The 57,671-nt window shown below is 39.6% G+C and carries 48 protein-coding genes, 4 pseudogenes and 1 riboswitch; of the genes and pseudogenes, 42 read left to right on the top strand and 10 right to left on the bottom strand.

Features of this window, described 5'->3' with window-relative positions:
- Nucleotides 1-116 precede the first annotated feature (116 nt).
- Entirely contained in the window at nt 117-1,964 is a 1,848-nt protein-coding gene (gene ligD / locus V3595_RS18505; RefSeq protein WP_485908704.1) for a DNA ligase D, read from the bottom strand.
- A gap of 149 nt (nt 1,965-2,113) precedes the next feature.
- On the opposite strand from ligD, the gene ku reads away from it, so the two are divergent.
- From ku to V3595_RS18450, 11 genes are all read left to right on the top strand, one after another.
- Nucleotides 2,114-2,956: a non-homologous end joining protein Ku gene (gene ku / locus V3595_RS18500; protein WP_485908703.1), complete on the top strand. Its 843-nt coding sequence runs from the start codon at nt 2,114-2,116 to the stop codon at nt 2,954-2,956.
- Between the two features lie 504 nt (nt 2,957-3,460).
- Entirely contained in the window at nt 3,461-4,111 is a 651-nt protein-coding gene (locus V3595_RS18495; RefSeq protein ID WP_485908702.1) for an MOSC domain-containing protein, read from the top strand.
- A gap of 111 nt (nt 4,112-4,222) precedes the next feature.
- Nucleotides 4,223-4,321: riboswitch (SAM riboswitch) on the top strand.
- A 105-nt stretch (nt 4,322-4,426) separates the two neighbouring features.
- Nucleotides 4,427-6,274 (top strand): bifunctional homocysteine S-methyltransferase/methylenetetrahydrofolate reductase, encoded by a 1,848-nt coding sequence (locus tag V3595_RS18490; RefSeq protein WP_402905611.1) that lies wholly within the window; start codon nt 4,427-4,429, stop codon nt 6,272-6,274.
- Nucleotides 6,267-9,716 carry a methionine synthase gene (gene metH, locus V3595_RS18485; protein ID WP_485908701.1) on the top strand — a complete coding sequence of 1,150 codons (3,450 nt, stop codon included), beginning with the start codon at nt 6,267-6,269 and terminating at the stop codon, nt 9,714-9,716. The genes V3595_RS18490 and metH overlap by 8 nt, the downstream gene beginning before the upstream one ends.
- 102 nt (nt 9,717-9,818) lie before the next feature.
- Nucleotides 9,819-10,586 carry a polysaccharide deacetylase family protein gene (locus tag V3595_RS18480; protein ID WP_485908700.1) on the top strand — a complete coding sequence of 256 codons (768 nt, stop codon included), beginning with the start codon at nt 9,819-9,821 and terminating at the stop codon, nt 10,584-10,586.
- A 78-nt stretch (nt 10,587-10,664) separates the two neighbouring features.
- Entirely contained in the window at nt 10,665-11,432 is a 768-nt protein-coding gene (locus tag V3595_RS18475; RefSeq protein ID WP_485908699.1) for a dioxygenase family protein, read from the top strand.
- A 376-nt stretch (nt 11,433-11,808) separates the two neighbouring features.
- Nucleotides 11,809-14,661 carry a 2-oxoglutarate dehydrogenase E1 component gene (locus tag V3595_RS18470; protein WP_485908698.1) on the top strand — a complete coding sequence of 951 codons (2,853 nt, stop codon included), beginning with the start codon at nt 11,809-11,811 and terminating at the stop codon, nt 14,659-14,661.
- Between the two features lies 1 nt (nt 14,662).
- Nucleotides 14,663-15,940, top strand: a complete 1,278-nt coding sequence (gene odhB / locus V3595_RS18465) for a 2-oxoglutarate dehydrogenase complex dihydrolipoyllysine-residue succinyltransferase (protein WP_485908697.1) — start codon at nt 14,663-14,665, stop codon at nt 15,938-15,940.
- A gap of 230 nt (nt 15,941-16,170) precedes the next feature.
- Nucleotides 16,171-16,923 carry a DeoR/GlpR family DNA-binding transcription regulator gene (locus V3595_RS18460; RefSeq protein ID WP_137017728.1) on the top strand — a complete coding sequence of 251 codons (753 nt, stop codon included), beginning with the start codon at nt 16,171-16,173 and terminating at the stop codon, nt 16,921-16,923.
- Entirely contained in the window at nt 16,923-17,843 is a 921-nt protein-coding gene (gene pfkB / locus V3595_RS18455) for a 1-phosphofructokinase (protein ID WP_485908696.1), read from the top strand. Before V3595_RS18460 ends, pfkB begins: the two co-directional genes overlap by 1 nt.
- A gap of 4 nt (nt 17,844-17,847) precedes the next feature.
- The gene (locus V3595_RS18450; RefSeq protein ID WP_485908695.1) at nt 17,848-19,740 is read left to right on the top strand and encodes a PTS fructose transporter subunit IIABC; all 1,893 of its coding nucleotides are present in this window, start codon (nt 17,848-17,850) and stop codon (nt 19,738-19,740) included.
- Nucleotides 19,741-19,875: 135 nt separating this feature from the next.
- On the opposite strand, the pseudogene V3595_RS18445 reads toward V3595_RS18450, so the two are convergent.
- Nucleotides 19,876-20,094 (bottom strand): annotated as a pseudogene (locus tag V3595_RS18445) (IS5/IS1182 family transposase); the annotation flags it as partial.
- Between the two features lie 43 nt (nt 20,095-20,137).
- A pseudogene (locus V3595_RS18440) lies at nt 20,138-20,397 on the bottom strand (IS1595 family transposase); the annotation flags it as partial.
- 127 nt (nt 20,398-20,524) lie between these two features.
- Here V3595_RS18440 and V3595_RS18435 point away from each other — a divergent pair.
- From V3595_RS18435 to V3595_RS18420, 4 genes are all read left to right on the top strand, one after another.
- Nucleotides 20,525-20,761, top strand: a complete 237-nt coding sequence (locus tag V3595_RS18435) for a hypothetical protein (RefSeq protein WP_485908694.1) — start codon at nt 20,525-20,527, stop codon at nt 20,759-20,761.
- Between the two features lie 575 nt (nt 20,762-21,336).
- Nucleotides 21,337-21,741: a secondary thiamine-phosphate synthase enzyme YjbQ gene (locus V3595_RS18430; RefSeq protein ID WP_485908693.1), complete on the top strand. Its 405-nt coding sequence runs from the start codon at nt 21,337-21,339 to the stop codon at nt 21,739-21,741.
- Nucleotides 21,742-21,780: 39 nt separating this feature from the next.
- Nucleotides 21,781-22,344: a GNAT family N-acetyltransferase gene (locus V3595_RS18425; protein ID WP_485908788.1), complete on the top strand. Its 564-nt coding sequence runs from the start codon at nt 21,781-21,783 to the stop codon at nt 22,342-22,344.
- A gap of 118 nt (nt 22,345-22,462) precedes the next feature.
- Entirely contained in the window at nt 22,463-23,062 is a 600-nt protein-coding gene (locus tag V3595_RS18420; protein WP_485908692.1) for a cell wall hydrolase, read from the top strand.
- A 61-nt stretch (nt 23,063-23,123) separates the two neighbouring features.
- Here the strand turns inward: V3595_RS18420 and V3595_RS18415 are convergent, their stop codons facing one another.
- On the bottom strand, nt 23,124-23,711 hold the full coding sequence (locus V3595_RS18415; protein WP_485908691.1) for a DUF2087 domain-containing protein: 588 nt from the start codon (nt 23,709-23,711) through the stop codon (nt 23,124-23,126).
- A 160-nt stretch (nt 23,712-23,871) separates the two neighbouring features.
- On the opposite strand from V3595_RS18415, the gene trhA reads away from it, so the two are divergent.
- On the top strand, nt 23,872-24,516 hold the full coding sequence (gene trhA / locus V3595_RS18410; protein WP_101225198.1) for a PAQR family membrane homeostasis protein TrhA: 645 nt from the start codon (nt 23,872-23,874) through the stop codon (nt 24,514-24,516).
- 99 nt (nt 24,517-24,615) lie between these two features.
- Nucleotides 24,616-25,101 (top strand): YusW family protein, encoded by a 486-nt coding sequence (locus tag V3595_RS18405; RefSeq protein WP_485908690.1) that lies wholly within the window; start codon nt 24,616-24,618, stop codon nt 25,099-25,101.
- Between the two features lie 281 nt (nt 25,102-25,382).
- Here the strand turns inward: V3595_RS18405 and V3595_RS18400 are convergent, their stop codons facing one another.
- Nucleotides 25,383-25,955 carry a biotin transporter BioY gene (locus V3595_RS18400; protein WP_230175713.1) on the bottom strand — a complete coding sequence of 191 codons (573 nt, stop codon included), beginning with the start codon at nt 25,953-25,955 and terminating at the stop codon, nt 25,383-25,385.
- A 274-nt stretch (nt 25,956-26,229) separates the two neighbouring features.
- Between V3595_RS18400 and V3595_RS18395 the strand changes: the two are divergent.
- The 11 genes and pseudogenes from V3595_RS18395 to V3595_RS18345 all read left to right on the top strand — a co-directional run.
- Nucleotides 26,230-26,658 (top strand): annotated as a pseudogene (locus V3595_RS18395) (NfeD family membrane protein); the annotation flags it as partial.
- A gap of 444 nt (nt 26,659-27,102) precedes the next feature.
- Entirely contained in the window at nt 27,103-27,306 is a 204-nt protein-coding gene (locus V3595_RS18390) for a hypothetical protein (RefSeq protein ID WP_485908689.1), read from the top strand.
- Nucleotides 27,307-27,335: 29 nt separating this feature from the next.
- Nucleotides 27,336-28,238, top strand: coding sequence for a recombinase zinc beta ribbon domain-containing protein (locus V3595_RS18385; RefSeq protein ID WP_485908688.1), 903 nt, complete (start codon nt 27,336-27,338; stop codon nt 28,236-28,238).
- A gap of 408 nt (nt 28,239-28,646) precedes the next feature.
- A complete protein-coding gene (locus V3595_RS18380) occupies nt 28,647-29,741 on the top strand; it encodes an L-dopachrome tautomerase-related protein (protein ID WP_485908687.1) in 1,095 nt (364 codons plus the stop codon).
- 297 nt (nt 29,742-30,038) lie between these two features.
- Entirely contained in the window at nt 30,039-31,532 is a 1,494-nt protein-coding gene (locus V3595_RS18375; RefSeq protein WP_485908686.1) for a spore germination protein, read from the top strand.
- On the top strand, nt 31,533-32,657 hold the full coding sequence (locus V3595_RS18370; protein ID WP_485908685.1) for a GerAB/ArcD/ProY family transporter: 1,125 nt from the start codon (nt 31,533-31,535) through the stop codon (nt 32,655-32,657).
- Nucleotides 32,654-33,727: a Ger(x)C family spore germination protein gene (locus V3595_RS18365; RefSeq protein WP_485908684.1), complete on the top strand. Its 1,074-nt coding sequence runs from the start codon at nt 32,654-32,656 to the stop codon at nt 33,725-33,727. Before V3595_RS18370 ends, V3595_RS18365 begins: the two co-directional genes overlap by 4 nt.
- A 271-nt stretch (nt 33,728-33,998) precedes the next feature.
- Nucleotides 33,999-34,277: pseudogene (locus V3595_RS18360) on the top strand (GerAB/ArcD/ProY family transporter); the annotation flags it as partial.
- Between the two features lie 903 nt (nt 34,278-35,180).
- Nucleotides 35,181-35,543 (top strand): DUF3784 domain-containing protein, encoded by a 363-nt coding sequence (locus V3595_RS18355; RefSeq protein ID WP_485908683.1) that lies wholly within the window; start codon nt 35,181-35,183, stop codon nt 35,541-35,543.
- A 154-nt stretch (nt 35,544-35,697) separates the two neighbouring features.
- Nucleotides 35,698-36,156 carry a GNAT family N-acetyltransferase gene (locus V3595_RS18350; RefSeq protein WP_485908682.1) on the top strand — a complete coding sequence of 153 codons (459 nt, stop codon included), beginning with the start codon at nt 35,698-35,700 and terminating at the stop codon, nt 36,154-36,156.
- Between the two features lie 199 nt (nt 36,157-36,355).
- A complete protein-coding gene (locus V3595_RS18345; protein ID WP_485908681.1) occupies nt 36,356-36,637 on the top strand; it encodes a hypothetical protein in 282 nt (93 codons plus the stop codon).
- A 275-nt stretch (nt 36,638-36,912) separates the two neighbouring features.
- On the opposite strand, the gene V3595_RS18340 is transcribed toward V3595_RS18345, so the two are convergent.
- Nucleotides 36,913-37,635 carry an NADPH-dependent F420 reductase gene (locus V3595_RS18340; RefSeq protein WP_485908680.1) on the bottom strand — a complete coding sequence of 241 codons (723 nt, stop codon included), beginning with the start codon at nt 37,633-37,635 and terminating at the stop codon, nt 36,913-36,915.
- Nucleotides 37,636-37,860: 225 nt separating this feature from the next.
- Between V3595_RS18340 and V3595_RS18335 the strand changes: the two genes are divergently transcribed.
- The 6 genes from V3595_RS18335 to V3595_RS18310 all read left to right on the top strand — a co-directional run bounded on the left by V3595_RS18335 (nt 37,861) and on the right by V3595_RS18310 (nt 44,106).
- Nucleotides 37,861-38,220 carry a winged helix-turn-helix transcriptional regulator gene (locus V3595_RS18335; protein ID WP_137019448.1) on the top strand — a complete coding sequence of 120 codons (360 nt, stop codon included), beginning with the start codon at nt 37,861-37,863 and terminating at the stop codon, nt 38,218-38,220.
- 528 nt (nt 38,221-38,748) lie between these two features.
- Nucleotides 38,749-39,174, top strand: a complete 426-nt coding sequence (locus V3595_RS18330; RefSeq protein ID WP_137019447.1) for a MarR family winged helix-turn-helix transcriptional regulator — start codon at nt 38,749-38,751, stop codon at nt 39,172-39,174.
- Nucleotides 39,175-39,480: 306 nt separating this feature from the next.
- Entirely contained in the window at nt 39,481-40,815 is a 1,335-nt protein-coding gene (locus tag V3595_RS18325; RefSeq protein ID WP_485908679.1) for an NtaA/DmoA family FMN-dependent monooxygenase, read from the top strand.
- Between the two features lie 29 nt (nt 40,816-40,844).
- On the top strand, nt 40,845-41,585 hold the full coding sequence (gene nfsA / locus V3595_RS18320) for an oxygen-insensitive NADPH nitroreductase (protein WP_485908678.1): 741 nt from the start codon (nt 40,845-40,847) through the stop codon (nt 41,583-41,585).
- A 15-nt stretch (nt 41,586-41,600) separates the two neighbouring features.
- Nucleotides 41,601-43,061, top strand: a complete 1,461-nt coding sequence (locus tag V3595_RS18315; protein WP_485908787.1) for a DHA2 family efflux MFS transporter permease subunit — start codon at nt 41,601-41,603, stop codon at nt 43,059-43,061.
- A 730-nt stretch (nt 43,062-43,791) separates the two neighbouring features.
- Nucleotides 43,792-44,106, top strand: a complete 315-nt coding sequence (locus V3595_RS18310; protein WP_485908677.1) for a VOC family protein — start codon at nt 43,792-43,794, stop codon at nt 44,104-44,106.
- An 853-nt stretch (nt 44,107-44,959) separates the two neighbouring features.
- Here the strand turns inward: V3595_RS18310 and V3595_RS18305 are convergent.
- Both V3595_RS18305 and V3595_RS18300 read right to left on the bottom strand, forming a co-directional pair.
- Nucleotides 44,960-45,259 carry a spore coat protein gene (locus V3595_RS18305; protein ID WP_485908676.1) on the bottom strand — a complete coding sequence of 100 codons (300 nt, stop codon included), beginning with the start codon at nt 45,257-45,259 and terminating at the stop codon, nt 44,960-44,962.
- Nucleotides 45,259-45,462, bottom strand: a complete 204-nt coding sequence (locus V3595_RS18300) for a hypothetical protein (RefSeq protein WP_098371985.1) — start codon at nt 45,460-45,462, stop codon at nt 45,259-45,261. Before V3595_RS18300 ends, V3595_RS18305 begins: the two co-directional genes overlap by 1 nt.
- A gap of 187 nt (nt 45,463-45,649) precedes the next feature.
- Between V3595_RS18300 and V3595_RS18295 the strand changes: the two genes are divergently transcribed.
- From V3595_RS18295 to V3595_RS18285, 3 genes are read left to right on the top strand one after another with little or no spacing between them, the layout of a single operon-like run.
- Entirely contained in the window at nt 45,650-45,865 is a 216-nt protein-coding gene (locus V3595_RS18295) for a hypothetical protein (RefSeq protein WP_056519692.1), read from the top strand.
- Between the two features lie 12 nt (nt 45,866-45,877).
- Nucleotides 45,878-46,240, top strand: a complete 363-nt coding sequence (locus V3595_RS18290) for a spore coat protein (protein WP_485908675.1) — start codon at nt 45,878-45,880, stop codon at nt 46,238-46,240.
- Between the two features lie 15 nt (nt 46,241-46,255).
- Nucleotides 46,256-47,392: a zinc-dependent alcohol dehydrogenase gene (locus V3595_RS18285; protein WP_056519699.1), complete on the top strand. Its 1,137-nt coding sequence runs from the start codon at nt 46,256-46,258 to the stop codon at nt 47,390-47,392.
- A gap of 480 nt (nt 47,393-47,872) precedes the next feature.
- On the opposite strand, the gene V3595_RS18280 is transcribed toward V3595_RS18285, so the two are convergent.
- Both V3595_RS18280 and V3595_RS18275 read right to left on the bottom strand, forming a co-directional pair.
- Nucleotides 47,873-48,043, bottom strand: a complete 171-nt coding sequence (locus V3595_RS18280) for a topoisomerase C-terminal repeat-containing protein (RefSeq protein ID WP_485908674.1) — start codon at nt 48,041-48,043, stop codon at nt 47,873-47,875.
- Between the two features lie 121 nt (nt 48,044-48,164).
- Nucleotides 48,165-48,830: a GntR family transcriptional regulator gene (locus V3595_RS18275; RefSeq protein WP_485908673.1), complete on the bottom strand. Its 666-nt coding sequence runs from the start codon at nt 48,828-48,830 to the stop codon at nt 48,165-48,167.
- Nucleotides 48,831-49,433: 603 nt separating this feature from the next.
- On the opposite strand from V3595_RS18275, the gene V3595_RS18270 reads away from it, so the two are divergent.
- From V3595_RS18270 to V3595_RS18250, 5 genes are all read left to right on the top strand, one after another.
- Entirely contained in the window at nt 49,434-50,876 is a 1,443-nt protein-coding gene (locus tag V3595_RS18270; RefSeq protein WP_485908672.1) for an aldehyde dehydrogenase family protein, read from the top strand.
- Nucleotides 50,877-50,894: 18 nt separating this feature from the next.
- Nucleotides 50,895-52,100: a hydroxyacid-oxoacid transhydrogenase gene (locus tag V3595_RS18265; protein ID WP_485908671.1), complete on the top strand. Its 1,206-nt coding sequence runs from the start codon at nt 50,895-50,897 to the stop codon at nt 52,098-52,100.
- A 97-nt stretch (nt 52,101-52,197) separates the two neighbouring features.
- Nucleotides 52,198-53,454, top strand: coding sequence for an iron-containing alcohol dehydrogenase (locus V3595_RS18260; protein WP_485908670.1), 1,257 nt, complete (start codon nt 52,198-52,200; stop codon nt 53,452-53,454).
- A gap of 133 nt (nt 53,455-53,587) precedes the next feature.
- Complete coding sequence (locus V3595_RS18255; protein ID WP_485908669.1) at nt 53,588-54,883, top strand: MFS transporter; 1,296 nt, start codon at nt 53,588-53,590, stop codon at nt 54,881-54,883.
- A gap of 58 nt (nt 54,884-54,941) precedes the next feature.
- Nucleotides 54,942-56,405 (top strand): NAD-dependent succinate-semialdehyde dehydrogenase, encoded by a 1,464-nt coding sequence (locus tag V3595_RS18250; RefSeq protein ID WP_485908668.1) that lies wholly within the window; start codon nt 54,942-54,944, stop codon nt 56,403-56,405.
- Nucleotides 56,406-57,671: the final 1,266 nt, after the last annotated feature.

Below are 57,671 nucleotides of genomic sequence, written 5' to 3'. Positions count from 1 at the left end.
CAGTTTTCTTATTTAAAAAACGGATCGTCCTCGGAAAGCAGCGCCCTACGTTCCAATCAACATTTTACACTCCCTCAAGGTTGCCAAATAAAATAAAGCGACTTCTAACGTTTACTTCAGTTGTTGGTCTTTTTTTGTTTTAGGAACGACAAAACTTCCAAAAAGGCTGGTCCATTATCGACAAGTCTGTAATCCATAAAAGCACATCCATCCCTTTTTATTCTGTTTGGGATGGTTTCAATCGTATAGTTCTTTAACTGGAGGTTTTCGTCCACTTCCTCCCAAAACAATGGTGTAGCCACACCCGCGAAAGAATTTCCCCGTGGGGAATAAGGCTGGATGATGGTTTTTCCTTCACTATGCTGCACAAAGTCTAGGTAAAGTCGATTGTGCCGATTTATTTTCATTCTTTCCGTTGTAAAATCATTTGGGTTGGAACTTGTTAAGTAGTCACCGAGAAAGTCGGTGAATATGCGTGTCTCCTGATAAGTAAATCTGTCTTCAGGCAGTGGGATGTGAATTTGCAGTCCTTTGTTACCTGAAGTTTTTACAAAAGCTTTAATTCTTAATGATTCCATCACTTTTTTAATTTCCTGTGCGGCCTTTATCGCAAAGGAGAAAAATTCGATGGAAGGGGGATCCAAGTCCAGGACGATTTCGTCGGGTCTTGTTTTACCCGCTTTCTGAAATGGGGCATGGAATTCCAATGCAAGCTGATTACCAAACCAAAGAAGCGTTTCAATATCGTTACACAGCATGTATTCGATATCCTCATCCATGAACGTTTTAATAAAGGCCGGCGCATAATCAGGTTTGTTTTTCTGGAAAAATCTTTCTTTATCCAAAGTGCCATGAGGATAGCGGATCGTCGTAAGCAGTTTATCCCTCAAGAAGGGTAAGAAGAAAGCTGAAACCTCCCGTAAATAATGAAGGTATTCAACTTTTACCACCTGTTTACCTTCTGTTATCCAAAGCGGTTTATCCCTGGAAGTTATTTGTACCGTATCTGGAAATGTGTATTGGCCTAGCACAAATTTCTCCCAGGTACATTCATCGGGAGTCGTTTGTAAAAGCCATTGCGAAAACTGAGGTTCACGCAATTCATTTTCTTCATATACGTGTAGAAATTGAACTTCTATGCAAATGGATGGATGGATATAAAAAAATTGTGCGTCTTCGTCTGATGCATTTTGCTTGATCAATTGATGCAATATACTTTTATCTTGAGCACTCAGTCCATTTTTAACGCTTCCGATTTTCGTTACGGCACCTTCTTTGAAAACTGCGAGGGAAACGTAACCATTTTCCTTGTGCAATGCTGTAATGAAGCAAGAAACGGTCTTCCAGTTTTTCACCTTAATCCAAGATGTAGTACGTTTTCCTTCTTGCCAAGTACCTCGAATTTCCTTGGCGACAACCCCTTCGCCATCTAATAGGGTGACCTTGTTCAAGGCACTATCCAAAACGTCAAAACTTTCTATTAATTGTATCAAAGCCTTATCGTTGGGATCAGGCGGAATAGGAAAGCCAAGTTTTGCCCCCATATTCAACATTAATTCCCTACGTTCTTCCATAGGTTTAGCTGCTAAGTCTTTTCCGTTGATGCGAAGCAGGTCAAACGCTATAAACCGGCATGGGGAAAAGCGGGCTTTTTCAGATATTAAGGATTGTTTACCAAGACGTCCTCGCCACTGTATTTGAAAAAAGTCAGCTTTCGCTTCATTGGTAAGCCAGACCAATTCTCCATCTAACTGAAGCGGGAGATATTCTTCCAGATCCAGTTCTTTGATGTAAGCAATGATTTCTGGGAATTGTGGTGATAATTCCTTCTCGTTCCGACTCGAAATGCTTATGGTATCGGAGTCAATCGTTAAAATAGCCCTAAAGCCGTCATATTTGACTTCATAACGCCAATCCTTGGAGTTGGGGGCTTCGGGGTAATAGGTTGGCAGCATCGGTTTCATTTTTGTATCACCTCCGCAAATAATGATTAACATTATTTTGCCAAAAAAACGAAGTGTTAGAGTTGGCAATTGTTTTTTCGTTTTTTTTTGAACAAAGGGGAATAATAAAATTGTTCTTCTCTTTAAAAATAAGTTATGAGGTGACGAATATGCATACGATGTGGAAGGGGAGCATATCATTCGGTTTGGTGAACATTCCGATCAAACTTCATGCTGCAACGGAGGATAAGGATATTTCTTTAAGGACGTTGCATAAGGAATGTCATTCACCGATTAAATACGAAAAAGTTTGTCCGGTATGCCAGAAAGAAGTGGGGAAGGATGATATAGTCCGCGCTTTTGAGTATACAAAGGGAAAATTTGTTGTATTGGAAGACAATGAACTGGAGCAAATGAAAAAACAAAATGAAGAAAAAGCCGTGGAAATCGTGGATTTCGTTAAAATTGAAGAAATAGATCCTATTTATTTCAATCGGAGTTACTACATGTCCCCTAATGATGGAGGGATAAAAGCTTATTCCCTTTTGAGGCAGGCCCTCATGGAATCGAATAAGGTAGGATTAGCGAAAATCATCATTCGCTCTAAAGAACAAATGGCGGTAATCCGAGTCGTTGATAATACCTTGGTGATGGAAACGATTCATTATCCGGATGAAGTCCGTTCCACAGCGGATGTTCCGAATATCCCAGCCAATGATACCATTGTAAAAAAAGAAATCGATACTGCCGTATTATTGATAGATCAATTAACGACTACTTTCGATCCGACAAAATACACCGATGACTATCGAACCGCGTTACTTGAATTGATTGAATCAAAGAAAACGGGACAGACGACGATTACAGCCAAAACAAAAGAACCAGTTTCCAACAATGTAACCGATTTAATGGAGGCATTACAGGCATCCATTGACCGAACGAAACATGATGAACCGGAAAAGAAAAAGATAACCCGAAAGAAAGCGGCACCGAAAAAAAAGAAACAAGCTTAAACAGGAAGCTGAGCGGAAGACATATGGTGTCGCTCGGCTTTCTGCTTGTTTTAGAAAGGAATCAGGCCTCTTATAAGGGAATGAAAGTGACTTTACAGGGAGGGATTTGCATAGGGAAGGAAAGTGCAAATAGGTAAGTGAATCACGATTTGAGGATATGAATGGAATTAAAAGAAAATGATGGATGGTAATGAAGGCAAAAAAATTCGCTCCCTAAAGAGCGACAATGAGGAATTCAATCGTGAAAATCAACATATAGGCGAACGGTTGTAGTTTTCGACTATATATTGTGTTCATATTCTACCATATTTAATTCTGAAATAGCAACAAAATTACTGAAACAAACCTATGAATTTTTCTGGAAATCAATGATATTTCGCCCATTTAACGGCTCGTGTGGCTTTTTCACTTCATATACTTATAAAAGCTACTGAATATAATGGATTTTTAGTATAATTTATACATATAGGATGATATAAATTAAATATGAATGGAAGATGCAAAATGGAAAATGGAAAAATAAAATCACTTCAGGCGGGGAAGCCGAAACATGAAAATTTTTCGCATGTCGATATCTTTTCAGCCATGGATAAACAAGCACAGGATAATGTGACAGTGACTAAATCAGGCATAATTGGTGATGGGGTAGGTAATGTAAAGTTCCATGGAGGTCCTGATCGGGCTTTGTGCTTTTACCCCTTTGAGCATTATTCATTATGGAATGAAAAATTCTCTAAAAAGCTGGATATCCCAGCATTCGGTGAAAATTTAACCGTAGCGGGGATGAGGGAAGAAGCCACGTATATCGGCGATATTTATCAAATAGGCGAAGTGATTGTTCAAATTAACCAGGGGAGGATACCTTGTTCAACCATTTCCCACTTCAATCAAGAACCTAAGTTTTTGGAACTCGTGCTGAAAACGAGTTTCACTGGTTATTTTGCAAGAGTGCTTCAAGAAGGAACGATAAATAAACAAAACGAAATCGTGCTAATAGATCGTTTGCAAGAAAAAATTTCAGTTCATTATGCAGCAGAGGTAATCCTCCATAAACGAGATGGGCTGGAAGGCGCTAAGGCTTTACTTACTCTAGACTCGTTAGCGGAAGACTGGAAAGAAAGAATCTTGAAGAGGGTTCAAGCTGCAAAAGATTGAATCATTTTTGCAAAAGTGAAAAAAATGTCGATCAGGTATTGAAATTGACAGATTATTAATGTAAATTAAATATAATCTAATTTTGAAATCTTGTGAAAATTATATAAATGGATCTTATCGAGAGAGGTGGAGGGACTGGCCCGAAGAAACCTCAGCAACCAGCTTAGGCAAAGGTGCTAAATCCAGCAAGCAGAGCTTGATAGATGAGGAGAATGTTTCAAAAAACCTTCTTCTTTGAGAAGGTTTTTTTTTCCTTTTCTCTCATACTCATAAAATACGACAAAAACAGGACTGTTTTTGAGAGAGGGTGTAATGATGAATTTTCGTAAAGAAGTGAAAGAAAGAATGCTGGTTGGGGAAGGGGCAATGGGGACCTTATTGTACTCAAATGGCATCGATCAATGTTATGAGGAATTAAACTGCACGAATCCGGATCAAATAGAATCCATCCACCGTGCCTATCTGGAGGCTGGTGCAGATATTCTTCAATCGAATACATACGGAGCCAATTTCAACAAATTGAAACGGTATGGACTTGAAGATGAAGTTAGCAGAATCAACCGCCAGGGAGTCATTCTTGCTAAAAAAGCGGCAAAAGGAAAGGCGTATGTCTTCGGTACCATAGGGGCACAGCGGAGTATCAGGAAATCGGATTTAAGCATGGAAGAGATTAAACGGGGTTTTCGTGAACAGCTATACAGTCTGTTGATGGAAAACCCTGATGGAATTCTCTTGGAAACATTTTATGACCTGGAGGAACTGGAAACCGTCCTGCAAATCGTTAAAAATGAAACTGGACTGCCGATCATCGCAAATGTTTCGATGCATGAACTGGGTAATCTCCAAAATGGAATCCATTTAAATGAAGCCTTTCAAAAACTCGAGCAATTGGGTGCCGATGTTGTTGGGGTGAATTGCCGTCTTGGTCCACATCATATGATCCGGGCCTTGGAAGAAGTGAGTTTGCCAAAGCAAGCATCGATTGCCATATACCCTAATGCCAGCCTTCCGGATTATGTGGATGGAAGGCTCGTCTATAAAGCTGTGCCTGAATATTTCGGTTCAAGTGCCCTGGAACTTCGTGAGCAAGGTGCCGCTATTATAGGCGGGTGCTGCGGAACGACGCCACTGCATATTCAAGCTGTAAAGAATGCGATCGGAAGTTTTGCTCCTGTAAAAGAGAAAGTTACGAAATCCCGTGAAATAGAAATAATTGAAGTGAACGAAAGAGAATTGGAACTTCCGCTGTACGAAAAGGCCAAGACGGAAAGGACGATCCTAGTTGAACTTGATCCACCGAAAAAGCTGGGAATAGAGAGTTTCATGACCGGTGCTGAGGTTTTGAAAAAAGCAGGGGTCGATTCCATTACATTAGCGGATAATTCACTTGCCTCACCAAGGATATCGAATGATGCACTGGCTAATTTACTGAAGAACCAATTGAATATTAATCCGATGGTGCATATAACATGCCGTGATCGAAATTTGATTGGCCTGCAGTCACATTTAATGGGACTGCAGACGGTGGGGCTGAATGAATTATTGATCATCACCGGAGATCCTTCAAAAATAGGGGACTTCCCGGGTGCCACCTCGGTTTATGATTTATCTTCCTTTGACCTTATAAGCATGGTCAAACAATTTAATGAAGGCCTTTCCTATTCCGGTCAAAGTTTGGGTCAAAGGGCGAATTTTAAAATTGCGGCAGCGTTTAATCCCAATGTGAAATATCTGGATAAAGCCGTACTGAGAATGGAAAAGAAGATTTCCTGCGGAGCTCAATCCTTTTTGACACAGCCAATTTATTCGGTGGAGCAAATCGAAGAAGTACATGAAGCTACAAAACATTTAGAAACACCGATTTTCATCGGTATCATGCCCTTGACAAGCACCAGGAACGCAGAATTCATCCATAATGAAATCCCAGGCATCAAATTGCCTGATAACGTAAGAAGGGCCATGGCTTTAGCGGGGGATGACCCTGTAAAGTCAAGGATGGAAGGGGTTAATATCGCGCGGGAACTGGTGGACGCGGCAAGGGAAAAATTCAAGGGCATATATTTAATCACTCCGTTCCTTCGCTATGAAATGACGGCGGAACTTACGAAATATATTAGAAAAGTCGATAGTAAACAGACATCAGAGGTGGCAGTACATGAATAAAAAAGCGATTCAAGATCAGTTAAATTCAAAGATTCTCCTACTTGATGGGGCGATGGGAACCATGCTTCAAGCGGAGAATTTGACAGCAGAAGATTTTGGCGGGGAACAATTCGAGGGCTGCAATGAATATTTATCACTGACGCAACCGGAAATCATCCAATCCATTCATGAAAAATATTTAGCAGCGGGCGCAGATATCATTGAAACAAATACCTTTGGAGCGACCAGCATCGTTCTTGAGGAATACCAAATAAGCACGATCGCCTACAAGCTAAATAAAATTTCAGCTGAGCTTGCCGTTAAAGCTTGTGAAAAGTATTCCAATGAGGAATGGCCAAGGTATGTAGCTGGCTCGATGGGCCCCACTACAAAAACGCTTTCCGTAACGGGCGGAACGACTTTTGATATTTTAACCGATTCTTATGAAGAACAGGCACTGGGTCTCTTGGATGGCGGTGTAGACTTGCTGTTGGTGGAAACCTGTCAGGATATGCTTAATGTCAAGGCTGCCTTTTCTGGAATCAAAGCAGCATTTGCAAAAACAGGAAAAGATGTGCCTGTCATCATATCCGGAACAATCGAACCAATGGGCACGACACTTGCCGGCCAGTCCATAGAAGCTTTTTATTTATCGGTTGAACATATGAAACCAGTAGCTGTCGGCCTTAATTGTGCAACAGGGCCGGAATTCATGATAGACCATATCAGGACACTTGCCGATATATCGAATAGCGCCATCAGTTGTTATCCGAATGCCGGGCTCCCTGATGAAGAAGGCCACTATCATGAGTCACCTACTTCCCTGGCAGAGAAAATGAAGCAATTTGCCGAAAAGGGATGGGTCAATATCATAGGCGGATGTTGTGGTACGACACCAGAGCATATTAAAGAACTTTCCAGGGTCCTCGAAGGCATGAAGCCCCGTACAGTAACGGAAACTGCCCATGGTCATGCCGTATCAGGCATAGAGCCGCTCATTTATGATGATTCAATGCGTCCTTTATTCGTAGGTGAAAGGACGAATGTTATCGGTTCCCGAAAATTCAAGGAGCTGATACGCGGCAAGCATTACGAGCCAGCAGCCGAAATTGCACGTAACCAGGTGAAAAAAGGCGCCCATGTCATTGATATTTGTCTTGCTGATCCTGATGGGGATGAGCTTGGCGATATGAAGGAATTTGTAGAAGAGGTCGTCAAAAAAGTGAAAGTCCCATTGGTCATCGATACTACGGATGAAGTTGTACTTGAACAAGCATTAAAACATTCACAAGGAAAATCGATCATTAATTCCATAAACCTTGAAGATGGTGAAGAGCGCTTTGAAAAAATAATACCCTTAGTCCATCAATATGGTGCTGCCGTTGTCGTAGGAACCATAGATGAAATCGGGATGGCCGTCGATGCTGAACGGAAATTGGAAGTGGCAACACGGTCTGTGGATCTGCTCGTCAATAAGTACGGTCTAAACAAAAGTGACATCATCTTTGATCCGCTTGTATTTCCTGTAGGCACAGGAGATGAACAATATATCGGATCTGCTTTAGAGACGGTGAATGGAATAAAGGCTATTAAAGAAAAGTTTCCAGAATGCCTAACGATACTTGGCATTTCTAACGTTTCTTTCGGTCTGCCAGCGAGGGGAAGGGAAATATTAAATGCAGTTTTCCTTTACCATTGTACAAAAGCGGGACTCGATTATGCCATCGTGAATACAGAAAAACTTGAACGTTTCGCACTGATTCCGGAAGAGGAAGTGAAACTGGCTGAGGCACTCCTGTTTGAGACTTCAACTGAAACTTTAGCGATTTTTACCGAATTTTATCGTGGAAAAAAAGCGGAGAAGAAGGATAATGGTGTGATCCTGCCATTGGACGAACGTCTAGGTAACTATATTATCGAAGGAACGAAAGAAGGATTGGTTGATGATTTAAATGAAGCGATTGAGCGCGGTGATACCCCATTGGAAATCATCAATGGACCATTGATGGATGGCATGAGTGAGGTGGGGCGGTTGTTTAATGACAACCAACTTATTGTCGCAGAGGTACTTCAGAGTGCTGAAGCGATGAAGGCGGCTGTATCTCACCTTGAACCACTTATGGAAAACTCTGAAGATAGTGCTAAGAAAGGGAAAATCCTTTTGGCGACTGTCAAGGGAGATGTGCATGATATCGGGAAAAACCTAGTGGATATCATCCTATCCAATAATGGCTATGAAGTCATTGATTTAGGGATCAAGGTGGCACCGCAACAAATCATAGAAGAGGTTCGAAAACATGAGCCAACCATCATTGGCCTATCTGGGTTACTTGTCAAATCTGCACAGCAAATGGTTTTAACCGCTCAGGATTTAAGGCAAGCGGGAATAGATACCCCAATATTAGTGGGAGGGGCAGCATTATCACGTAAATTCACCGATTTTAAAATATCACCTGAATATGAAGGACCGGTTTTATATTCCAAAGATGCGATGGATGGTTTGGCAGTAACGAATATTTTACATGACTCTGACAAAAAAGTGGTGTACTTGGAAGAGTTAGTCGAGAAACGAGAAAGGTCGAAAGCGAATGCCGCCATTGCCGCAACGCTGGAAAAACCTGTCCGTAAGCAGTCCACAGCTGCCCCTTTAAGCGATGTTCCTGTTCAAATACCGCGTGACATCAAGCGTCACGTCCTGAAGAACTATCCATTGGATGTCATCCAGCCATATATTAATAGGCAAATGCTGATTGGTCATCATTTGGGGTTAAAGGGTAAAGTTTCCGAATTGCTTAAGCAAGGGAATGAAAAAGCGGTGCAGCTCAATGATCTCGTTGATGAATTGATTGAATTCCTTAAGACGGAACCGGATTATGGCTTGAATGCAGTTTATCAATTTTTCCCTGCTCAAAGCGAAGGCGATAAGCTTTTGGTATACAACCCGGACAATCATCATGAGGTTTTGGAAACTTTCGAATTTCCAAGGCAAGATACGAATCCGCATCTTTGTTTAGCGGACTTCGCGAAACCGGTCTCCTCCGGGCAAATGGATTATGTTGGTTTCTTCCTGGTCACTGCCGGAAAAGGAATCAGAAAATGGGCAGAAAAACTTAAGCTTGAAGGTGATTTCTTGAAAAATCACGCCCTTCAATCACTTGCTCTCGAAACAGCTGAAGGGTTCGCGGAAAGAATTCATCAATTAATGCGCGATGATTTAGGCATAAGCGATCCTATTGAAATGTCCATGAAAGAGCGATTTGCCGCTAAGTACACCGGACAAAGGTTTTCTTTTGGTTATCCTGCTTGTCCTAATCTGGAAGACCAGGAGAAGCTATTCCGCCTGTTACAACCTCAAGATATTGGAGTGGAATTGACTGAAGGATGCATGATGGAACCAGAGGCTTCCGTTTCCGCCATTGTTTTTGCACATCCTGAAGCTCGTTACTTTAATGTCGATCGATAATTCATATTATAAGGCAGCGGTATTTTTTACCGCTGCCTTGTTGCGCATGAAACCCCTTTATTGGTACATCTTAATGGTCAAAAGGAAGGGGATGCAACACCTATGAAGAGTAAGCTTAAATTATTTCTTTCCATGGCGGGTTCTTTCATTATTATTTTGTTTCTTGTGGCTGTGCAAAACATTCAAGTGCATGCAATGGTACCTGAAGAGATGACACCGCTCCTAAAAAGTAAGGAAAATCAGAAAATCGCTTATTTGACTTTCGATGACGGACCATCTTTGAATACCATGAAGATATTGGATATTTTGGACCGCTATCATGTTAAAGCCACATTTTTCGTTAAAGGCAACGAAGAGCCATACGCAAAGGAAAGCTATCAGGAAATGATTTCCCGCGGTCATTCGATTGCCCTACATTCATATACACATGATTATTCCATCATTTATCGATCGACTGAGGGTTTCTTTCAAGACTTGAATAGACTTGAAACCATGCTTCAAAAGGAGTATGGGTTAAAAAGCCGAATTGTGCGCCTTCCTGGCGGCTCGAATAATCGTCTGCGGCATCAGGCTGCCACTAAACCCATCATCAATGGAATCCTTCAACAACTAAAGGACAAAGGGTATATATACATTGATTGGTCCATTGACTCGACAGATGGCATCAGTCCGTCAATAAGTGAACGACAAATCATTACTGCTGTACAAAAAGGGACGAAAGATCAAAAGCATGTTAATATCTTATTGCATGATATCAATAGTATGAAAAATACAGTGAAAGCATTGCCTGATATAATTGAATTCCTAAAAAAAGAAGGGTATACCTTTGATACTATTGATGAGACAACCCCAAAAATGCAATTTAATTGATGAACACATTGTTTATCTATAGTAAATTAAGGTATAGGATATAGAGATTACATTGTGAAAGGATTTATCGTTTCTATGATGCCATCATTGTTTTTATCACATGGAACACCGCTATTGGCTTTGGAAAAGAATAGCTACACTTCTTTTTTGAAGGGTTTTATGCAAGCTATGAAGAAACCTGCTGCCATCGTTATTTTGTCAGCACATTGGGAAAATGAAGATCAAATGATTTCTGCAGTAGGGAAGCATGAAGTCATTTATGATTTTGCAGGATATCCTGAAGAAATATTTCAGATAACTTATCCTGCCAGGGGATGCCTTGAGCTTTCAGATCGAATTTTAACCTTATTGTCCAGGATAGGTGTATTGGGGGAACTAGATGAAAGGCGCCCCCTGGATCATGGAGCATGGGGGCTTTTGCATATCATGTATCCAGAAGCTGACATCCCGACCGTATCCATGTCCATCAGTCCTGCGCTGCCATTGGACAAGCAGTATGAAATTGGGAAAGCACTGAAAGAATTAAAGGAAAGTAATGTCCTAATCATAGGAAGCGGTGGAATTGTCCATAATTTCACCCAAATTCAGAAAGATATGCATGTTGCAGAAGGATGGGCAATCGAGTTTGAGAACTGGGTCGAAGAGAAAATCGTGAAATGGGATTTACAATCTTTGTTCAATTATGAAAAAATCGGCCCTTACAGTACAGAGGCTGTGCCTTCCAAAGAGCATTTCATTCCATTGGTCATCGCAATGGGGTCAGGGGATGACAATAAAAAAGCAGCTCTCCTGCACAGAAGCTTTCAATATGGCAATCTGAGTTTAACAGCTTGGAAGTTTGATTGAGGTGAAAGGGTTTTCAAACTAGTTAAATTTACCTGAAAAATAATCATTATACAAAAATACAAAATTCTTTTTTTAGCGAAAAAAAGACTTAAATGAGCAAAAAAGACAATTAAAAGCGATTTTTGACGAATTAAACAGAAATATAGTTTAAAAAAGGTTGCATAAAGTGGTTTAACCTTTGGATATTTCGACAAAAACATGTTAATATAACATCTGAAAACGTTTTATCCTTTAAAATTTTATTATTCAATAACCAAAGTTATTTATTATATATCTTATATATATCATATATTTGGGGAAAATTTAGAAGAAAGAAATTTGGGGATGGATAAAACGAAATGAAAAAAATTATGAGAAAAATTTGGGGGTTTACAAAATGACCATCAATGATTCTAAGGTATACGACCAATGGAAAACTTTTTCAGGTCCAAACCTTGGGTATGTCATGGAGCAATACGATTTATTTCTAGCCAACCCGGAAGAAGTGGATCCGGAACTGAAAAACTTTTTTGAAGTATCTGGTCCTCCTTCATTCGATGTATCGGCAGAAACAACGACTGGAAGTGCACCAACTGTACAAACTGGAGAAGTTCTTCCAATGAAGAAAATTATGTCTGCAGTTAATTTAGCTGAAAATATCCGTGCATACGGACATCTTGCTGCAAATATTTATCCTTTAAAAGAAGAAGCTCTGGACACTGAACAAATTCACTTTGAAAAATATGGCTTGACTGCAGATGATTTAAGGAAAATACCGGGTGACTTAATTTGTCCGGAATCACCTGAAGACGTGAAAGACGGATACGAAGCCGTACAATACCTAAAACAACTCTATACAAAAACGATAGCCTTTGAATTTCATCATGTTAATGACTTGGATGAAAAGCAATGGCTTACTGATATGGTCGAATCCGGAAACATGTTCCCGGAAGTGGGAAAAGAGAAAAGAGAACTATTACTTAAAAGATTGAATGAAGTAGAAGGCTTCGAGAAATTCCTTCACCGCACATATGTAGGGCAAAAACGTTTCTCTATTGAAGGACTGGATGCTTTGGTTCCGATCTTAGATGAAATGATTTCACAAACTGTTCAAAACGGAACGGGGAATGTGAATATTGCCATGGCTCACCGTGGACGTTTGAATGTGCTTGCACATGTATTAGGAAAGCCATATGAGGTCATTTTCTCTGAATTCCAACATTCACCTAATAAAGATTTGGTTCCTTCCGAAGGTTCAACAGGCATTAACAATGGATGGACCGGTGATGTTAAATACCATTTAGGTCTGGATAAACAGATTACTAAAGCTAATATACAAAAAGCAAGGATTACACTTGCCAATAACCCAAGTCACTTGGAAGTGGTCGGTCCTATCGTGGAAGGGTATTCTCGTGCGGCTCAAGAAGACCGTTCAGAAAAAGGATTCCCTGTTCAGGACATTTCCAAATCCCTTGCAATCCTGATACATGGTGATGCAGCATTCCCGGGTGAAGGAATTGTACCTGAAACGTTTAACTTAAGCCGTTTACGCGGTTATCAAGTTGGGGGCGCCATCCATATCATCGCCAACAACATGATCGGTTTTACAACGGAAAGTGAAGATTCACGTTCAACCTTATATGCTAGTGATTTGGCAAAAGGCTTTGAAGTGCCGATCGTGCATGTGAATGCAGATGATCCAGAAGCATGTATGGCTGCTGTGAACCTTGCTAACCTATACCGTGAAAAATACAATAAGGATTTCTTGATCGACCTGATCGGTTACAGACGTTTCGGCCATAACGAAATGGATGAGCCATTGGTGACTCAACCTGAAATGTATGCATTAATTCATAAGCACCCAACCGTTAAAGAGCTTTATGGGAAAAAACTTATTGAAACTGGTGAGTTCACTGAAGCTGAAGTTAAAGCGATTGCTGAGCAAGTGGATACAAGGCTTGCAGATGCATATGCGAAAATTTCCGGAAATAAACCGGAAGCTTCTAAAGAGTGTAATCCTCCTGGAATTATTGAAAAAGGACTTCCAGCCATTGAAACGGCAGTTCCGAAACAAGAACTTGTTACAATTAACGAAGAACTTGTTAAGTGGCCGGAAGGATTCACTCCTAATAAAAAATTAGGAAAGATTTTATCACGTCGCTTGGATTCCTTTGGTGCTGACGGAAAAGTTGATTGGGCTCATGCCGAGACATTGGCATTTGCATCCATATTGAGTGACGGCACACCAATCCGTTTGACAGGACAAGATTCAGAGCGTGGAACATTCGCACAACGTAATATCATGTTACATGATAGTGTTAATGGCAAAACATATTCACCACTTCACACACTTGAAACTGCCAAAGCATCATTCGCTGTTCATAACAGCCCGCTTACTGAAACGGCAGTTCTGGCTTATGAATATGGTTATAATGTATTTGCACCTGAGACACTTGTATTATGGGAAGGGCAATTCGGTGACTTCGCTAATACAGCACAAGTGATCTTTGACCAATTTATCGCGGCAGGCCGTGCAAAATGGGGTCAAAAATCAGGTCTTGTCATGCTGCTTCCACACGGTTATGAAGGGCAAGGACCAGAGCACTCAAGTGCACGACTGGAACGCTTCCTTCAATTAGCGGCTGAAAACAACTGGACAGTTGCCAACTTAAGTTCGGCAGCTCAATACTTCCATATCCTTAGAAGACAAGCTAAGATTTTGGATCAAGAGCAAGTCCGTCCGCTAGTCATCATGACACCGAAGAGTATGCTTCGTAATCAAGTGATGGCTTCTACAGCAGAAGAATTCAGTGAAGGCGCTTTTGAATCATTCGTAGAAACCAAAGCTTTGGGCAAAAAACCTAAATCGGTTGAACGCATTGTTTTTGCATCAGGTAAATTGGCGGTTGAACTTCGTGAAAAAGCGGCAACTGAAAAAAATACGGATTGGTTGCAAATCATCAGTATCGAAGAAATTTATCCATTCCCATTCACTGGAGTTCAGGAAGCCCTGAAAAAATATACAAATCTTAAAGAAATCTTCTGGGCTCAAGAAGAACCTAAAAACATGGGTGCTTGGACATTTGTTGAACCTCGCCTAAATGCAGCGGCTCCTGGCAATCTTTCAGTAACATATATAGGAAGGAAGCGCAGATCAAGCCCGGCTGAGGGAGATCCACTTGTCCATAAAAATGAACAACAACGGATTATGACTCAAGCAATTACACGCAATAATGAGGGGGAGAAATAAAATGGCTGAAGTAAAAGTACCTGAATTAGCAGAATCAATTTCTGAAGGATCTATTGCGCAATGGTTAAAACAACCTGGTGATCACGTTGAAAAAGGAGAATATGTCCTTGAACTTGAAACGGATAAAGTGAACGTGGAAATCATTTCAGATTATACTGGTACACTTTCTGAACATTTAGCGGAAGAAGGCGATACTGTCCAAGTTGGACAGGCTATCGCCATCGTTGATGAAAATGGATCAGCTGCAGCCGGTCCAAAAGCGGAAGCTCCTAAGGTTGAAGAAGCTAAAGCAGAACCAGCTAAGGCTGAACAAGCGGCTCCTGCTAAAGAGGCTCCTAAAGCAGAAGCGAAAGAAGCATCATCCACTCAACAAGTTATTGCTTCACCAGCTGCAAGGAAATTGGCTCGTGAAAAAGGAATTGACTTGACTCAAGTGCCTGTAGCCGACCCACTAGGTCGTGTACGTGTTCAAGACGTGGAAGCAGCAAGTAATGCTCCTGCAGCTCCTGCAGCACCTGCGGCTGCTCCAAAACAAGCTCCTGCAGCTAAACAAGCAGCCGCTCCTGTTGAAGTGAATGATGACCGCATTGAAGTGGTTAAGATGACACGCCGTCGTCAAACCATTGCCAAACGTCTAGTTCAAGTACAATCCGAAGCAGCCATGCTTACTACTTTTAACGAAGTCGATCTTTCTGCAGTCATGGAATTGCGTAACCGCCATAAGGATTCTTTCGTGAAAACAAATGACGTTAAACTTGGTTTCATGTCATTCTTCACTAAAGCGGTCATTGGCGCATTGAAAAAATATCCGTTATTGAATGCTGAAATCCAAGGCGACCATATCCTGAAAAAGAACTTTTATGATATCGGTGTAGCTGTATCCACTGATGAAGGTCTTGTTGTTCCGGTAGTAAGGGATGCTGACCGCAAAAGCTTTGCTGAAATCGAGAAGAACATTTCGGATTTAGCTGTTAAAGCGCGTAACAACAAACTGGGACTTTCAGATTTATCAGGTGGTACATTTACCATCACAAATGGAGGGACTTTCGGTTCCCTATTATCAACACCAATCTTGAATGCCCCTCAAGTTGGGATCTTGGGCATGCATACAATCAAGACTCGTCCAATCGCTGTTGGAGATCAAATCGAAAACAGACCAATGATGTACCTTGCATTATCTTATGATCACCGTATCGTAGATGGAAAAGAAGCTGTTGGTTTCTTAGTGGCTATCAAAGATATGCTGGAAGATCCAGAACAACTTTTACTTCAAGGCTAATAAAATAATAAGAACACCCCCTGTCATCATGACATGGGGGTTTTTTGTGTGAAGAACTGAAAGGATATTTTCATAGAAAAAGAGATAATGGGGTTCATGAAAGGTTATCTCAATAGTAGTTGAATGTTTTTGAAGGTATTTTTGAATGAATTTGATTATTTTTAAATGTTTGTGATTGATTATTCCTTCGTTTTCATATATGATGATGATATTAAAGTGAGGTGGGCGAATTGTTGACAACTGAAAGGCACCAGTTCATCTTATCGATCCTTAAAGAACATGGAACGGTAAAGCTGCAGGAGCTTGTAGATCAGCTACAAGCCTCGGAGTCGACCATTCGGAGAGATTTAGTGCAACTCGAAGAAATGAAGCTCTTGAAGCGCGTGCATGGCGGGGCCTCTTTACTTCAAAGAAAAGGCCTTGAGCCAACAACTATGGAAAAGCAAAACAAAGCAAGAGCTGAAAAACAACTTATAGCAAAGCTGGCGGCTTCATTCATAGAGAAAAATGATTGTATATATCTTGATGCAGGCACGACAACTGCGGAAATGATTCCTTATTTAAAGGATAAAAATATAACGGTGCTGACAAATGGTCTTATGCATATTCCAAAACTCATCGAATTGGAAATCAAAACAGTGTTAGTTGGTGGAACGATTAAATTTTCGACAAATGCGGTTATAGGAAGTAATGCTGTACAGTTTTTGAATGAATACCGTTTTGATAAATGTTTCTTGGGAATGAATGGCATCCATCAAGATCTGGGTTTCACAACACCCGACCCGGAAGAAGCTCTACTGAAGAAGATGGCATTACGCCTCTCTAACGAAACCTATGTGCTTGCTGACAGTTCAAAACTGAATGAAGCCACTTTCGCTAAGGTGGCAGATGTAAGCGATGCCATAATCCTTACTGACAGCAATGATGAAGAGGCTGTTGCTCAACTCGATAAAAATCCAAAGGTAAAGGTCGTGACCATTTAATGATTTATACAGTGACACTCAACCCATCCATCGATTACCTTGTCGAGGTGGAAAGTTTTCAAATGGGCAAGGTGAATCGAACCAGTTATGATGCAAAATTCCCTGGAGGGAAAGGGATCAATGTTTCCCGAGTGCTTAAAAGGCTGGGCAATAGTACGACAGCGTTAGGATTCATCGGTGGACAAACAGGTGAATTTGTAAAAAGGTTTTTAAGACAGGAAGAGATTTTCACGGACTTTACAGAGATAGCTGGAGATACAAGAATAAACATCAAATTGAAGACAGGGCTGGAGACCGAAATTAATAGCCAAGGGCCAGTCATTTCAAAAGGGAATTATCAACAATTATTTAGTCAGATTGAACAGTTGAATAATAATGATATCCTCATTTTGTCAGGAAGCATCCCTCCAAGCGTTCCATCGGATGTATACGAAGCCATGGCAAGGTCATGTTCCGATAACGGCATTAAAGTGGTGGTGGATACGAGTGGCAAGGGATTACTGAATGTCCTTCCACACCGGCCATTTTTAATAAAGCCCAATCACCATGAACTGGGTGAGCTTTTTTCCACCGAAATAAGAACGGTTGATGATGCTAGAGAATATGGCGCTAAATTGGTTGAAGCAGGAGCACAAAATGTTATTGTTTCAATGGCGGGACAGGGGGCCGTGCTTTGCACCGGTGGAGAGTCATATTCCGCAAATGTTCCAAAAGGGAACGTCATCAACTCAGTGGGTGCCGGTGATTCCATGGTCGCAGGTTTCATCGGGACATATGAAAGGACAGGGGATATTTTATCCGCTTTCCGCTTCAGTCTTGCCGCAGGAAGTGCTACAGCCTTTTCATCCGATCTCGGTACACTGGATAAAATTGAAGAGTTATTATCGCAAATTGCCATCAATCAACTAACAGGAGGCTGACTCTATGAAAATTACAGACTTGTTAAAATTGGATACAATCATAATAGATTTGCAAAGTGTTACAAAGCAAGCAGTCATTGATGAACTATCAGGAAAGTTAGCCGAGGCAGACAGGCTAAACGATGTGGAGGGTTTCAAAGCTGCCATCTTAAAACGTGAAGAGCAAAGCACAACAGGGATTGGTGAGGGGATAGCCATACCACACGCAAAAACAAATGCTGTAAGAATACCAGCCATCTGTTTCGGCAAATCGGTCAGTGGTGTGGATTATGAATCGCTTGATGGGCAGCCAGCTCATTTGTTCTTTATGATTGCAGCAAGTGAAGGAGCGAATGCAGATCACTTGGAAACCCTCTCCCGGCTTTCTTCGTTACTGATGGATGATAAATTCAGAGGCCGCTTGATTTCTGCTTCTTCCGGTGAGGAAGTGTTGGAGATAATCAATCAAAAAGAAATGGAGGCTTATGAAGAAGAAAGTGAAGAGGAGAAAACAAGTAATGGTGCCAGTGATAACAATAAAGGAGGTAAAATCCTTGCCGTTACAGCTTGTCCAACAGGAATTGCCCATACTTATATGGCTGCCGATGCGTTAAAGGCCAAAGCGAAGGAAATGGGAATCGATTTCAAAGTGGAAACAAATGGTTCCACAGGAATCAAAAATGGTTTAACCGCCGCAGAGATTGATGAGGCGGATGCAATTATCGTCGCAGCGGATAAGCAGGTGGAAATGGATCGATTTAATGGAAAACATGTCATTATTGTTCCTGTTGCCCATGGAATCCGGAAGACTGAGGAGCTGTTAACCAGAGCCGTGAATCAGGATGCACCTGTTTACAAAGGAACTGGAAATGATAAAAGTGATGAAGGTGATTCAGCTAAAGGAGGATTGGGGATCTACAAGCACTTAATGAATGGCGTAAGTAATATGCTTCCATTTGTCGTCGGGGGCGGAATCCTGATTGCGCTTTCTTTCTTTTTCGGGATCGAGGCAGCCGATCCGGCAAATCCGGAGTATAATCCCATTGCCAAAGCATTAAGTGATATTGGCGGGGGAAATGGTGCCTTCTTCTTACTTATCCCCGTCCTGGCTGGATTCATTGCTTCAAGTATTGCCGACCGTCCAGGTTTTGCTCCTGGTATGGTAGGGGGATTATTGGCAGCACAGGCTAATGCCGGTTTTCTTGGCGGACTGATCGCCGGTTTCCTTGCAGGTTATGTCGTCTTACTTTTAAGAAAATTGTTTTCCAAGTTACCGCAAACACTCGATGGCATTAAACCCGTTTTACTATATCCTGTATTCGGAATGTTAATTACAGGGTTTATCATGATATTTCTTATAAATGAACCAGTAACAGCAATTAACACGGGCCTGACCAATTGGCTGCAGGGCTTATCCGGAACGAACGCCATATTCCTAGGCCTGATTCTTGGGGGTATGATGGCTGTGGATATGGGTGGCCCTTTAAATAAAGCAGCATTCACTTTTGGGATTGCAGCCATTGAGGCATCAAGTTTCGGACCGCATGCTGCAGTAATGGCTGGTGGAATGGTTCCTCCTCTAGGAATCGCATTTGCAACTACATTCTTTAAAAGTAAATTCAGTGAAATGGAAAGGAAGTCCGGTTTCACTAATTACTTCATGGGTGCTTCATTCATCACAGAGGGTGCCATTCCTTTTGCGGCGGCGGATCCATTGCGCGTTATCGTCAGCAGTGTTGTTGGGGCAGCGACGGCAGGAGCCCTGTCAATGGCTTTTAGTGTAACCTTGCCAGCGCCACATGGGGGAATATTTGTCATCCCTCTAGTCAACCATCCTTTCCGCTATTTGCTGGCGATTTTAATAGGAGCCCTCATTACCGCTTTAATATTGGGATTCTGGAAAAAGAAACGGATATAAAAAAACTGAAAGAAAGCGGGTCCACGTACATTGGATCCGCACTCAGTTTGTAGACAAAAAGGTTTCGGAATGGCATCATTCCGGAACCTTTTTGAATTTTATTGGATGGAAGCAGTTATAAATAGAGGATCTATGATGACTATCATGCGTATTTTCTGCTGCCGCATGAAACGAATAGGCAAACTGTTTTGTTCTCTTGCACATAGTAGCTACTCTCAGGATCAGTTGAACTTTCTTTAATCTCCTTGTTTTCTTTCTTGATAAACTTATCTGGTGGAAAGGGCTTCTTTACACTGTTTTTACGATCTTGATTTATTTCTTCTTGAATGTGTCCTTGATGGCACGTGTTTCCTTAGGATAGATGGCTCACTATATCTAAAAATTAAAACCAACTCTAATAAATATCGATGTTTTTTGTTGCTACACCATTGAATCATTGCACCCATCCTTTTAAATGGCTGTGATAATTATTTCCATTCTGGATGTGGTAAAGTCTAGAGTCCTTTAACACGTTCTGTACAGTCTGATTTAAAGCGGCAACGATCGAATCCTTTGCTTTTTCCATACGAAGAAAAAGCCATTCAAGATCTTTGCAGAGCGTATTGTCCGATGTCAATTTAGTGCCGATCGAGCTTTGGCTAATTGGGGTTTTACAATATTGAAGTGATAATTTATCTATAAGAAAAATCATTGTAGATAGCTGTTATTACCGATTAACGAAACTTTTCAGTCATTAAGAACGTACAATTAATAATGGTGACCTAAAAACTGGGAGGAAGTAAGTATGGACTTGACCCCAAAACACCGAAACTTGTTGCTATCATTAACCACTGATTGGCAGACACCGATTCAAATTGCTGGCCGTCTTCCGAAAGAATGGGGAAATCTATCCTGTGTAAATCAGACTCTTAAAGAGTTAGTGCGTGAAGGGTTGGTGCAAGCTAATCCAGTAATGTTCGGTCTATTCCGATTAACCAAGGATGGCATGATCATAAAGGAGTTAGAATTAGGTGAGAACTAATGATATATCGGCAACTTACACAAGAGGATAAAATTCATTTTAGTTGATTCATCGAGTTTGTCTTCAGTCTGAAAGCGCATCGATTTACAGCGGTTCCGCTTTTCTTATATCCAATCCAAAACTTCAATCCGTTGCCGAAAGGGTGATACAAAAATGCGGTTCGCTTCAGGAAACCTTGCGTCACTTTAAAAGATATATGATTAATTATTAAATGTGGCTAGAAGCCTATAGCCTATCTGATTTTCAACTACAAGAGCTGGATGGGATTTTTCGGGCAGTCCTCAATTGATCGATCCGGATTAAAACCATTCTCCCCCTTAGCATTTTAAATCTGCAGGTTTCTCTTTTAAATAGAATTTCCGTGGAAATACTTCCTCAATCGGTCCACTTTATATGCAGGAGTGGCTAATTGAAAATGTTGACTTAAAATCCCCCCCTCATCCCTTATAGATTTAATATTAAAACAAAATAATTATAATAAGGTTTGCTAATCTTAATATCGACTGGTTTATTAAAGCATGAATGTAATGTTTATGGGTAAAGGAGTATTAAAATGACAAAAGGAGTGAACGTACATGCTGAAGAAAAACACCTTAAAAACGACGAAAAGGGATGATATGATTGATGTTACGACAGAAGTACAGACCTTCATTAATGAAAATGGGATTCAAGAGGGGATAGCACTTATATATTGTCCACATACGACAGCAGGAATCACGATTAATGAAAATGCTGATCCCGATGTCAAAAAGGATATGCTAAGAAGACTGGATGAGCAATACCCATGGAACCATACATTGGATTTACATATGGAAGGAAACACGGCTGCCCATTTGAAATCAAGTACGGTTGGTTCTTCACAACAGGTGATCATCCATAAAGGGAGCTTAGTCCTTGGTACCTGGCAAGGTGTATATTTTTGTGAATTCGATGGACCCAGAGAAAGGCAATATTTTATTAAATTATGTGTCGACCGGTAAAATGGAAGGTACAGCATGGATGAAGTGGGAGGAAGCGGATTGGACGATGTTTGGATTGAAGGAAGCAAAGTCATATTGAGGAATGTTAAACAAGCCGATTTAAAACGTTTATGGAGCCTGAAATATGGCGAAGCCGATCCAGAATGGAAAAAGTGGGATGCACCTTATCTTCCTCTTGAACTCATTGATTTCCATACGTATATCGATAAAGAACTGAAGCATAAAACCTATGATGAGAAAATGGGGGCTTACTCCGAGCTATTGATGGAAAAAAACGCTCAAATAATAGGATCTGTTGTATATTACTGGGAACATGAACCTTCACGCTGGCTTGAAATCGGAATTACGATTTTTGAGCCCAAGTATTGGAACGGCGGTTACGGAACAGAAGCGTTAATGTTGTTCATAGGCTATTTATTCGAAAAAATGGAGATTGAGCGCGTTGGGCTGACGACATGGTCAGGTAATGAACGTATGATCGCAGTTGGAAAAAAGGTAGGCATGCAAGTAGAGGGAAGAATGAGAAAATGCCGCTATCATGATGGTTATTATTATGATTCAATCAGAATGGGAATGCTGCGGGAAGAGTGGGAATCATTATAATTTCGTAGGTAAATTGAACCGTGAAAATTTTTCCTTCATTTCCTTGGAAAAAATTTAGCACTGTTTTCTCCCATATGGTCTGTTATCCTAGGAAGATGCTTAACGAGGAGGTTACAAGATGAAATTATCAGTATTAATAACCGTGATAATGACTCTAAGTGTCATCGTACTTGGGATAGCTTTCCCTAAGGGAACGACCAGTAAAGCTTCTGATGGGGCAACCAAACATGTCATTAAACAAGGTGAATCGATATGGGATATTGCAAAGCAGCACGGTGTTCCAATCGGTAAGTTAAAAGAAGTCAATCATAACGTAAATAATGTTGCCGAACCTGGTAAAACATTGATTATTCCACATGTAATGAATAATAAAGATAAAGAATTATTAGCAAGGCTTGTGCATGCAGAAGCCAAAGGGGAACCATACAGAGGGAAGGTCGAGGTGGCAGGAGTTGTTTTGAATCGCCTTGATAGCAATGAATTCCCTGATACGGTACGGGAAGTCATCTATCAAAAAAACCAATTCTCTCCCGTTGCTGATGGCAGTATAAACAAAGCAGCAGGAGATGATGCCAAGAGAGCTGTCAATGAAGCATTGGCGATTCATGGCTACACAAATGATGCATTGTATTTTTGGAATCCTAGCATTTCGGACAGCGAATGGATGAAACAATTAGAGGTAATCAAAATCATCGGCGGTCACCATTTTGCCATATAAACTGCATCTCAAGAACCGGCTTTCCAAATGGGAGGCCGGTTTTTATTTTAGAATCCTTCCGTTAAACGATGTCAGCCCACATCTCGCGGGGATTCAGTTCATAAATGCTGTTTTCACGGTACATGATGCTTCCGATAATGAGTTCACGCCTTATCGTTGCATAATCATCATGGAATGACTGTATGAATTCATTCAGTTCTTTTTCTGGATATTTACGTCCCTTTTCCAGAAGGCTGCCAATATGATGAAGGATGATCATTTTCTTTTTCCTTTGTGCTGGTATTGTTTTTAGTCGGCCATCTGGCGTAAAGAAGTTTTCAAGGATCTTTTTGTGTTCTAAATTCAGCTTTTGATTATCCATTTTATTAGAGTCCCCCTTAGTTGAAACCATTTTAGGTAATGCTGACGAATAATGCTTCAGTACATCTTCATTCAAAAAATAATATACCGTATTTTTTTCCCTGCGATCCTTCACTAAATTAATGTTTTTCAATTTCGTTAAATGGTGTGAAATGGTCGGGGCCGTCAATTTTAATATTCCTGCAAGTGCCTGTCCGTGTTTTGGGCCATTTGCCAGGATGGATATAATCCTAATCCTGGTTACATCACCAATCGTTTTGTGGAAAGCGACCAATTTTTCTAATTGCACTTTTATCCCCCTTTTTTAATTAGATTATCATCTAATTAGATGATAATCTAATTAGTGGGTATTAATCAAGTTAATATTCACTTTTCTATATTGCTTGGAAGATCTGGTGTATACTTTAGGTGAATACAAAAAAATTAAGCCGGAATTAAGGAGCTGTAACATGGCTAATACACATGTTTATACAAAAAAAGAAGAAGTGGTCAATGCGATAACCCACGGTATCGGCGTTTTGTTAAGTATTGCCGCACTTGTGTTTTTAATCATATTCTCAGCCCAAACAGGATCGCCTTGGCATGTAGTCATTTCAGTCATTTATGGTGTTTCCATGCTTCTTTTATATGTTTCTTCCACTTTAGTGCATAGTTTTCCAGAGGGGAAAACGAAGGATATATTTGAAATCTTTGATCATTCAGCCATTTATATATTCATTGCTGGGACATACACGCCCATCATGCTTCTTGTGATCCAAGGGTCACTCGGGTGGACACTGCTAGGTATAATTTGGGGAGTTGCAATCATTGGCGTCGTCTTCAAAGCTTTCTATGTGAAAAGATTCCTCTTCCTTTCGACGATTCTCTATATTGCAATGGGGTGGATGATCGTTATCGTTTGGGGACCACTTACAGCAACGATGCCTTCAGCTGGTATCCAGTTATTGATTGCAGGGGGATTGCTTTATACGTTTGGAGCCATCTTTTATGTTTGGCGCGGTTTTCCGTTTCATCACGCGGTTTGGCATGTATTCGTGCTTGGGGGGTCTGTCACACACTTTTTTGCGGTATTGTTTTATATCCTTCCACTATGATCACTTGGTTGATATGATGTATCTGAGAGATTCTTGAGGTTTTAAATGCCCCCTATTAGGAAATAAATAACGTATCCAAACTAAAGGAGGAAAAAACTAATGAGAAGATCAATCAAAATATTATCGGTCCCGTTTGCGTCTATGCTTGTTTTGGCTGGATGCGGCGAAGAAAACGATGAAGTGAAAAACCCGCCGGTTCAGGAAAATGAAAACCAAGCGGAAAATAATCCTGAAACAGGAACGGATAATAATGAAAAACTGCCTTTCACTTATAAGGATTTTCAATTAGAAGTGGATTATACAGGCAATGATAACGAATACGAAGCTGAATATGATACCATGGGAGCTCAAACAGAAGCTTCGATCGAGGACAAACTTAACAAACATGAAGTTCACGGTGATGAAGCAATGAAAGAATTGACCCCGATTTTAGAAAAATTGACATTCACCAAAGATTCATCAGATGAGGAAGTCATTCAAGAAGTGACAAAAGCTTTTAATTTAAAAGATGACTATCAAGAATTCGATCTAGAGGTCGTTTTCGATGATGGTACGAAAAAAGAATATCAAGTGAATAATAAGTAACCAAATCCGTTACTGTATTCTTCCTTATGTAATAAAATGGTAGCATGTTCATTGTGTCCTCAATAGTTGTCAAATTACTGTTACTATAGTAAAATGATTACGGTTAGCAAAGGGGATAATATACATTTGCTATTCATATTCGGACTTATGGGGATAGGACCGCAATAAATACTTGTAAAAAAGATTCTTTTTAAGAGTCTTTTTTTTATGCAGTGTTCCGGAATTTGAATATATATGAAAGAGAGGGTACCACTAGCGGTACCCTCTCTTTCGTTTACCCATCATTGGGAAAGTGGTGCATTTTTTTTTGGCAGCATATTAGCCGACGCTAACCTTGAACGGATTGTAATGCCAAGCCAAGATGCAAGGAATGCCTTTAAAACGCCTACGATTATAAATGGAGCAAAACCGCTGGCAAATGCCACTGGCCAAGATAATGAACTCATATATTTTAACCAAACCGTACCGATGACCAAAGTAACTATCATCCCGATTGTATTTGCAAGGAAAGCCATCGCAACTGAGAAACGCGTTTTTTCCAATATCAACCCCGTTATATACACTGTCGGGATATAGGATAATAAATAACCGCCAGTCGGACCGAATATCTTAGCTAGCCCTCCTGACATTTCAGCGAATACTGGTACTCCCGCTGCTCCTATGAACAAGTATAATAAAACGGAAGAGGTTCCATAACGTGAACCCAGTATCGTAGCTGCCAAACCAACAGCTAGAGTCTGTCCTGTAATCGGTACTATGGGCAGTGGAATTGTAATTTGGGCAAGTATTCCTATAAGTGCTGCAAATAAAGCTGTAACCATCATCATTCTTAACTTCTCATGACGTTCCTTCATCGTGCTTCCTCCTAATGTAAACCTAGTTATGTAACGAGTTAACATATAAAGAATTTTAATATGTTAAGTAAACACTGTCAATGATATTATGAATTTTTTTCAATAATGGTCTTTTAAAATAAATGAAACTTTTTGAATGCGTCATTAGTATGAATGGTAATAAAAGTAAATGGAGGGGATTATAACCATGTATTATCATTGTTGGTAAAACGCTTATCCTTGGTCCTTAAAGTAGTAAGCGGCTTTGAAAAATTGAATTAAAAGGATGAAAGAGATGGAGTTATTTGGAGTTCCATTAGAAACAGTTGAATTACCGGATATATTTAATCCAAGTCTCATTTTTAGCTTTTTCACCGTGTTTTTTGCGAGTGGGTTTTTGCTTGAATCGCTTTCAGGACTTAATGCTGGATTGAGTGCCGGCATTTCCCTGATCATTTCTTTTATTATCGTCACTTTACTGAATATATTTGTTCTGATTCCCATCTCATCAGCGGAAGAAAGTTTGACATTTCATGATAATGACCTGAGAGGGAGGGTCGGCAGGGTTCTGACATCAATCCCGGTTGACGGGTTTGGGGAAGTCCTGATTGAAAGCATCAGCGGAAGCATCGCGAAAACTGCGGCAGGTTATAAGAATGAAGGTATTGTTTCGGATACAAAGGTCTTGATCATCGAAGTTAAAAATGGGGTTGTCTATGTTACATTTAACAAAGTAATAGAAAAAACTAATGAAATTCATCGTTTTCCTTTTATGCTAGATGCAATTTTTAAAGAAGATATTGAACAGTCAAACAAAGATGCTATTGTAGAATTTATTAGCAAAAACAAACCTAGAGATACACAAATAATCCTTTCAATTGCAGAGATAAAAGAATTTGAAAACAAGATAAATGAATACAATAAAAATTATTTTAATCAAAATGCAAAACTAATTTGTATAGGAGAAGGAATTAGAGATCGAGCTTTTCTTAGTAAATATGATGGTAGTATAGATGATTATTTAGAAGAAACATTTAACATTATTTGTTAAAAATGTAATAAGTTATAAGACAAGTTCAAAAAAACTTTTCTTTTTTTTATGGCTACTTAAAAAACAAACTAATTTCCTTATATGTTGAATGTACCTAACATGGAGGAGGTGGAAATTGTGATTACAATAGTTGGACGTCATTTTTGTGTAGATATAAGAGGTATCAATGTAAATAATGTCTCAAATGAAGAATTTAAAAATGAGATTGATGGAATCTGTACCTTAATACAGAAAAACACAGAGGATATAAAGTACTATTTAGAAAATTATTTAGAGAGTCAGTATAAAGGTAGTCATACATTTAGGATTAATAAAAGATAGTAATAGGAGAGTGTAATTAATGTTTATTATTGAATGCGAAAAGAATTGTAAATAATCACATTTATATAGGTAAGATGGTATGGAGAAAGCACCAAGAATGGAATACAAAGAGAAGGGCGGGAAAAACTGAACCCTTAATTGTAGATGGTGTGCATGAGCCAATTATAGAGTTAGAATTATGGGAAAAGGTTCAGCAGATAAATGAATACCAAAAAAAATCGTTTACTTCCAATAGGGATTTCAATGGAAACTTCTTCTTAACAGGGTTATTAAAGTGTCCAAAGTGTGGTGCTGGCACAGTAATGAGCAAATCAAAGAAGAAAAATAGTGATGACTACCACCTTTATTATATGTGCCAGGCATACCACAGCAAAGGGAAAGCGGTTTGCAAAGCAAATTTAATAAAAAAAGAAGTTGTAGAACAAAAAGTGATGAGTGAAATATCATTCCTAATAGACAACAATGATATCTTAAGCGAACTGTTAAAAGAGCTTAACAGTGATAATGAGAAGGTTAATGAAACATATATAGCTGATAAGAAGATTTTCCGCAGACAGTTGAACAAAGCTTTAGATAAACGTGCAAAGCTAGACAAAGATTATTTTGCAGATGAATTAGAAAGTAGCACTTACAACAGGTTAATGAACGATCTACAGAAAGAGATAGAAAGTTTAGAAAGCAATATAAGGAAATCAGAAAGTAAAATTACTAGTAATGAACGTTCTATAAATAAGGATGAAATTATTTTTGCCCTAAAAAATTTCAATAAATTGTTTGAAATAGTTAGCGATGAGGAAAGAAAATTACTTGTTAGTTCTTTAATAAAAGAAATACAGGTGGAGGAGAACCGGAAGGAAATTAAAAAGATTACCTTCTGGTTTTCTTCTGATTATGTTTTAGCATCTAATAAAGCTCGCAGAACCGTATCATAAGTAAATGAGGTTCTTAAATAATCTATATTAAATGAATATCCGCCCACTTTATAGGCTTCTAAAAATTCTTACTTATGCTCAGGATGAAAAAGTTACACTAAACTTAAAAATACTCCCCTTTAAATGAGACAGATTTATTTTCTAATCAGGCTGCTGGACGGGAGCAAATCATAATAGTTTTTATGTTAGTTCTAAAATTGACTGCAAACGTAAATTCAGATGCTCTCATTCCCCGTCTTTGGAGAGCCAGTGGAAGTTTGAATCACTATATCGAAACTCCCATGTTTCTCCTGGACTAATAAACCCACAGCATCCATCACGATAGAAAAATTTATCGAGAACCAGGCACTACAAAAAATTTTCATCATATATAGGTGATATCCGTTCGGATTTGATGAGGAGGATATCATGCAACCTATGTTACCTATGGAAAAATATTTTGGGCAGTTTGAACTGGTGCATGCTTTTTATGGGGCTATGCCTACAGGTGTCAGCGTTTCCGAAACCGGTCGTATTTTTGTATGCTTTCCGAAATGGGGAGACGACGTTCAATTTACTGTGGCGGAAATTGTTGAGGGTGAATTGCAGCCTTATCCCAGTGTAGAAACCAATTTAGTTAATACTGGGAATATTACGATGTCTTTCGTCAGTGTCCAAAGTATCGTTGCTGATGGAAGAGGAACACTTTGGGTACTAGATACAGGGGCACCAAATTTTTCTGAACCTATTCAAGGGGGAGCAAAATTAGTTGCTGTTGATTTAAGCAAGAATACAATAAGGAGAGTATATACCTTTACAGAAGATGTTGTCTTGCCAACAACTTATCTGAATGATGTACGTTTGGATTTTCGGGTTGGAAGAGCAGGCTTTGCATATATAACGGATTCTTCTTCCAGAGGGCCAGGGGCTATTATCGTCGTAGATTTAGAAAATGGGAACGCGTTTAGACGGTTAAATGGGGCAAATTCAACTTCACCCGATCCCTATTTTTTACCGAAAGTAGAAGGTCAAATTTTAATGAATCGAAACAAAGACGGTTCAACTTCTCCATTTAGATTGGCGTCTGATAGTCTTGCGATTTCTCCCGATGGAAAGATATTATTTTTTGCTCCACTAACCAGTCGTCATTTGTTCTCGATCTCAACAGAAGCCCTTAGAGACAGAACGATACCGGACATGGATTTACCTTATCATGTGGAGTATTGGGTAGAAAAAGGTGCATCTGATGGAATGATCACCGATGCAAAAGGAATCGTTTATGCTGGGGACTATGAAAATAACAGTATTCGAAAGATATTGCCGAATGGAGCAATGGAAACCATTGCACATGATCCAAGAATACTATGGCCTGATACTTTTTCAATTGGCCCTGATGGGTACTTATATGTCATTGTAAACCAATTACATCGGCAGGCCAGATTTCATTATGGAAGAGATTTACGAGAAAAACCTTATAGTTTACTTCGTATGAAAATTGGCGAATTACCTGCTCCAGCCTTTTAATAATAATGGTCTACTTCCTTCACAGAAGTAGGCCTTTTAGATGTTATTCAGCTACTTCTAGCCTTATTCATGGATAGATTGCGGCTCCCCTGAAAGATCATAAACCCAGGTTTAACTCTCTTTCTTAAATGAGTTTTTATTCTTTACAAATAGCATGAATGACACTGGTCGTCTCCGCATTGACAGGGGCGGCTTTTCGACGTGGAAATGGATAAGAAAAGGCGGAATGAGCATAATAATCCTGGAAAGAACGGGAGTTTTTACAGAACTTATTAAGGATTTCAGGTGAGAAAATATATGTTTGGGAAAAAGAAAAGCAATCAAATCCGTCATGAAAATAAGGACGGCAACCAGCTTTTTCAAAAGAATAATGATTTATCTATAGCTGCTGTCAAGGACCTGATTTCAAATATGGATGATGGAGAATTGATAGAACACAGGATTAATAAAGACCGGAATATAACTCTTATTTTCATCCGAACATTGATTGACGTTGAGAGGTTAAATGAATCCATCATTCAGCCGTTAAAAAATTGTTCTGAAGATATGATACATACCTGCATTGCCTCAGTAAAAGCGGCTGCTCTGACCAGCCTTGATGAAGCACAGCAGCTGATGATGTTGGGACATGTGCTCCTTGATGACGGCAAGGGACGCTGTTGGGCTGTTCCATTTGAAAATCCATTAGGTAGAAGCATTGAACCATCGGAAACAGAAACCATTTTATACGGTCCTAAGGACAGCTTTACCGAACAGATTGACCAAAATATCACTTTGCTTCGAAGAAGGCTTCCGGTGACTGAACTTAAAACGGAGAAGTTTTCTGCCGGGTACCTGACTAAAGCGAAGGTTGTATTACTGTATTTAGAGGGAATCGCCAATCCAGATATTGTAGATATCGCCCGCAAAAAAATTTCCAAAGTAAATTTTGATATGGTGATTGAACAGTCGAATCTGGCAGCGTTTATGGAGGATCACATCCATTCGGTCTTTCCGCAGTTTCAGCAGACAGATCGTCCCGATCAATGCGCCTATTCTCTTGGACTTGGAAAAATCGTCATTCTAGTGGCAAATACACCGTTTGCGTTAATTGCTCCTATCACCTTTTTTCATCTCTTTCAATCATCAGAGGACTATATCCACAAATGGATGGTTGCCAGTTTCCTGCGATGCCTTCGGTATGTAAGCTACTTGGCGTCTATTACATTAATCCCTTTTTACGTTGCGTTAACCACCCATCACTATCAGGTTATTCCGCTGCAGATTCTGTTTGTTTTATTAGAATCCAGGAGTAAACTGCCATTTAGCCCCTTCTGGGAAGCGCTATTCATGCTTTTGATTCTGGAAATTATTAAAGAAGCCAGTTTGAGGATGCCATCAAAAACAAGCACAACTCTGGGTACAATCGGTGGTATTGTTATTGGCCAGGCAGCAGTGGAAGCAGGGTTTGTAAGCAAGGTGTTAATTGTTTTAGTGGGTGTAGCCGCAATTGCGTCTTTTTTAGTTCCGAATTATCTGTTAAGTAAGACTAACACACTCATTCAATTTGTATTTTTAATTTTAGCATCGTTACTGGGCATTCCGGGAATTGTGTTTGGAATGATCTATATGCTCGCACACCTTAATGGACTTACAAGCTTGAAGCAGCCATATTTTGCCCCGGTTGCGCCCTTCTATTGGAGAGATTGGATGGATTTCTTCATTCGGGCTCCTATTCCATGGATGAAAAAGCGTCCAGCACATTTACATCCTCTCTTTAAATGGAGATATAACCGAGGAGATGATCACTAGATGGGGGATTTTATATTATTTGATAAGACTGCTCAACTTGGAAAAGGATATATTATTGCATTCGCAAACCGTTCACAAATGCTTTATTTTATATTATTTTTGCCAAAGTTTTTAGAGATGCCGGATTTATTATTAGGGATACTGGCAGTAGGAATCCTATCTCAGATTAACCTGTTTATTTTATCAAAGTGCCTGTCTTCTAAATATACGCAGCAGGGGTATCATGGATTCGTTGATCTTTTAGGCCGGAGGACGCTTCGTATAATAGCCTTTGCCGGGATTGCGTTCATTTTTATAAAGATGAGTATGATTATTCTGGGGTATGCTGAAATCGTCCATCAATTTATTTTTCCTGCTATGCAGCGACCGTGGATTATCCTGTTTATTTTGCTGATAAGCACCTATATTGCCAGTCAGGGGATGGAAAAAACACTGCGCTTTGGCATTATTGCTTTTCTATGTACCTTTTGGATCATCCTGCTTTATATTCCGTATTTCTTTCCTCCTGCAGCTGAGCTGCATGATCTATATCCTTTGATCCCAACAGATTGGTCACATAAACCCTGGAAAGGCATATTAATGGTCTGGTCCTCTTTATCAGGACCGGAATACTTAATTCTGGTGCTGCCTTGGATAAATTCCAAGCAAAAGATGCTGAGATATTTATCGATTGCAAATGCGATTTCTATTTTAGAGTATTTGCTGCTTTTCATGGCATGTCTGTTCTTTTTCGGAACCACTTACCTGGGGAAAATAGGTTTTCCGGTAGTAAATATGATCAGGTACCTTCAGTCTCCTGTTTTTGAGAGAGTGGAAATTATCATGATTTCCCTGCAAATGTTTCACTATGTTTTCTTTATATCCGTTTTGCTGCTTTGTTTATATGGTGCCATACGCATTTCTGCAGGAACTCAGGATAAAGAAACTACACGTAAAGGTTTTTACGCTGTGTGCTTACTTGTCCTGGCAGGTGTGTTTTTAATTCAGCAGTTCTATTGGAGAGAAGGAAAAGAACTAAGCCGCTGGGCAAACGTGCAATTATGGTCTGGTGCCTTTACTTATTTACTAATTCCATCTCTCCTCCTGGCTGCCACTAAAATAAAGGGGAGGCGTTCCAGTCTATGAGGGCACTCACTTCATTTATGCTTATATTAAGCAGTATAGGTCTTTTAACTGGCTGTTCTCCTTTTACAAATGACAATACAGTTGAAGAAATTGCGCCTGTTACCTTTTTGTCCGTTGAAGCGGGAGGAGAAAAAGGTAAATTAAAAGTCTCTACATTGGTTCCTCCTGTCATGAAGGAAGATAAACAATTTTTTTCCACCAATGTCACATTATTAGATCAGGGAAGGAGGAGCTTTAATCTAAAATATTACCGGGAAATTAAGCTCGGGCAGCTCCGTATGCTGTTTATTGATGAAAAGGTTGCCAGAAATGGAATTGTATCATTGATTGACACGCTATTAACCGATCCAGATGTATCTCCGCGGCTTTATCTCGTTGTATTAAAAGGTGATTTCGAAGCATTTATCAAGAATCGTATGGAGCAGCAAGAAGATTTGGATTACTATCTATACAGGATGTTTAAGCATTACGAAAAGGGGCAACAGGGAGAAATTACAGTTACAAATATTCATGAGTTTATGGAAAAAGTGTATTCTCCTTATTCAGATCCGTTCATTCCGGTATTTAAGGTGGATAAAGACAATTTTAGCTATGAGGGCACTGGATTTTTTGGGAATGGAAAGTTAAAAGGTGGTTCTGATAAGAATCAAGACCAATTTTTTCAGCTTCTAAACAACTATCATTTTCTTAATAACATGATCATTACACCATTGGACGTCTCTCTGGGGGAAGTCCGTTCGCGTGTTACGACACATGTAAATCTACATGACCATACCGTTTCATTTAAGATTCATTATAGAGGCAGAATCGATGAATACCGAGGCAACAAAGACCTGGACAGGCAGGCCAGCATTTACGAATTAGTCGACGAGCTCGAGGGCTATATGGAAGAGGGCACCGTTTCACTGCTAAAAAAATTTCAGGAATTGAAAGTGGATCCCCTTGAAATTGGCGGACAGACGATGGGACCCGCTTCAAAGCCCATGTCAGAAGAAGACTGGATAAAGTTCTGGCAGAGTGCAAAAATAAAAGTTGACTGTTATTTCGAACTTGAACCTTTATCCATTTAATATAGAGTACAAGTAGCTGCGATACATTTCGCAGCCTGTTTTTTTATACCTTGACAATCATTCTGCTGTCGGTGAAGGTAGTAACAAGCTATTGCGGATGCCTACGGTATTATAAATTCCTCACAAGTAAAAGCTTGGGTCAAAAAATTGTATGAAGCAGGAAGTACTGAGGCCTTTAAACGATTGACATCACCGGGTTCAGGGGCTAAGGGGGTTGCAAATCCTTTAAAGGGGAAACGTATTTACTTTAGGACAAAAAGAAAGAGTCGAATTTATCGTTGTTTCGATTTGGTTACTTCTCATATTACCCAATATCAGTGTGAAAATATGGGCAGGTTGTCGTGCTATTAAGAAAGTAATAAATGTGAAACAACGTATAAGTCTGTTCATTGTACTGGTCCTATTCTTTATTATAGCTAATGTGCTCAAAGAGAGGAGTCAAATAGAGCGATTGAATGAAATGTATTCAAACATTGCTTTTTACTTTGTGTATTTATATATCCCTTTTCTCTTTTTGTACATTCATATTAAGCATAAAATAAATAAGTAGGATAGAAAGCTTCTATTAACTTATAATACAATCTGGGCAAATCGTTTTGTAAGTATTTAACAGAAAAGGTCAGCGGTTACATTTGGGAAGGTGAACCATTCCAAATCACAGAAGTTAGGTTTTAGTTCGCCTTATTCCGTGGGGGATTTGTCACACTGATGTTCTAACACAAATCAAGCTTACCATTATATATTTCTCCATTGGTTCTTGTAAATTTAGGTATCATAACGCATTTTGTTGGTTTGAAGTTAATTAGGGAGTTTGTAGGAATGGGAGTAAGTAGGGTAGGTGCAATTATACTTGGAATAAGCCTAAGAATCTTAGTTTTAATATTAATTACAGATTCAAATAAGAAAAGAAAATTGATGAGAACCATTTGATTGATTAATGATGTACTTCTTAAACTAACGAGTGCGATACTTCAATAAGAGGTATCGTTTTTCTTATTGAGCTCCCATGAGAATTAAAAAAGCTCAAAATCCAGAAAAAACCACAACAAAATAGACCCAGTAAAAACGCTTTTTAAATAAAGGCTGAGTCTTATGAGTGATCTGATTGAGTTTGGTAACTCGTTAAACAAAAACCTCCAATCATTGCAAATTAAGTAAAGGCAAGCGCGACGATCAAAAAAGGATTAATCTCCCATGAGTGCTACCTATAAAGGGCGCGACAGTCGGTGTTACACCGTGGTCGTCGGAGTCATACTAACGGATGGGCTCAAAGGCACCATAGTTCAACGACCTTCTTCGCCAGCCATTAAAACATTATCGACATAGAGACAATTTTTCTTTCTCTGTGGTGAAACGCTGATTTTTGCGCTTCATGGATGGTAACGGGTGCTTTACTTCAATAAGGGGTTGCTCCGGCAACCTTTTTGTAATGGAACTAACGGGGACAGGTTAGTTGAAAAAAGGAAACTTTTACCTTTTTAGTTCGTATAAAAAAGTAGCAGGAAATAAAGTGTCATTGGGGGGTGAAAAGGTGGATTATGGATTATTCGTAATTGGTATAGCTCTTTTATTTGTGTCGTACTTAGTAGCTGTGAAAAAGCAAACCTGGTTGTTAGCAGGATTTAATGAAAAGGTGATAAAAAATAAGTCCTTATTAGGTACAGTAACAGGTGGAACTTTTTTTCTACCGTTAGGATTGTTAGTGGTCGTCAATAGTTTTATTGGCTATCCTTATGAATTAACGGTTCTTATCATTACTATGTTGATTTTATTAACAATTGTGTACGTATTTATCAATAGAAGGTTACTTGATTAATTCAACTAAAAGGTACTATAGCTAATGAGCTGTGACGATCATGATCAGCTCTTTTTTTATGGAACTAAAGGGGCAGGATAGTTCAACAAGGATAATTCACAATTTGTATAGAATATGTAGATAACAAAGAAATCCAAATAAGGGGTGTGCATCAGTGGAAGTTACTATCAAAAGAACAAGTTTAACTGAAGTAGATATGTTGTTGACTATTCAGAAAAAAGCTTTTGCAGAAGACTACAAGTTATACCAAGACCACAATACAACACCTGTAAATGAGACACCTGAGAAATTAATCGAAAATATAGAACACGCTATTCATTACACAATATGGTCAAATAACAACAATATCGGTGGAATAGATCTCCGAAAAAAAGAAAATATACTGTTATTAGACAAAATATTCATAGCAAATGAATATCAAAATAAAGGTCTCGGAACAAGAATAATGAAATTAATTGAGGCAGAATTTCCATTGATAAAAATTTGGCGTTTATATACTCCTTATTTAAACAAAAGAAATCAATATTTTTATGAGAAATTTGGCTATGAAAAAATAGGAGAAGTTCAGCTAACTGAAAAGCTTTTGTTATTTAAGTATGAAAAATGTATTTAATTTAAGAAGAATTTAAAGTGCATAAAGGGAACACAAGATGAGTTTCTTGTTGAACCTATTCGGTGCGTTAGCTAAAGATTAGAGCTGTCTTTAAGGCAGTTCTTTCTTTATGGAACTATCGGGGCAGGTTAGCTCAACAAGGATTTTTCCAATATTTGTAGAATGGTATTTGTTACAAACAATTTTAGTAGGGGGTAAATTGAACAAAAACAAAGTAGGATGGTTGTTTTTAGGGATTGCAGGGTGCTTCGGCTTATTATTTATAGCGATGGAAGGGCAAGGTTACGGATTATCAAACAGTCAAATACACGGGAATTTGCAGTTGGATTTTATGGGGTTAAAAATCGCTGACGGTATTACAACAACCGCAAGATGGAACCAGTATGGAACATATTTTTATCTATGGAGTTTAGTACCATTAACATTATCTATTTTCTGTTATCGCAAATTTTCAAAACTCGTACCAACTATTTCAAACTAATATATTTGAATAGCTGTCTTTTAGGCAGCTTTTTCTTATGCAACTATCGGGGCAGGTTAGTGGAAGAGGGATTTAAAACATAATCATACTTAGATTCTGTTTTTGAAAAAAATTGAGATCGGACTGGAAGGACTTTTGTAAGATCCCAGAATTACCAATAATATTCATGATTGTTTGGCGGCAAAAAGGAAATAGGTACACATATATCTTCACAACTTTATGGGGGATATATGGATATACAAAAAGGTGCGCTCTAACTGAGTGCACCACTTGTTTTATGAATTATATATTTCTCTGTTTAGATTCACAATATCTTTATGTGAATATCCGGGCTGATAACTCTCTATCAACTTATCCCGTAGGAATGGGGCTTTTTCCTTATTTGCATTTTTCAATGCTTCCGTTAGTTCCTCTTTTGTAAGTTCTGTGCAATATGCAGGGGTTCCTGGTTGCTGTCTCCACGAATCACTTAAAGAACCACTATCTACTGCGTCGAAGCCTAGCTCGTTTACTACGTCCATGATTATTTGTTTTTGCGATAGGTCATTACCAGCAATCGCCATGGCAATGCGACCACTAGTACCTTCGGGGGTTCCTTTATTTTCTAAAGTATAAGCTAATTGATTGTTGAAAGCTTTAATGAAAGGTCTACCTAATTGATTTGAAACCCAAACACTTTCAACCATCCCGTTCTCAATTTCTTCAATTTTATTGTCTCTAAAAGGATAATAATTTGAAGTGTCTACAGCGATTACTTCCTCTCCAGCTTTATCTACAATGTTGCGAATGCTTGGCATTACATGAAAAGGGATAGATATTATTAGAACATCAATATTAGTTATTACATCTTCTACACTCACAGGTGTTCCAGCAATCTCTTTTCCTTCTAAACGTTCAATTCCTCGAGCATCTGCGATTTTGACATCATGTCCATTCTTAACTAATTTTTTAGAAATAATTGTCCCTATTGGTCCTGCACCTATAATTCCAAATCTCATTATTGTTCCTCCTAAAGAATTTGTATATAAAAGAATTATTCTGCTTAAAGTTACACAATCATATGTTTATCAAACGGTAAACATATATTCATTAGATATTAAAAACGTATTGAGTATTTCTGTTACATATACTAGAATAAAATGATTTCTCATCTTTTTGAAGTAGGCAATAAAAATTGACATAGTACATTTTTTTGTACTTAACAGTAGAAAGCAGGTGAAAAGGTGTCTAGGATATGTAAGGATGGATTTGACAAAGAGTGTATAAAGGAACAAAGAGAAGTTTATGGCATTGCCTATACCCAAAACGTACTTTCTGGACGTTGGAAATATATCATTCTTTGGTATTTAAAGACCAAGGAGCGTCGTTATAGTGAAATTAAAGCCTTTTTATGGGATATTTCACAAGGTTCTCTCACAAAGCAACTTCGAGAACTGGAAAGAGATGGCTTAATAAATCGCAAAGTTTATCCAGAGGTTCCTCCTCGAGTAGATTATTCATTAACCTCAAAAGGGAAAGAATTCATTCCTATAATTGATTTGATGGAAGAGTTCGGGAAGAAGTTTGGGGAGCAGGTAGACTAACCAAAGCGCTCACATTCGTTTAACGTTTACCCCAAAATTCCAAAACTAAATGGTGGATAAAGTAATAGTTGTGGGAGGAGAGATCGTTCTAACGGCAGTTTTTTACGATAAAAGTTTGTGAAGAAATGTATTAAAGTAACGGAGGAAGAAGTAAAGATCCTAAGCTGTCATTGTGGCAGCTTTTTTACACTAACCAAGCTATAAGTACAAAAAAATGTACTACGGCAATTTTTATTGCCCTCTTTAAAAAAATGAGAATTGGTTTTATTCTATTGTCTGTAACAAAATTACTCAATGCAACAAGTTGATAGGCAAACGTTGTAATAAACAGAATCTTACATTTCAGTGTGAAAACGCTGATGTGAATCCAGGGTTCCATCTTATGAGTTAGATTCATACTTTTGCCCTCCGTTCTAGATAAATTCAATCCGATAAAATGTGAGGAGGTCCCTTAAGATAAATTGACACTAAATTTTCACCATGTTATAGTTAGCACGCTAAATACATTTTAGTAGTGGGGGCATACCTATGAACGATAAGGTTGGATGCGATATTCGTGAGTCGTTAGATAAAATTTCATCTCAAATGCGTCGAGATTATAGCGAAAGTCTAAGAGAACTTAATCTTCATGTAGGCCAGGATAAACTACTCGCTCGGTTGTGGTTAGGTGATGGAATAACACAAATGCAACTATGTGAACATTTAAAATGCGAACCGCCTACGGTAACAAATATGGTTAAAACGCTGGAGCTAAATGGGTTCATATACCGTAAACGTGATGAACAAGATGCAAGGGTTATGCGAATTTATCTAACGGACAAAGGCAAAGAATTAGAGAAACCGGTTGATTTCAAATGGAAACAGCAGCAAGAAAAATTACTCCATTTAATCTTACCGGAAGAACGCTTAATCTTAAGGGAACTTATGAAACGAATGGAGAGAAACTTGTTCTAAGTTTTCTCTATGTTAATGTTTAGTAGGCTAAATGATTATTTAGCAGCCTAAATATTAAACTTCTATATCGTTTATTTACTATTTAACAAAGTTTATACTCAATTCCGGGGATATGAGTATTATGCTCGACAATTTAGTAAGGAAATCAAAAGAAAAACTGTCCTTGATGGGAAATCACCAGCAAATTATTTAGCAAGCTAAATATTATTTAGTTTTTCACCGATGTACTGAAATATGGTTGGAATTAAAATGCTTCAGGCTCTTTTGGTTATTTGAAGCCTATTTAAAATAAAGGAGAAGAGATATATGAAAAAAAGAAAAGAGATGCAACTAGCACTACAAATGATTTCTGGATACGGAGCCGAATTCAGCGCTTGGAGAATGCCTGGTACCGAGCCAGCAGCCTACACAAATACGGATGGTTATGTGGAGCGAGCTAAATTAGCTGAAAAAGGAAAATTTCAAATGATCTTTATCGCCGATACTCCAGCATTAACCGTCGACTTAGGTCCCCAGACTCCAATGTTCCCTATGGACCCTATGTTAGCACTAATGGCTGTAGCCAGAGAAACGAAACATATTGGGCTTGTTGCTACCCTCTCAACGACATTCAATTATCCATATAACATAGCACGTCAGTTCAAAGCACTGGATGTTATAAGTCATGGGCGTGTAGGGTGGAATGCGGTCACTACATCTGATCCATTAGCTGCAGCAAATTTTGGTGCTGCTCAGATTGCCAGTCGCAAAGAACGATATGACATGGCTCATGAATCCATACAAATTGTCCAAGCTTTGTGGGGGAGTTGGGATACAGATGCTTGGACGTTAGATGTAGAAGGAGGGAAATTTGCCGACATGGACAAAATTCAGCCTATCAATCTTGAAGGGCAGTATTATGCATCTCGTGGTCCATTGCCAATCCCCCCTTCTGAGCAAGGTCAGCCAGTTATTTTCCAAGCAGGTGGAGGGAGTGAAGGACTGGAATTAGCGGGGAGCTATGCTTCTGGTGTTTATGCAAATCCTTTTGATATAGAGTCTGCTCGTGAACACAGGCAAGCGCTTCGACAAAGTGCTATCCGTTTTAGTCGAAATCCCGATGATATCAAGATGTATGCAGGTTTTATGTTTTCCCTAGCCTCAACTGAAGAAGAAGCTTTGGAACGAAGAAGACAGCTTATGAGTTTTAATCCTGAGGAGATTCCAAGTAGGGTTAGATACCTTGGTTCTATGGTTGGTTTACCACTATCGATAGGTTTGGTAGATATTGATAAACCTTTAGCAACTGACATGTTGAAAAATGCCTATGCCAACCCAATGGATCCACGTTCTATAAGAGCTTTAAAGTTGCTGAAAATAGGGCTATCCATTCGAGATGTTCTTGCACACGGGGTCATTAACTATCATCCAGTAGTTGCAGGTACACCCGTACAAGTTGCTGACTTCTTGGAAGAATGGTTTTTGGCCGGTGCCTGTGATGGCTTCTCGGTTGTTCCAGATATAGCCTATGATGGAGTTGCTGATTTTGTGGACCTGGTTGTCCCAATGTTACAAGACCGCGGTTTGTTCCACAGGGAGTATGAAGGAAAAACACTCCGAGAGAATATGGGAGTTCCTTATCAATATGGAAGGCTGAAATAATAAAATATTTAATAGAGGAGAGAATTCAAATGAATAATACCCTTAAATTGCTTCATAATCATACGTCCGTTCGATCTTACACAAATCAACCACTGACAGAGGAACAACGGGATGTAATATTTATGGCAGCTAATCAAACTTCGTCCTTCAGCCTTTTACAGGTCGTTTCTATCATTAGAATTACTGATCCAGATCTTCGCAAAAAGGTGACACAACTATCTGCCAATCAACCTTATATTGAAGAAGCTGCTGAGTTTTGGATTTTTTGTGCTGATTTTAACCGAAACCACCAGATTGCTCCTAAGGTAGATCTTGACTATATGGAATACCTTTTAATTGGATCATTTGATGCTGGGCTAATGGCTCAAAATGCTTTAACGGCAGCTAAATCATTGGGACTAGGTGGTGTATATATCGGTGGAGTAAGGCTTAATATTACAGAATTAACAGAGGTACTGAATTTACCAAAGTATGTGGTTCCTTTAGTTGGTCTATGCATAGGCCATCCTGCTGGAGAGAAACCTGGACTAAAACCACGCTTGCCTCAATCGATGATAATGTTTGATAATCAGTACCAGCCACTCGATGAAGAAAAATTAGCAACTTATGACCAACAGATGCGTGAATATTACCAAAATCGTCCTGTTAAAGCGCCTTTCACAGTGAAGAAAGTAAAGGGATGGAAAGATCATATTGAGGATCATCTTGAAAGAAGCAAACAGCCCTTCATGCTTGAGTATTTAAACAAACAAGGATTTGCTAAAAAATAAACTGTTATTAATTAAATTGATTTACAAGGAGACATAGAAATGAAGAAGCAATACAATACGCGTGCCATCTTGGTATCGCTGCTTATCTGCGGTTTTGTGGGCATGTTTAGCGAGACCGCTCTAAACATAGCAATGACTAATTTAATGGAAGTGTTCCAAATTTCAGCCGCAACCGCACAGTGGTTAACAACCGGTTTCTTGCTGACTCTTGGCATTTTAATGCCGATGAGCGGGCTGCTGCTGCAGAGGTTTACAACGAGACAGCTGTTCACAGGTTCGCTCGTAAGCTTAATTCTAGGTACACTAATTGCGGCGCTCGCGTTCAATTTTGAAATGTTGATGTTCGCTCGAGTTTTACAGGCGGCAGGCATGGGATTATTGCTGCCGCTCATGTTCAATACTATTCTTGTCATATACCCGCCGGAAAAGCGGGGGGCGGCGATGGGCTTCGTTGGACTTGTTATCATGTTTGCGCCAGCAACCGGCCCGACCATAGGCGGTCTATTAATAGAGTATTTAACATGGCATTATATCTTCTGGTTTTCGCTGCCGTTCCTGCTTATTGGGTTGTTGATAGGGCTGAAGTATTTGGAAAATGTCACCGATGTCACAAAGCCCCGGATAGATCTGCTGTCTGTCGCATTGTCAACGATCGGCTTTGGAGGAGTTGTCTTCGGCTTCAGTAAGGCAGGCGAAGGATCTGAAGGCTGGAGCAGTGCAGTCGTGGTTACTTCAATCGTCGTTGGGCTCATCGCGCTGGTGCTGTTCATACTGCGGCAGAACGTTATGCGCGATCCAATGATGAATCTGAGCGTTTTCAAGTACCCAATGTACGTCGTTGGGCTGCTTCTGGTACTGTCGTGTATGTTGATCATTATGTCGAGCATGATTATCCTTCCGATGTTTCTGCAGACGGGTACAGGACTGTCGGTGTTCACTACTGGACTCATGCTTTTGCCGGGCAGCGCGCTGAACGGTATCCTCTCCCCGCGTATGGGGAGCTTGTTCGATAAATATGGGCCGAAATGGCTCGTTATTCCCGGACTCGTAATCGTTGCAGTCATGTTATGGTTCTTTACTACCCTATCTCCTACTTCTTCAGTGGCCTTTATCGTGGCTTTGCATATCGGGCTCATGGTTGGGGTAGGCATGATATGGATGCCTGCTCAAACGAATGGGCTAAATCAATTGCCGCCGGACTTATACCCGCACGGCACGGCAGTCATGAACACACTGCAGCAGGTCGTGGGCGCAATTGGAACAGCGGTCGCAATCAGTATCCTTACGGGTGGTATGGAGAAATACTTGCACGGCTCCTCCGCTCCGGCCAAACAGGCCGAAATTGCAAACGCGATGACGGCTGGATCACAAAGCGTGTTCTTGTTCACGATGATCATAGCACTGATTGGCGTGGTCATAGCGTTCTTCATCCGCCGCGTCGTAGTCAGTCGCGAAGCGGTGCATCCGACACATTGATGTTTTGTCAGCGAATCCCTTGTCTGTATCTATTAAGAATGTTTACACTAAATGGATGGGAAAATTGGGTGTCGGTTGAGCTGGTATCAACCGGATATGCCCATTGTGAATAATTATCTTAAACAAACGGGGGCATAGATCCAAGAAGGATCAATGCTCTTTTTTGTTTAGCTATAGGGGGCATTCCTGTAATAATAGAAATAGCAAAAGACAAGTTTGTGAAGGAATATACTTAAACTAACGAGTGCTTTACTTCAATAAGGGAGGTTGCTGAGGCAGCCTTTTTCTTATGGAACTAGAGAGGTAGTTTAGTTGAAAAAGCTTAGTTTGAACACACAGTGAATGACCTTTGCTTTCATAATATGACTGTATGGATATGTGTAGTACAGTATCTCAGTTTCTTTGGACTGTGTTTTAAAATAATGCAAGTTGCTCATAGTTTTCTTTTAAAACTATTTGACGAAGGACACTTATTAATAAAGGTCGGTAATGTTCCTGGTTGGAATCTTATATGACACTCCTCACAAGTAATCTTAGCAAGAGTGCACTCTGCAGAATTACTTGCCATAAATGTTTCTCCTTCTAAAAAGATCAATTGTAAATTAAATAGCTCCAAAGGCTATCTTCAAAAAATCACTCATTTCTTTTTCAAACTATGATTAACCTCTAATGGGATTTTTTGAAATTTGTTGAATTTCTTTAGATAAGATTCAATGAAAGGTGGAAAAAAATGAAGATAGCCAGTTCTCCTATTAATAGTAAAATAAACAATGTTTTTATCCATGTTAAAGATTTAAAAAAATCAGTTGAATGGTATTGCAGTCTCCTTGGTATCCCTCAGAATAATGACTTTGTAGAATCACCTGTTTACAATATCCCTGTAACAAGTGAAACTGGATTAACCTTAGATGACCATACGTTTGATCCGAATTTTATATTTAAGCTATTCAATAACGTCTTATTTAACTTCTATACAAAAGATATAGACGAAGCTTACCAATTCATCAAGAGTAATAACATAGGCATTAAGAAATTGAGAGTATAGGAGATTTTGCTTATTTTAACTTTCAAGACCCAGATGGTAATGTACTTATGATCTGTAATGGTTAATTTTCTTAGGGAGTAGTCGGCTACACTACTTCCTTTTATTAAGTTTTTTCGCAATTCCTTTTAACTTCACAGTTTGTGTCCATCGTTTATTCACACTATGACATTACCTTTCATACAGTAATGTTTTGTCGTTATTGGGATTATGTTGGCCCTTAACGTTAATACTAGGTAAAAACAAAAACTGAGGTTACTTTAATGCATAATACGTGGATTTATAATCATTTCATCAATACAGCGTTCTTCCCTATTTCATTAATTATCATTCTTATAGCTATCTTTATTTATTGGTATCTAATAGAAAAACAATCAGTAAACATATCCTCCTACCATTAGTTGTCTTTTTTATATCAACTACTATTTCTGGAATTCCTAACATCACAGTTTGTGTCTGATGTGTAACATAATCCCTTTTAGGAATATAATATTTCGAGCAAGGCAATTTAGTCACCAATAACACTTCCACCAGCGATCCTTGCTCACTGCTTCATTTCAATTACATCAATTAGTTTGAAAGTTCGGTTAAGAACTATGTATATATTCGTAAATGCAGAGAGTGGGCATGAAGAAATCGATTTAACCCTATTAAGAAAGAAGTAAAATTAGTTAAAACACAACAGCTTATAGATTGGATCATCTACATATTACCGTTATTCCCCCGTTTAGCTAAGAACTTGCTATAATATACCCTTAAAAAAAGCAATGTATCTCAAGTTTGAGAAATTCATTGCTTTTTTCCATTTGCCCGAACCTCTGTGTGATCTGTCTGTTTTCACATCCATGAGTTGACTTTATTGTTGAGGAAGATTTAGGGCTGTATTTGCTGTATTTATGTCAACTTGTAATTGTTCACTTAAATCATGTGGATGATAGTAACCTTTTGAAATCATATAGTTACTTATCTCTCCGTGTCTTTCTACAGCGACACGAAGCTGTTCTCTTAAGGCTGCTTTCAATTCAGGTGTTTTTGTTTCTGTAATGGCAAAAGCAATATTTCTAATTCCTGATTTTGCGGATATTAAGAAGTCCGTTGCAATCACCTGATCAGTCATGCCACCCATACCCGCCATATTTTGCAATAAATTTGTCATTACTGTTCCCCTCGATTCGTCAGAATTTCCTGCAGTTTTTGAATATCTTGTGTCCCAGTGCTCATGTCTTTTAATAGAATATTTTGTAGTTCTGTATCCTGCACTAAACTGCTCATTGTAGAGGACTTTGTTAGACAAAGACTCTTGAAAGTTAAAATTTCGTGCGCCTCTAAAGTTTCATGCAGTCCTAAATTTTTCGTCATGATTTTTCACTCCATTTCTTTGAGAATTCACTTACATAGCTTTCGTAATGCAAAAGTTTTTATACATCATCATTTGCAAAGGTAACGTGTATTTTGCGAAATAAACTACCTATCGGTCAATATTCCGTATAACAAACAGATGAACTGGGAAAGGTATTTTTGTTATATAGATTAGGGAGGTGAACGTATGGAAAATGAAAGCTTGGCATTTCATGAAACCATGGAAACGCATGAAATTTTAAATTTTAAAACAATAGGGTTAATGAGATCAAAATTAATGCAAGGAATTTGCTTTGACAATGACTTAAAAGCATTAATGGAAAAAGACGTACAACAATCTATAGCTGCTATAAACGAGCTAAAGGGTTTTTATACAGAAGCCCGAACAAACTATGAAAAATGAGGTGAAATTTAAATGGAAATGGATTTTTTAGATCCTCAAGGCGCTGAACATATGCCGGAAATGGCTGATTCCTCTTTCGCGCTAGATTTTCTACTCTCTATCAAAAGTGGGATTCATACTTATGGTATTGCATTATCTGAAACAGCGAATCCCGCATTGAGAAAAGCATTGTACCAGCAAATGGAGCAATCTATTGACTTACATGGTGAGTTATCCGATTTAATGATCAAGAAGGGCTGGCTTTATCCGAACGATGTAGGTAAACAGGTGGAATTAGATTTGAAATCAGCCGATATGGCGGTTAGTATCGCTGGAATGAATCTTTTCCCGAATGATACTGACAGACTCGGCATGTTCGCAACGCCGAATAAATAAAGGAGGAAAAGCATCATGAAAGCCGTAACTTACCAGGGCAATAAAAATGTACAGGTTAAAGAAGTTAAAGACCCTAACATCAAAAATTCGGATGATATTATTGTAAAAGTCACTACTTCAGCGATTTGCGGCTCCGATTTGCACTTAATTCATCAATTAATTCCCAATATGCCTACAGATTATGTGATTGGTCATGAGCCGATGGGGGTTGTTGAGGAAGTTGGACCAGGGGTAACTAAGTTAAAGAAGGGAGACCGGGTCATTATCCCCTTTAACGTTAGCTGCGGGAGCTGCTGGTATTGCGACCACGACCTTACAAGTCAGTGCGATAATTCAAATCCTCATGGGGAAATGGGTGGTTTTTTTGGATACTCAGAAACAACTGGTGGGTATGCGGGCGGGCAAGCTGAATATATGCGTGTTCCTTATGGAAACTTTACCCCTTTCAAAATCCCAGAAGACTGCGAGGTAGAAGATGAAAAATTGGTGTTGCTCGCTGATGCAGCATCCACAGCATTCTGGAGTGTAGATCACGCAGGTGTTAAATCTGGCGATACGGTTATCGTTTTAGGCTGTGGTCCTGTAGGTCTACTTACTCAAAAATTCGCTTGGTTTAAAGGGGCGAAAAGAGTGATTGCTGTCGACCATCTCGATTATCGTTTAGAGCATGCAAAAAGGACGAATAAAGTCGAAACCGTAAATTTTGCACAATATGAAAACACTGGCGAATACCTTAAAGAAATCACTAAAGGTGGTGCAGATATCGTTATTGACTGTTCCGGGATGAGTGGCAAAATGACTCCGATGGAATATCTTGCATCGGGTCTTAAATTACATGGGGGAGCCATGGGAGGGATTGTAATTGCGTCCCAAGCAGTGCGTAAGGCGGGAACCATACAAATAACAGGAGTTTATGGCGGCCGTTATAATGGATTCCCCCTAGGAGATATTTTCCAAAGAAACGTGGATATTAAAACCGGACAGGCTCCTGTTATTCCTTATATGCCCTACCTTTATAAACTAATATCAGAAGGAAAAGTAGATCCTGGCGATGTTGTAACCCATGTACTTCCAATTGATCAAGCAAAGCATGGGTATGAAGTATTTGATACAAGGACAGATGGATGTATTAAAGTGGTCCTTAAGCCATAAAGATGGTTGTTTTCATTTGGAAAAATAGATTTTACAACTATGGATATGGACTATGTGTAAGAAGGGAAGGTATCAAACCCTTTTTTTAACTTTTTGGAGTAAGGATGAAATACGCATAGAAGAATATTTTTGAACACCCCTGTCTTGAGAGCTACATTTACCTTATTCAAATAGCACCAGAAAAGACGATTTTGCCCACGTTAAGGGAAAATCGTTTTTTTGTGCTCTAAGCTATCTTTTTTTTCAGAGAGGTTTTTTTCATTAAGTAAAACCCACGACCTACAAAAACTATAAGGGGCAAATTAGGGTTTTTGTTATTTTTTACTTTTTTCGTTTGGATTTATCACATATACTCTTTCTTTTCTTTGGAGATCAAAATCAGAAAAGGTTATAGCAGTAAGTGGATTCATTCAGCGAATCATTCGGCATATACTCTTTCATAGTAAAATCCCTATCAATTGTGATAGGGATTTTAGTTTGTTATTTTGATTTAGCAAATGTTTTTTTGCAAATTGTAAATCCAATCGATCCATCATCTTTCAAAACAAGAGAAGCATCAAAAGGCTTCTTTTCTTTTGCCTTTGGTTTCATCCCTTTGATCACATTTGTTTTCTTCTTGGTGCATAAATCTTTCACATGTTTTTCTGTCACTTTCTTTAAGCATTTGAGATGGGAATATCTGTTTACATCCACTTGCATATTCCGGAAATTTGATCAAAGCGATTACGATGACTGATATCCGAAGAAGATTATCCTCAATAGCTTCCAAGTATTATCTTTTTGTCCTCTCCAATAAACGATCTATGGAATCCTGTATGTGGCTGGAGATCGCAATTTCGGCTCTGTATACATCCCTTGTCCGGATGGCCTCAATGATTTCCATATGTTCCGATGGTGCGTCTTTTTGGTCGATCTCACCTTTGACGTGATAAAACCGGCCTATATGAAGATGGCAGTGCATGCCTTTATATGCTTCAAATAAAAACGGGTTTCCTCCAGCGTTCATGATGGCATGATGAAATTGTTGATCTAAATGAGTAAAATCTAGTATTTTTTTGTTGGAAGCACCTGTGTTTGTGGAAAACATTTCATCTGTAAGCGCGGCCATTTCTTCCGTCACGCTTACATTATTTAAGCGGATAATATTCCGGACCGCATGCGTCTCCAGTAATATCCGGGCCTCTAACATTTTCGCCATATTTTCAGTATCTAATATGTCACTGACCCGATACCCCTTATTTGGTTCTAAGATGACTAAGTTCTCAGAGTTCAGACGAGATAATGCTTCTCTGAGAGGTATGGCGCTAATGTTGATTTCCCGGGTTAAATGGCTGATATTGATTTTTTGTCCCGGCGATAAATCCCATTCAAAAATCATTTCTTTTAATAAATTGTAGACATATTCCGTTGTCTCTCCGCGTTCTTTTTCCTTTATCATCGAAATGCCCCTAACTTAAAAAAATTTCTATGAGAACGAGTGTTATTTCATATAGATGTAACAACTTAAATTATTACTGAAGTAGCTTTCTGCTTGTTGCCCCTATCAATAAGATAAGGCGAAACCATATTGATATCAAGAATAGAGAGTTTGTAAGGGGACTCTATAGTTTGTTGGATAGCTACAAAAATATATCCTCATTACTGATAATTATATATTATATTCGGTGAGTTTTGTGAAAATTATATATAAAATTATTCGATTTAATATGAATTAATTAATCTGTCGATATTATTTAAAGTAATATATCCTTTATCAGCAAGGTTTTTATCAAAAAACTGAATATTTTTAATTTTAAATATTTACAAAATCGTATATTATATGATATATTTTCGGAAACGATTACATACTATTTTTGAGCAGGATTCTATAAACAACAATAATCAGTTACTAAAGAGTATTGATGGGGAGGCAAAATCTTAAGTTTAAAATGGAAGCGCTTTATGCTTGCCGTTTTCTTGATTGAAATTTATTGAATCTATTAGAAGAAATAACTGTGAAGTTAAAAAAAGCGATTTTTATTTTTCAAAGGAGGAATCTTCAATGAGCACAACGCTGAGCAGAAAAAACACATTTTATGGCCATTTCATAAATGGGCAATGGATATCCGATCAACATACAATCGCTGTTATTAACAAATATAACAAAGAAGAAATTGCCCAGATCGGCAGGGCATCCCGGAAAATTGTTTCTGAAGCGGTGACCAATGCCTTGGAAACCTTTAATACGAGAAAGCTAGATTCCAATCAACGCTACGAGATTCTAATGCGTGCAGCGGATATCGCTAAAGAGAGAAAAGAAGAGCTGGCGATGATTCTGGTTCAGGAAGTCGGTAAAGTATTGAAGGATGCCAGAGGGGAAATCGATAGAGGAATCCAAACGATGATAGCTTCAGCGGAAGAAGCAAAACGGATTGTCGGTACAGGCGTTCCTTTGGGGCAGTCTGGAAACGACAATAAGATGGCTTTCACCATCAGGGTTCCTGTTGGGGTTATCGGTGCGATCACCCCGTTTAATTTCCCATTCAATCTCACCATACACAAGGTAGCTCCTGCGTTGGCAGCGGGAAATACAATCGTGTTGAAGCCGGCTGAAATGACGCCACTCATTGCATGCAAGATCGCAGAAATTTTTTCTGAAGCTGGATTGCCTGCAGGTTTTCTGAATGTGGTTAACGGGTTTGGGCAGGAAACAGGTCAATACCTTTTGGAGGATGAACGAATTGCGATGTTCACTTTTACAGGGAGTCCCGGTGTAGGTCGGCATATTAAGAGCAGTACGGGAATTCGTAAGGTTACTTTGGAATTAGGGAATAACTCCCCAAACATCATTCACAAGGATGTCCATGATTTAGACAGAGCAGTTGAGCTCTGTGTCACACGAGGGTATGTGAATGCAGGGCAAGCCTGCATCTCAGTACAGCGAATCTACGTTCATAGAAATATCTGCGATACGTTTGTGGAGAAGGCAGTCAAGGTGGCACAGGGCTTGAAAGTCGGTGATCCGGAAGATCCTTCCACGGACATTGGCCCTATGATTTCCGAGAAAGAAGCAAGGCGTGCGGAAGAATGGATCCAGGAAGCCAGGCGTCTTGGGGCCAAAGTGGTATATGGAGGGAAAAGGCGGGATTCGATTCTAGAACCTACTATATTAATAGATGTGAAACCGGAAATGAAGGTAGTCTGCCAGGAAGTGTTCGCGCCGGTGATTAGCATCATTCCTTTCGATAGCATCGAGGAGGCTTTCCGTCAGGCCAATGATACGAAGTTCGGCTTACAAGTTGGTTTATTTACATCCGATATCACTTTAGCCATGCGGGCAACACAGGAACTCCATTTTGGCGGTGTAATCATCAATGATGTTTCTACATACCGTGCCGACATTATGCCATACGGCGGAGTGAAGGACAGCGGAATTGGCAAAGAGGGACCGCATTATGCCATGCAAGAAATGACAGACGAAAAACTTGTCGTCATCAATCTTTAGACTTTGGAGGTAAGGAATATGAGAAATACATGGGATTTTTATTCTACCGAAAGAATCGTATTTGGAAACGGGGCAATCGGGCAATTGGATGTGATCCTTCAAAGATTAAAGGCAAAAAACATCTTGCTCGTTACTGACCCAGGGATCAAAAATGCAGGAATCGTAGACAGAATTTCATCGTTGTTGGAACATGCAAATTACGGAACAGTTATCTATGACCAGGTCGTACCGGAACCTCCGGTAGATTCGGCGATGGACTGTTATAAGTTTGCTAAATCTCAAATGGATATTGATGCAGTAATTGGCCTTGGCGGAGGAAGCAGCATTGATATGGCGAAGATTGTCGCTTTGTTGGTCGCCCATGGCGGACATCCCCTGGACTATTATGGCGGAGAAAACCAGGTTCCTGGACCCATCGCCCCTCTTGTAGCGATTCCGACGACTGCTGGAACCGGTTCAGAAGTGACATCTGTAGCGGTGTTGACCGATGTGGACAATAACCTGAAAGTTGGTATCTCGGATAATTACCTAAGACCAACCGTTGCTCTACTTGATCCAGAATTAACGTTAGGGCTTCCCGCTTATGTAACAGCTTGTTCCGGAATTGATGCTTTGTCACATGCGATAGAGGCATACACAGCCAAACCTTCTGCATATATCCAGGCAGAAGGAAGCATTTTATTCCAAGGTTCAATCCCCATAAGCGATGCACTCGCCTTCAGAGCCATTGAATTGATTGCAAAAAACCTGCCGCTTGCGGTGCAGCAAGGGAGCAATCTCGAGGCCCGTTCCAATATGCTAATGGGCAGCCTGCTTGCTGGAATGTCCTTTTCAAATGCAGGTACAGCAGCAGCCCATGCATTGGCTTACCCAATCGGAGGACTTGTGAAGTCACCGCATGGAGAGGTGACCGGGCTCTTGCTTCCATATGTCATGGAATATAATGCAACTGTAGAAACAGAAAAAATGGTGAGGATTTCCCAGGCATTCAATGTGAACACGGATGGCCTCTCCGATAAGGAAGCCGCTTTGGCTGCATCAAAAGCTGTGCTTACCCTGCTTGGGGAAATTGGACTGCCTACAAAGCTGACGAAGATTGGGATCAAAGAAGAGGATATTCCCGAAATTGCTGAGAAAACCCTCCAAATCGATCGCCTGATTCGGAATAACCCAAGAGTGCCAACCCAGCACAGTTTAGAAGAATTACTTAGAAAAGCATTATAGATTGCTTGAAGGTATGGTGTCCCTGGAAGGTTAAGCATCATTCATGATTGGATCTTCAGACTGCGGCGGAAGGGTTTCACTATCTAATAGAATATAAATGGAGAGGAAGATGAAAATGTCTCTTTTGCCTTTTACATATAGTATGCCGACACGGGTGGAATGCGGTAATGGAATATCTGGAAAAACAGGGGAACTGATTAAGGATTTAGGTGTATCGAGTGTGCTGGTCGTTACAGATAAAGGGGTTAGAGGAGCCGGTCTCTTACAAGGAATTGAAAAATCCCTTGCTTCGGCAAACCTTTATTTTGAGATTTACGATGAGGTAGAGCCTAATCCATCAGCTCAAACAATCCAACAGGGGACAGTGTATTTTAAGCAACAAAAGATGGAGGCGGTTCTGGCTGTAGGCGGAGGAAGCAGCATTGACACAGCCAAGGGCATTGCGGCAATGGCTACTAATCCCGGCCATATCCTGGATTATGAAGGAGTTGGAAAGATTTCCAATCCTCCGCTCCCAATCATAGCAATCCCGACTACGGCTGGAACTGGCAGTGAAGCTACTAATTCGACAGTGGTAACGAATAAGGACACTTCTTTTAAATTAGGTGTACTTAGTTCACTTCTGTTTCCAAAGCTAGCTATATTGGACCCTGCCCTTACATTAAATTTGCCTCAAGAGATTACTGCAGCTACAGGTATGGATGCTCTGACTCATGCAATTGAATCTTACACCTCCAAATCTGCCAACCCTGTCAGCAAGGCTTTCGCGATGCAGGCCATTAAGATGATCGGTGAAAATTTAACACGATCGTACTTTGTGGGAACGGACATGGAAAGCAGGGAAAACATGCTTGTAGCCTCCCTGTTAGCTGGTGCAGCCTTTTCACAATCCCGACTGGGTAATGTACACGCCATTTCCCATACATTTGGAGGAGTCTTTAATATCCCGCATGGCATCGCAAATGCAGCACTATTGCCATTCGTCATGAGATTCAACCTGCCGGCATGTAAGGGTCAGTATAGAGAAATTGCAATAGCTTTAGGAAGGGATGTAAGCGGTTTATCCAATGCGCAAGCAGCCGAGAAAGCAATCGAAACCATCATCGAAATGAATCGGAGCATGAATATTCCTCTTAATATTAAAGAGCTTGGAGTCTCATTGGACGTTTTGCCGAAATTAGTGGAAGATTCCATGCGAAGCGGTAACGTGGTCGTTAATCCAAGGCTGACGAAGGCATCGGATATCCAATTGATTATAGAGAAGGCTTATGAGGGGGACTTTGAAGGTTTTAATAATGGTAATCGAAATGCAAGCAGTGCAAAAAATTCAGAAACGGCCATCGTGAATGTATAAAAACCATTCAATTTGAAAATCACCTGGAATTTCAGGGGTTTTCGAATCAGTTTCCCCTTTTTAACTTTTTTCGGACACATGGATTTCCCGCAGCATTTTTCTACCTGAATATAATTATCTAATGAGGTGACGTATGAAAAAGACCAATGGAAGATGGCTTGTAGTGGTACTCCTTTTCTTCGCAACAACAATCAATTATATGGATAGGGCAATTCTTGGCATTGCAGGACCCTCCATGATGAAGGATCTTTCGCTTTCGGCAGTAGAATTCGGGATATTGGGGTCAGCATTCTTTTGGTCGTATGCCTTAATGCAGATCCCTGTCGGGGTAATCGTTGATAAATTGGGGGCACGCTTAACGTATTCGATTGCCATCGTTTGGTGGTCGCTCTGTACGGTGTTTACTGGAATGGGACGTTCGCTGGGCGGACTGATCGGTATCCGCGTTTTAATGGGAATCGGAGAGGCTCCAGCGTTTCCAACCAATACGCGCGTTATTTCAGACTGGCTGCCTTCACACGAACGGGGCATTGCAAACGGGATATTTAATTCTGGTACAGCTATCGGGATTGGCATAACGACACCCATTTTAGCATGGATCATTCAGACTTGGGGATGGCAAGCATCTTTTGTGGTAATTGGATCCATCGGTTTTGTATGGCTGGCATTCTGGTTATTCTTTTTCAAAAACCATCCTGAGCAAAGTAAGATTGCAAACGAGGCCGAAGTAGCCTATATCAAAGAGGAGCAAACTCAAACCGAAAAAGCGACGACACTAAACATCTCGCCATTTAAATTCTTCAAATTCAGAAGTGTTTACCCTATGTTATATGGCTTGTTTGCCCATAACTATCTTACTTATTTAATGATGACCTGGCTTCCCACTTATCTTGTAGTCGAAAGGCAAATGACTCTTTTAAAAGCCGGATTTTTCACGATGCTACCTTGGATCATGTCCTTTCTGGGAAATATTCTAGGAGGGGTTTTGTCGGATTTCTTGATTAAAAGAGGCTGGAATTCCATCAAAGCAAGAAAGGCTGTTTTAACCATCGGCATGCTTTTTCCATTAGCCATTATACCGACTATCTATACAGACAGCGCCATAATGGCACTTACGTATATCTCAATAGCAATAGGCGGTGAAGGATTGGCAGCGGGCATTCTCTGGGCCACTGTTTCGGATGTTGCTCCAAAAGGTGCGGAAGGAAAGCTTGCAGGGCTGCAAAACTTCGTGGGGAACCTCGCTGGCTGGATAGCTCCAGTCGCAACAGGGATCTTAATAGCGAAGTTCAATAATTTCAATATAGCCCTGATCATACCTGTAGTCATTTGCCTTATTGCTGCTGTGGGGTATACCTTCGTTCTTAAAAATGAAAGGATTTCCATTAACACGGACATTGAAGGGGGAACTAAAGTTTCAGGGCTATAATCTTTTTGTGTATATAATGAAGCGCTTTGCAAATCCAACGAAAAAAGGAGACATATTCATGCTGAAAACTAGTGGATTAGTCAATTTAACTGAACTGAAAATGTATGTAAACGGTGAATGGACTGCAGCACATAACGGTGAAACTTTACCAGTAACAAATCCATCAACAGGGAAAGTGGTGGCAAGGATTCCAAATGGAGGACGCCAAGAAACGCATGCCGCAATTGCAGCTGCTGAGGAAGCGTTTAAAACCTGGTCAAAACTGACAGCACAGGGACGCAGTAAATATCTAAAGAAATTGCATGACCTTATGCATGAATATAAAGATGAATTAGCAGAAATCATGAGTATGGAAATGGGCAAGCCCTTAACGGAAGCCCGGGGTGAAGTGGATTTTGCTGCAAGCTACCTGGAATGGTTTGCTGAAGAAGGACGCCGGATTTATGGGGAAACGATCCCTGCTTCTGCTGCAAATAAAAGGCTATCGGTGATTCGCCAGCCGATTGGAGTGGTCGCTTCAATTACCCCTTGGAATTTCCCGTTGGCCATGATGACGCGGAAAGTAGGCCCTGCCATGGCCGCTGGATGTACAGTCATTGTCAAGCCTGCAAAACAATCTCCTATTAGTGCGTTAGCGTTTGGTAAATTGGTAGAAATGGCGGGAGTGCCTGCTGGAGTGGTCAGTATCGTAACAGGGAGTGCCGGACCTATCTCGGATGAAATTTTTGAAAACCCGGTAGTAAGGAAAATTTCTTTTACCGGATCTACTGAAGTAGGCAAATTGCTGGTTACCAAGTCAGCCCCGCAGCTCAAGAGACTTTCCCTTGAGCTTGGAGGACACGCGCCGTTCATCGTCTTTGAGGATGCTGATTTGGAAGCCGCAGCAGCTGGTGCCGTTGCAAGCAAGTTCAGGAACACCGGACAAACGTGCGTATGCGCAAATCGAATTTACGTCCACCGTTCTGTCATCAATAAATTCTCTGCACTTTTTGTTGAAAAGGTACAAGCTCTAAAAGTTGGAAATAGCATCGATCCAACCGTTGAAGTCGGGCCTCTTGTCAGCAGTGATGGCCTGGAAAAGGTAGAGGAACATGTACAAGATGCCTTGGAAAAAGGTGCCAGCCTTCTTTGTGGCGGACAAAGAGTTGAAGGGGAATTGGCTGATGGATTATTCTATGAACCGACCGTTCTGGGTGGAGTGAACAAGGATATGCTCATCACATACCAGGAAACATTTGGACCGGTCGCGCCAATCATTCCGTTTGATACAGAAGAAGAGGTGATCGAGCTTGCCAACAATACAGAGTACGGGCTGGCCGCTTATTTTTACACACAGAATATAAGCAGGGGAGTTAGGGTATCCGAAGCTCTGGAGTTTGGCATCATCGGCTACAACGACGCCATTCCCACCGTTGCACAAGCCCCATTTGGCGGCATGAAAGAAAGCGGCATGGGGAGGGAAGGCGGCCATCAAGGCCTTGAAGAATATTTAGAAGAAAAATATATATCGATGGGTTTTTAAAATAGGGCAAGAAAAGGCTTAAGGTGAAGTAGAATCCTTAAGCCTTTCCTTATTGACCTCATAAAAAGTCTAAATTCAAACACACGCTCCCCGTTGATTAACAAACCTCAGTTACAGAACCTAAGGCTAGGTTACTTTACATCCTAAGACAAATAAAAAATATCCTGAAATTTTGAATTGGTAACGTGCAAATTCGCTTATAGACAAAATTTTGACACAAGGAAGGTGCAAAGGTGAATGTTACAGAAATACTCGCTTATTCGCAGGATTTCAAACCACGTGGTATAGGTTTCTTTAGATGAACGAAAGAGATAGGACCGTTTTGATAAGATGAGGGCAGATAAATAGGGGATCTGCTGAAAATCCAAGAGATATTATCACATACAAAATGTCCCTTGAAGAAGCAAGTCATGGTTATCGAATTTTTAATAATCGTGAGGATGAATGTATAAAAGTCGTGTTAAAACCGTAATACTCTTCTCTTTCAAAAAAGACTTCATACTTTGTATAGAAGTCTTTTTGTCTGTATTTTTTAGATGAAGGGTAATTCAACTATTTCAACTATTAATTTGGATAGGCATAGCATGGAGGTCTAAATCCTATCTTTGACATTGGCCAGGAATCATTCGTCATTCGTTAGGTATGTCTTTCTTTAACCAGGTTCTAATAAAGTAGCTTGCTGTGGCAACCTTTTTATTAATGAACTAACGGGTGCGTTAGTTCATTAATAAAAGGAGAGTACATATTATACATGGTTAATATGTACTCTCCTTTATTTATTAAGGTTTTTATAATTTAGGTATAGATAACTTGAGTTCCGTTATAAAATTTTCATCCTCGAAGAGTTGCTCTGTTTTGTGCAATAGCATAGGAGAAATAAACAAAGATACCACCTCATAATAATTGTAGCATTGATTGTTGAGTAATTTGTGAGGTAGATTATGTTAATTAAATAAATAAAAGCTGAGCCCAAACCTAACTGAAAGTGAAAACATACCTTTTACCAGTTAAAAACACCTGTTTTTTAAAAAAATTAATGCTGAGAAACGCTCTACAACGAAATTAACTACATTTAGACTTAAATTACCTATTCGATTCAAATAAATAGGGTCATACATTCCATAATAGACGTCCGGAAAATGGGGATTTCTAACGTTAAGAAGGTTTCAACCCCCAAAAAAAAGATCAATCTCCTGTAGAAATCGACCTTTTTTCTAATAATTATACAAAAATATTAGTTTCTTGGATCTACATAATCTGGATAAT

It is taken from the genome of Bacillus sp. CFBP9009, assembly GCF_036541465.1.
Classification (GTDB): Bacteria; Bacillota; Bacilli; order Bacillales; family DSM-1321; genus Peribacillus.
This window is presented reverse-complemented; position numbering and strand designations above follow the sequence as displayed.

What these genes read in the sequence shown, in the direction of transcription:
- V3595_RS18405 (WP_485908690.1), top strand. Translation starts at nt 24,616, where the DNA reads ATGAGAAGATCAATCAAAATATTATCGGTCCCGTTTGCGTCTATGCTT.
- V3595_RS18330 (WP_137019447.1), top strand. Translation starts at nt 38,749, where the DNA reads ATGAACGATAAGGTTGGATGCGATATTCGTGAGTCGTTAGATAAAATT.
- V3595_RS18435 (WP_485908694.1), top strand. Translation starts at nt 20,525, where the DNA reads ATGGACTTGACCCCAAAACACCGAAACTTGTTGCTATCATTAACCACT.
- V3595_RS18310 (WP_485908677.1), top strand. Translation starts at nt 43,792, where the DNA reads ATGAAGATAGCCAGTTCTCCTATTAATAGTAAAATAAACAATGTTTTT.
- V3595_RS18365 (WP_485908684.1), top strand. Translation starts at nt 32,654, where the DNA reads ATGAGGGCACTCACTTCATTTATGCTTATATTAAGCAGTATAGGTCTT.
- V3595_RS18325 (WP_485908679.1), top strand. Translation starts at nt 39,481, where the DNA reads ATGAAAAAAAGAAAAGAGATGCAACTAGCACTACAAATGATTTCTGGA.
- V3595_RS18255 (WP_485908669.1), top strand. Translation starts at nt 53,588, where the DNA reads ATGAAAAAGACCAATGGAAGATGGCTTGTAGTGGTACTCCTTTTCTTC.
- V3595_RS18300 (WP_098371985.1), bottom strand. Translation starts at nt 45,462, where the DNA reads ATGACGAAAAATTTAGGACTGCATGAAACTTTAGAGGCGCACGAAATT.
- V3595_RS18490 (WP_402905611.1), top strand. Translation starts at nt 4,427, where the DNA reads ATGAATTTTCGTAAAGAAGTGAAAGAAAGAATGCTGGTTGGGGAAGGG.
- V3595_RS18470 (WP_485908698.1), top strand. Translation starts at nt 11,809, where the DNA reads ATGACCATCAATGATTCTAAGGTATACGACCAATGGAAAACTTTTTCA.
- V3595_RS18270 (WP_485908672.1), top strand. Translation starts at nt 49,434, where the DNA reads ATGAGCACAACGCTGAGCAGAAAAAACACATTTTATGGCCATTTCATA.
- V3595_RS18450 (WP_485908695.1), top strand. Translation starts at nt 17,848, where the DNA reads ATGAAAATTACAGACTTGTTAAAATTGGATACAATCATAATAGATTTG.
- V3595_RS18420 (WP_485908692.1), top strand. Translation starts at nt 22,463, where the DNA reads ATGAAATTATCAGTATTAATAACCGTGATAATGACTCTAAGTGTCATC.
- V3595_RS18250 (WP_485908668.1), top strand. Translation starts at nt 54,942, where the DNA reads ATGCTGAAAACTAGTGGATTAGTCAATTTAACTGAACTGAAAATGTAT.
- V3595_RS18305 (WP_485908676.1), bottom strand. Translation starts at nt 45,259, where the DNA reads ATGACAAATTTATTGCAAAATATGGCGGGTATGGGTGGCATGACTGAT.
- V3595_RS18400 (WP_230175713.1), bottom strand. Translation starts at nt 25,955, where the DNA reads ATGAAGGAACGTCATGAGAAGTTAAGAATGATGATGGTTACAGCTTTA.
- V3595_RS18480 (WP_485908700.1), top strand. Translation starts at nt 9,819, where the DNA reads ATGAAGAGTAAGCTTAAATTATTTCTTTCCATGGCGGGTTCTTTCATT.
- metH (WP_485908701.1), top strand. Translation starts at nt 6,267, where the DNA reads ATGAATAAAAAAGCGATTCAAGATCAGTTAAATTCAAAGATTCTCCTA.
- trhA (WP_101225198.1), top strand. Translation starts at nt 23,872, where the DNA reads ATGGCTAATACACATGTTTATACAAAAAAAGAAGAAGTGGTCAATGCG.
- V3595_RS18370 (WP_485908685.1), top strand. Translation starts at nt 31,533, where the DNA reads ATGGGGGATTTTATATTATTTGATAAGACTGCTCAACTTGGAAAAGGA.
- ligD (WP_485908704.1), bottom strand. Translation starts at nt 1,964, where the DNA reads ATGAAACCGATGCTGCCAACCTATTACCCCGAAGCCCCCAACTCCAAG.
- V3595_RS18375 (WP_485908686.1), top strand. Translation starts at nt 30,039, where the DNA reads ATGTTTGGGAAAAAGAAAAGCAATCAAATCCGTCATGAAAATAAGGAC.
- V3595_RS18380 (WP_485908687.1), top strand. Translation starts at nt 28,647, where the DNA reads ATGCAACCTATGTTACCTATGGAAAAATATTTTGGGCAGTTTGAACTG.
- pfkB (WP_485908696.1), top strand. Translation starts at nt 16,923, where the DNA reads ATGATTTATACAGTGACACTCAACCCATCCATCGATTACCTTGTCGAG.
- V3595_RS18430 (WP_485908693.1), top strand. Translation starts at nt 21,337, where the DNA reads ATGCTGAAGAAAAACACCTTAAAAACGACGAAAAGGGATGATATGATT.
- ku (WP_485908703.1), top strand. Translation starts at nt 2,114, where the DNA reads ATGCATACGATGTGGAAGGGGAGCATATCATTCGGTTTGGTGAACATT.
- V3595_RS18285 (WP_056519699.1), top strand. Translation starts at nt 46,256, where the DNA reads ATGAAAGCCGTAACTTACCAGGGCAATAAAAATGTACAGGTTAAAGAA.
- V3595_RS18290 (WP_485908675.1), top strand. Translation starts at nt 45,878, where the DNA reads ATGGAAATGGATTTTTTAGATCCTCAAGGCGCTGAACATATGCCGGAA.
- V3595_RS18260 (WP_485908670.1), top strand. Translation starts at nt 52,198, where the DNA reads ATGGAGAGGAAGATGAAAATGTCTCTTTTGCCTTTTACATATAGTATG.
- V3595_RS18340 (WP_485908680.1), bottom strand. Translation starts at nt 37,635, where the DNA reads ATGAGATTTGGAATTATAGGTGCAGGACCAATAGGGACAATTATTTCT.
- odhB (WP_485908697.1), top strand. Translation starts at nt 14,663, where the DNA reads ATGGCTGAAGTAAAAGTACCTGAATTAGCAGAATCAATTTCTGAAGGA.
- V3595_RS18475 (WP_485908699.1), top strand. Translation starts at nt 10,665, where the DNA reads ATGCCATCATTGTTTTTATCACATGGAACACCGCTATTGGCTTTGGAA.
- V3595_RS18265 (WP_485908671.1), top strand. Translation starts at nt 50,895, where the DNA reads ATGAGAAATACATGGGATTTTTATTCTACCGAAAGAATCGTATTTGGA.
- V3595_RS18275 (WP_485908673.1), bottom strand. Translation starts at nt 48,830, where the DNA reads ATGATAAAGGAAAAAGAACGCGGAGAGACAACGGAATATGTCTACAAT.
- nfsA (WP_485908678.1), top strand. Translation starts at nt 40,845, where the DNA reads ATGAATAATACCCTTAAATTGCTTCATAATCATACGTCCGTTCGATCT.
- V3595_RS18495 (WP_485908702.1), top strand. Translation starts at nt 3,461, where the DNA reads ATGGAAAATGGAAAAATAAAATCACTTCAGGCGGGGAAGCCGAAACAT.
- V3595_RS18295 (WP_056519692.1), top strand. Translation starts at nt 45,650, where the DNA reads ATGGAAAATGAAAGCTTGGCATTTCATGAAACCATGGAAACGCATGAA.